Origin of the sequence: Dactylosporangium sp. NPDC050588 (assembly GCF_040654975.1) — a bacterium.
GTDB classification, from domain to species: domain Bacteria; phylum Actinomycetota; class Actinomycetes; order Mycobacteriales; family Micromonosporaceae; genus Dactylosporangium; species Dactylosporangium maewongense.
Genome location: NZ_JBFAJA010000107.1, coordinates 1 through 43091, shown reverse-complemented (window position 1 = coordinate 43091; position 43091 = coordinate 1). Strand labels below are relative to the sequence as shown.

Below are 43091 nucleotides of genomic sequence, written 5' to 3'. Positions count from 1 at the left end.
CTAGTGACACGCCCCGTCACTCGGCCAAGCCGTGTTTCCGCAGCTCAACGCATACTTTCACCACCTAGAACCGACATGCATCTGCGGAACCCGGGGAAGGCGGCTCTTGGTCATTTGACCCTCATTGACCCCGATCAGACGGACGAGCCCGAACCCGCCGGACACCAGGTGGCGGGCAGCAAAGGGCGGCGGCTCACGCATGTCGACGGCTTGTTCAAATGAGCCAGAGCGCCCCTCATGCTGCCGGTCGCCGACGGGGCGGTCGCCGGCAGCATGAAACACAGACCTCCATCATTGTCCTAGGACGCTCTAGGGGGAGGGCGGCCGCTCACTGTTGTGAGGGTGTGGCGTTGTCTGGCGCCGGTTAGAGCGAGTGGTCCATAAAGTCGAGTCCGCAGAGTTCGCAGCAGACGTCGGCGTGGATCTCGGGCGGCCGGACGTGTCCGCAGGTGGCAGCGTCATGGGTGAGTTCGACTCACGTCGAGCGATGCCACGGGCCTTGAGGACGTGCAGCGGCGAGGACGACTGCGCGGGCGACGAAACGCGCGGCAACCCGGGGGTACGGCAACGGGACCACCGAGAAGAGCTCCGCGAAGGACAAGAACGGCAAGACCTACTACCGGCCGCGGGCCGCCCCGAAGCCGAAGTTCGAGGACCTGTGCGCCCAGGCCAGGAAGGGCTCGGGCAACCCGGATCTCCTGGCTTAGACCGAGGACGTTATCCGGATCGCGGCCGAGGTCGGCGTCGATGCCGCCTACCTGCTGGCGCTGTTGATGCAGGAGGCCTCGACGTTCTACGACCGGACGATCATCGGCTCGCGAGCAATGTGGGCGGCCCAGGCCAACCCGTGGACGACGACCGTCGCACTCACGGTGGGCGGGGCGTTCTTCCTCGCGGGTCTCGGGTCGCTTGCCGGGACGGAATTTTACGATCTGGGGCTCAAGAAGGACTGGTATGGTCTGCACGCAGACGGGTGGTAGCAACTGTTGAGCGCACCTGAGCCGGTCGAGGGCGGTGTGAGGTCTCCACGGAGCGGTCGCCTTGTCGCGGTCCTGGCGGTGGCGCTCGGCGTGATGTTGGTCGGCGCGGTCGGGGTCTGGTGGTATGTGCGGTCGGAGCAGCCGCCGCCATGCGTCGCCGGGCTCCGCGTCGACGGCTTCGAGGAGACGCATCGCTGGTATGACGGCGTCGAGGACGCGTCGAGGACGTGTCGAGGACGTACTTGGTCGGGCCGGTCGGCGTCGACCCGATCCGGGCGTTCCACCTGCACCAGGTGAAGTTGCGGGATTCGCCGGAACTGGGCAGCTACGGTGCTTACGACGCAGTCGCCAGCGGATACCAGCCCGAAGGGGTGACACCGTCCGCGTCGGTGGTCGTCTACCGGCTGGGAAAGGCCGCCGAGCTCCGCGGCGATAGGCGCAAGCTCGTGTTCGAGCGCGCTGATCTGTCGGATGCGCAGCGTGCCGCGGTGCAGAACGGCACGGCGACGATCCTCCTCGTAGAGGTGCTGTGCGCTTAGCGGATATCTCCTTGTTCCATGAGCCTTTGATCTCGATTATGACGGCTACGCGGTTGGCGGTGGTTTCGTCGGTGGTCCTGGTCCCCATTTCATTCGTTGATTTGCATGTCTGGTCAAGCATGTCGCTCCTGGATCCCTTGACTCAACTTGTTCGGTTCCAAACGGTTTGGAACCGGGCGTGCTCCAACGGACCCTGGACGTCCTTTCGTGGTCACCCATTCGGTCAGGGCCGGTGATCGGGCCTGGTGGTGCGTACGGCGTCGAATGCCTCGGCGACCTGGTCGGCGAGGGTGACCGCGACGAGCCGGGCCTGCAGCGGCACGGCATCGCCAGGGGTGGGGGTGAGCATGAAGCGCCCGTAGTAGACGCCGTCGGCGCAGACTCTGAGTTCGACGTCCTCGTCCGGTAGCTCGCCCGCCTGCGACGACGAGTGCATGGGTTTTGGCGTGATGCTGCCGTCGGGTTCGAGCCGCGGTGGACGGCCGAGCAGGCGTCCCTGCTCGAACCGGCATCCGCGCAGGTGCAGCAGGTCGACCAGCTCGGGGCGGACCTGGTTGACGATCTGGTTGGGGGTGGCGCCGGACTGGACCAGCTGGGTCGTCCGGAAGATCTGGGCCAGGTGGTCGGCGTCGGTGATGGTGACGAGGCGCAGACGGTTGGCCCGCGCGGCCAGCTGCGACACCGCCAGGCCGACGGCGAGCAGGAGGATCGCCGTGAGGACGTCGGTGTTCGCGGCGATGGTGAACCGCTCGTACGGCTCGGTCAGGAAGTAGTCGAACCACGCTGCGGCGGACAAGGCCGCGAGCGCGCCGGCCAGGCGGTTGCCGATGGCGGCCACCGCGACGACAGCCACCACCAGGACCAGCGCCAGGTTCGCGCCGGAGATCGCGGTACGGAAGGGAATCAGGACCACGGCGACGGCCAACGGCCCGAGGACCGCCGCCGCGAGCGCGATCCGTTCCCGGCTGAAGGAGGAGCTGAGCATCGTGTATCGCCTGCCTCTTCGCCCAGCGGTAACCGTCTCCTGTGCTCGCCGAAGTAGCGCCCGCGGCGTTCATGCCGGTAGCGGTAGCCGGTTCGGTCAGCAAACGTCGCGGGCGTCGGTCGACTTCCAGCGTATGCCCCCCGGATGACCAAGGCGCTGACGCGTCAGCGGCCCGGCGCGACTCGCGGACCGCCGCGCAGCCGGGAGCAGAGACGTTCTTGCTGCAGGACGGTTCGAGGTCGCCGGCCTGCGGGTAGCAACGCAAGGTTGCTGCTGGCTCGGGTCCACGGGAACCGCGGGCCGGGCGCCGTTACGGGAGGTCGGTGGTGGCGATGCGGCAGACCGCGCGGCTGGGCCGGTTCTCCGGTATCCCGATCGGGGTGCACTGGTCCGTTTTCGTGATCATGCTGCTCCTGGTGCAGGGGCTGGCGTCGGTGATCCTGCCCGGCGGGGCGCGGGGGTATGCGACGGCCGTGTACTGGGGTGTGGCGGTGGTCGTGGCGCTGCTGTTCCTGGCCGCGCTGCTGGCTCACGAGCTCGGCCACGCGCTGGTCGCCCGGCACTACGGAGTCCGGGTACGCGCGATCACCCTGTGGATGCTCGGCGGCGTGTCCGAGTTGGACGGCGAGCCTCCGCACGCACGGGCCGACCTGCTGATCGCGTTGGCCGGACCGGTGGTGAGCCTGGCCGGTGCCGGGGTGTTCGCCGCCGGCGCGGCTGTCGCCTCCGCAACGGACGCCGGCTCGCTGGCAGTCACCGGGCTGGCGTGGCTGGCCGTCGTCAACGCCATCCTCGGGGTGTTCAACCTGCTGCCTGGCGCACCGCTGGACGGCGGCCGGGTGCTCGCTGCCGTCCTGTGGTGGGTGCGGCGTGACCGGGCGGCCGCCCGCCGCGCCGCCGGCCGGGCGGGGATGGCGCTGGGCGCGCTGCTGATCGCCGCCGGTCTCCTCGAGGTGCTGCTGGCCGCCAACCTCAGCGGGCTGTGGCTGGCGGTGCTGGGGTGGTTCGTCGCGTCGGCCGCCCGCGCGGAAACCACTGACGTGATGCTGCGCAAGACACTGGCCGGGGTTCGGGTCGGCGACGTCATGACGGCACCAGTCGCATGTGGGTACATCAGCCAGTCCGTCGCGGACTTCGTCGCCACCGTGGCGCGCCGCCACCCGCACCGCATCTTCCCGGTCCTGGACCTGGACGGACGGCTGGCCGGCCTGGTCAGCCTCACCACGCTCGCCAAGGTTCCCGGCACCGACCGGGACCGGACACGACTGGGCGCCGTCTCGGCACCGGTCGACCGGACCCATGTGCTGGACCCGGCCGCCCCCCTGATGGACGCCGCCCCGACGGTGCTGGCCGGCGGCCACCGGCTGACCCCGGTCGTGACCGACGGCCGGTTGACCGGCATCGTGACTCCCGGCGACCTTGCCCGTGCCACCGAACTGGCCGAACTGGGCATCACACTGGACCGCGGCGGAGGAGACACAGCGACGCCGGGGACCTACGCACCGGCGAACATCCACCGGTAACGGACAAGCCCGGCGCCACTGCGGCTCGGCTCGGTCAGCCGGGCATTCGCCGACCCGCCCCCGGGGTGCGGTGGCGATCGTCGGAGCACCCGGCCTCACCCTCACTGACGGCCGTGCCGCGTTGCGAGACGGGGAATTCGACGATCTCGCCAGGGCCGAGCAGGACCGCCTGGCCGCGGCAACACAGCCGGATCGGTGGCTGTCGGCCGGGGCCGGCCTCGACCCGGACGGTGTCCCCGGTGATTCGCAGCGTCAGCGGGAGCGCCCGGTAGCGGATGTCGAGTTCCAGCACGCCCAGGTGCGGCGGCCAGTACGGGTTGAGCATCAGCGTGTCGTCGCGGGTCTCCACGCCGGCGAAGCAGCGCTGCAGCACGTCCACCGATCCGGCCATGGCCGCCAGGTGTATGCCCTCGGCGGTGGTGCCGCCCTGGATGTCGGCGACATCGGTGTCGAGCGCCTCGACGAAGTAGCGCAATGCCTGCGCGCGATGGTTGCGGGCGAGGACCCATGCGTGCACCACCGCGCTGAGTGTGGAGCCGTGTGCGGTACGGGACAAGTAGTATTCGATGTTCTTCGGTATCGCGTCGGACGGCAGCGAGTAGCCGAGCCGGTCGATCAGCACCCCGAGCTCGTCGGCGGACAGCAGGTAGAAGAGCATCAGTACGTCGGCCTGTTTGGATGCCTTGTACCGGTTGGGGCTGTCGCCCTGCGACTCCAGGATGCGGTCCAGGCGGCGGATGTCACCGTACCGGTCGCGGTAGGCGTTCCAGTCCAGCTCGGCGAGGTCCGCGTACCCGTCGAACTGGTCGATGATCCCGTCGGGCCGGATCGGCACGTACATCCGGCGGGAGACGTCCTGCCAGTGCTGCGGCTCACCGGGGGCGATGCCCAGCGTCTCGACCAACTCCGCGCGGCGATCGGCGCTGAGCAGGTCGAGGACGTCCAGCGCGCGGAGCATCACCCATGCCGTCAGGACGTTGGTGTAGGCGTTGTTGTCGATGCCCTCCGCGTCTGTGTGCGGATAGCCGGTGTGGAACTCGTCCGGGCCCACGGCAGCCGGCGGTACCGGTAGCGCAGCAGCGCGCGGCTGAGCAACGGCATCCGCAGGTTCAGGATCGGGAAGACGAACAGCTCGTCCCACAGCACGTGTCCTCGGTACGCCTCGCCGTGCAGCCCGCGGGCCGGAATCCCGACGTCGGCGTCGACGCTGTTCTCCGACACCGTCTGCAGCAGGTGGAACAGATGCAGGCGCACCGTCGGCAGTACACGGCGCTCCTCGCCCTGCATCGAGATGCGGAACCGCCGCCACAGGTGCCGCCAGGCCAGCACGTGCTCGTCGAGCAGCTCGTCGAAGCCGGCCAGCCAGCGTGACCGCTGCACCGCCTCATCGGCGGGATCGGAGATCGCGTTGTCCCTCGACGTGTGGACGGTGACGAGCTTCTCGACGGTGACCTGCTGCCCGCTCGAGACATCGAGCTCGAATTCGTGGCCGATGCGGCCCGGCTCCCGGCTCACCCTGCGTCCGGCGTCGACCGGGTGCCCTTGGTCGTGGACCTGGGTGCGCGCGGCCTCGGCCACACGGATGTGTGACTGGTTGGTCTGCACCACGCACAGCACGGTGTCCGTGCCCGCCGGTTCGGCGTCCAGCAGCATCAGGTGCTGGCCGGACAGGTCCTGGTAACGGGCCACCCCGTGGTTGCTGGTCGTGGCGTCGACCTCGGAACGCACGGTCAATGTCCCTGACCAGCCCTCGGGCGTGAGCGTGACCTGTAGCCCGCACACGTGCTCGTGGCGCAGATGCACGAACCGCCGCTGCGTCACCGCCGTGACCCGGCCGTCGCTGTCACGTACGCGAAACTGGCGGGTCAGCACGCCGCGCCGCAGGTCGAGCTCGTGCCGCTGGTCGAGCAGTTCCACGTCGGCCTGGCCCAACCACGGGCCGTCATCGGCTCGGAACGTCAGCGGCAGCCAGTTGGGCAGGTTCACCAGGCTCTCGTTCTCGACGGTGTCGCCCGCGGCGTCGTCCTGCAGACGGTTGTAGCAGCCGGCGGCGTACGTGCCCGGGTAGTACGGCCCGCCGGCGTCGCGCTCGGGCAGGGCGCCGCGGGTGGCGAGGTAGCCGTTGCCGAGGGTGCACAACGCTTCCCGCAACCCCTCGCGGGCCGGGTCGGACCCGTCGAACTGCAGCGTCCACGCCTCCGTCACGGGCGCAGCCGTCCTACGATCCTGTCCGGTGCGCGCCGGACCGTGCGGCCACGCGGACCGCGTTCACTCCGACCGTGGTGTGTACCAGCGCCACGGCGACCGCGAGCTCCGTGTCGTCGTCGAAGCCGCCGTCGACGGTCGCCGTGGCGTCGTGGACCGCGACCGACCAGCGGTGCCGGCCGCCGGCGTAGCTGTCGAGGCGCCGCTGCGCCTCGCGCTGGGCGGAGTCGTCGGTGGGCAGGATCGTCCGGAGCACGTCGCACCGGCTGACGATGCCGATGACGTGCTCCTCGAAGACGACCGGGATGCTGTGTACGCCCTGCTCCACCATGGCGGCCGTGATGGTGGAGACGTCGGCCTCGGGCCAGGCCACCAGCGGCAGACTGGACATCACCTCGCCGACGCGCGGCGTGGGGGAACCCCGGCCGCCCGGAGCCACGCCGCCCGCCGCGGCAGCCGACTGCTGCCGGAGCACGTCGAGTTCGCTGATCAACCCGACCAGGGTGTCTTGCTCGTCGACGACAGGCAGCGTGGTGATGGACTTCTGCTCCAGCAGCGCCACCGCGTCGGCCAGCGGCGCATCGGCACGTACGGTGTGCACCGGCGCTGTCATGATGTTTTTGGCGTGCATTGTCGGCTCCTCAGTGGTGCGGCCCCTCCGGCAGTTCGCCGGGTGGCGTCGTGTCGCAGGGCGGTGATGACACCGATGCGCCGATGGTCTCCGACGTGCGTGCCTTCTTCGATGAGCCGGTCCCCGACGTGTGCTTGCACGGCAATCGTTTCCTCCGCATCGTTCCTACGATCGATTCCATTCCCCGGGCGCTGCGACTCATGCCGAGCCGAGCACCTGGCGGCTCCCTTCATGTGTCGGTCAGCGGTTCCTGTGCCGTGTCGGCCGCGCCGTCGCCGGGTCGTGGTCTCGTGCGGACGGGCCAGCCGGGCCGCCCGCTCAAGGGACCGGTCGGGAGTTTCGTCGGTGCGGACCGTCGTCGCCTGCGGCCGGGGCGACCCATGCCGGCCAGAGTGAACGCAGAACAACTGGGGAGATGAGGACCGGTAGCTGTTTCCGGCCGGCCGGGAGGGGGTGAGGATTCCCATGACAGGCTTGTGCACCGACATGTACGAGGTGCGGATGGCGGCGGCCTACCTGCGCCGGGCGATGACCGGGCCGGCGACGTTCAGCCTGTTCGCTCGGCGTCTGCCGACGGACCGCGGGTTTCTGGTGGCGGCCGGACTGACGGAGGCGCTGGACTTCCTCGAGGGTTTCCGGTTCGAGGAGGACGAGATCGAGTACCTGCGGCAGGCCACCGCGTTGGATGCCGGGTCGTTGGCGGCCCTGCGCGAGATGACGTTCACCGGCGACGTGTGGGCCGTGCCGGAGGGGCGCCTGGTCTTCGCCGACGAACCGCTGCTGGAGGTCACCGCACCGTTCGCCGAGGCGCAGTTGGTCGAGACCGCAGTGCTCAACGTGATCACCTTCGGCACGACGGTGGCCAGCAAGGCGGCCCGCTGCCGGCTCGCCGCGCCGGACGCCGAACTGATCGACTTCGCGTTCCGCCGCACCCAGGGCCTGGGCGCGGCGGCGACCGTGGCGCGGTGCTCGGCGATCGCCGGCTTCGCAGCGACCAGCAACCTCGCCGCCGCCCGCCGGTACGGGCTGCACCCGTCGGGGACGATGGCGCACTCGTACATCGAGGCATTCCCCGACGAGCGATCGGCGTTCCGCGCGTTCGCCACGGACTTCCCCGACAACCCGATCCTCTTGGTCGACACCTACGACACCGAGGCGGGGCTGCACGCCGCCGTGGACGTCGCGGCCGAACTGGGCCTGACCGGTCGCCTCGGCGTCCGGCTGGACTCCGGCGACCTCGCCGCGCTCGCCGGCCGAGCGCGGCAGATCCTCGACGCAGGAGGGCTGCGCCAGGCCATGATCGTCGCGAGCGGCGGACTCGACGAGCACGCCGTTGCCGCACTGGTCGCGCAGGGCGCACCGATCGACGCTTACGGCATCGGTACCAGGATGGGCGTCTCCGCGGACGCCCCGTCGCTCGACAGCGTCTACAAACTCGTCGCGTACGGCGACCGGCCGGTGATGAAGCTGTCCACCGGCAAGGTCACCTGGCCCGGCGCCAAACAGGTGTACCGGCATCCCCGCGCCGACGACGGTGACGTGCTCGCCCTGCGCGAGGAGCCCGCTCCCTCCGGGCGCGAACCGTTGCTGGTGCCGGTGATGCTCGGCGGGCGGCGCACCGCACCGGGCGACCCGGTCGGCGAGCTCCGGGCGGCTCGGGACCGGTGCGCCACCGAACTGAACTGGCTGCCTGAGGCGGCCCGGCGGCTGACCGGACCGGTGCCGGTGCCGGTGCACGCCACCACCCCGCTGCGCACGCTCGCCGCGCGGCTGACCGCAAAGCTCTGCGCCCCGCCGGGACACGCACAGTACGGACCGGTCGCCGCGAGGTCGGCACCGGCCCCGCAGGAGACGCCGTGACCACGACCGCTCGTCGCCGCGGGACCTGCCCGCGCCGGCGGCGGCGATCGGGCACGACCGGGGTGAGATCCTCCGCAAGGGTGACGGAGTGCCCGGCAGGCTGCGGTCAGGTGGCGGCGGCCGTGCAGAGCCACTCGGCTGCCGCGCTGATCGTGGTCAGCCGTGGATAGTCGTCCTCGTCGATGCGGACTCCGGTGCGCCCGGTGAGCAGTTCGACGACGCGCAGGAAGTCCAGCGAGTCCAGCTCGAACGCCTCACGCAGCTCGGCGTCCGATGGCACGGCCGTCGGGTCGACGTCGGGTGCGACCTCGCGCAGCGCCGCATGGATCGCCTCGGTTGCCTCGTCCTGGTTCATAGCTCCTCCGGTTTCTGCATGAGCCGGGCGATGCGGTCGAGGAAGCGGGAGCCGACCGCACCGTCGGTGGCCCGATGGTCGGCGGCGAGGCTGACGCGCACGATGGGCCGGACGCCGATCAGCCCGTCGACCGCCCACGGCTGGTCGACGATGCGCCCGAATCCGACGAGGGCGACCTGGGGCGGGTAGATGACCCCGAGGATGGACTCGCTGCCCTGCTCGCCGACGTTGGAGACGGTGATGGTCGGGTCGGCCATCTCCGAGCCGCGCAGCCGGCCGCCGCGGCTGCGGGTGACCAGATCTCGCATCCGGTCCATGAGTGTGGCCAGGTCCAGCTGGTCGGCGTCGTGGATGGCGGGTGCGACGAGCCCGCCGCCCCGCAGCGAGACCGCGACGCCGACGTGGACACCGCCGCCGGGCGCGAATCCGTGCTCGCCCCAGAAGCCGTTGAGCTGAGGCACCTGACGCGCGGCGAGCGCGGACGCCTTGAGCGGCAGCGCCGCCGGCACGATCCGCCGGGCGACCGGCAGCCGGCGGTTGCACTCGCGCAGCCACGCCATGGCGGCGGCGAGGTCCACGCTGTCGGTCAGGTAGTAGTGCGGGATCTCGCGCTTGGACCTGGCCATGAGCGCGGCGATCGTCGTCCGCATGCCGGCGGTCCGGTCTGCCGCGGCGGCCGCCGCTGGTGCGCTCGGTGCACCCCGGGCCACGGTGTCCGCGGCGTGGCGCACCTGGCCGGCGTGCACGACGCCGTCCGCCGCGGTGGGCACGGCGGTGAGGTCTACCCGGAGCTCGCGGGCCAGGCGCCGCGCCAGCGGTGTGCTCCGCACCCGGGTGGGAGCGGCCGCCGCCCGCTCGACGTCGACGCGCATGATGCGGGCGCCGGGGCCGCTGCCGTGCAGCGCGGCGAGGTTGACGTGACGGGCGGCAGCGAGCCGGCGTACCAGCGGCGACAGGACCAGAGACGGCCCGCCGCCGTCGCCCGTCGACGGCGGCGCAGGCGCCCGCACGGCGGCTGGCGGCGGTGCGCCGGCAGGTGGTGCGGCGGGCGGTGCCGTGGTGTCGGCGATGGTGGCCAGCACGGTGCCGACCGGGACGCGGTGCCCGGGCTCGACGACGAGGTCCTGGACGACGCCGTCGGCGAAGCACTCGACGTCGATGGCGGCCTTGTCGGTGTCGACGACCGCGACGACATCGCCGTGGTGCACCGGATCGCCGGGGTGCACGAGCCACTCCAGCAGCGTCCCGTCCGTCATGTCAGCGCCGAGGGACGGCATCCGGAACTCGCTCACGACGCGCCGACCAGGTCCCGCGCGGCGCGGACGATACCGGTCGGCTGCGGCAGCGCGGCCGCCTCGAGGTGCTGCGCGTGCGGCAGCGGCACCTCCGCCGAGCAGACCCGGCCGACCGGCGCGTCGAGCTCGTAGAACGCCTGCTCCACGATGCGCGTGGTGATCTCCGCGGCGAGACTGCCGGAGCGCCAGCCCTCGTCGACGACGAGCGCGTGGTGCGTGCGGGCGACCGACTCCATCACGGTCACGTCGTCGAGTGGCCGGAGCACCCGCAGGTCGATCACCTCGGCGTCGATGCCGTTGTCCGCCAACTCCTCGGCGGCGGTCAGCGTCTTGCCCAGGGTCCCGCCGTACGTGACGATCGTGATGTCCCGGCCGGCCCGCCGGATCCCGGCACGGTCCAGGTCGGTGGGGCCGGCGCCGTCGGGCAGGTCGCCGCTGGTGTTGTACAGCGAGCCGTGCTCGAAGACGAGCACCGGGTCCGGGTCCTGCAACGCCGTCCACAGCATCCCGCGGGCGTCGGCGACCGTCGCCGGCACGGCGATGCGCAGCCCCGGAATGTGCGCGTACCAGCCCTCGAGACTGTGCGAGTGCTGCGCCGCCAGCTGCCGGCCGCCGCCGGTCGTCATCCGGATCACCAGCGGCACGCCGCACTGGCCGGCGGACATGTGCCGCAGCGTCGCCGCGTTGTTCATGATCTGGTCCAGGGCGAGCAGGCTGAAGTTGACGGTCATGATCTCCACGATGGGTCGCATGCCGTTCATGGCGGCGCCGATGCCCGCGCCGACGAAGGCCGACTCCGACAGCGGCGTGTCGCGGATCCGTTCGGGGCCGAACTCCTCCAGCAGGCCCAGGCTCACGCCGAACGCGCCGCCGTAGCGGCCCACGTCCTCGCCCATGAGGAAGACGCGCTCGTCGCGCCGCAGCGCGTCGCGCAGCGCCTCCCGCAGCGCCTCCCGGTAGGTGGTCTCAGCCATTGCGGGCTCCTCGCTCGGCGAGGAGGAAGCGGGTGAGGTCGGCGACGTCCTCGACCGGTGCCGCGTCTGCCGCGGCGACGGCGGCGTCGATCTCCGCCGCGATCGCCGTCTCCATCGCCACCAATTCGGCGGCGTCGACGACCCCGCCGTCGCGCAGCTGCTTGAGGAGCCGGTCGATGGGGTCGCGCCGCTTCCACCGGGCGATCTCCGCCTTGTCGCGGTACCGGTCCGGGTCGTACATCGAGTGGGCCCGGAACCGGTACGTGCGCAGCTCCAGGAAGAACGGGCCGCGGCCGCCGCGCACGGACGCGACGGCGCCGGCGGTGGCGGCCCGCACGGCGAGCACGTCCATGCCGTCCACGGCGGCGGACGGCATCCCGTACGAGCCGGCCCGCGCGGCCAGATCGGTGACCGCGTGGGTGCGCTCCAGCGCGGTGCCCATGGCGTACCGGTTGTTCTCGCAGCAGAACAGGACCGGCAGCCGCTACAGCGCGGCCAGGTTCATGCACTCGTGGAACTCGCCCTCCGCCACCGCGCCGTCCCCGAAGAAGCACGCGGTCACCGCGGGACGCCCCAGCATCCGGTCGGCAAGCGCCAGCCCGACCGCGAGCGGCAGGCCGCCGGCAACGATCGCGTTGCCGCCGTAGAAGCGCCGGCCGATGTCGAACAGGTGCATGGAGCCGCCCCGGCCGCGGCTGCAACCGGTGACCCGGCCGAACATCTCGGCCGTGACCGCCTCGGCGCCGACACCGCGGACGAGTGCGTGGCCGTGCTCGCGGTACGTGGACACGACGGCGTCGTCCGCGGACAGCGCCCCGATCGCGCCGACCGCGACCGCCTCCTCGCCGATGTACAGGTGCATGAACCCGCGGATCTTCGCCGAGCTGTACAGCTGCACGCACCGCTCCTCGAACCGGCGCACCCGGACCATCTGCCGGAGCAGGTCCACGCGCGGGTCTGCCGGGCTCGTCGGCTGGGTGGCCGACTGGATGACCGGCTGGGTTCCGGCGGTCATCGCGACACCTCCAATGTGGACAGGTCGCCCTCGGGCAGGCCGAGCTCGCGGGCCTTGAGCAGCCGCCGCATCACCTTCCCGCTGCGCGTGTGGGGGAGATGCTGGTCGAAGGCGATCTCCTTCGGGGCGAGCGCGGCGAGCCGGCGCCTGCCGAGCGCGAGCAGCTCGAGCCGCAGTGCGTCGACCGGCTGATACCCGGGCCTCAGCGACACGAACGCCTTGACGACCTCGCCGGCCACGGCGTCGGGCTTGCCGATGACGCCGACCTCGGCGACCGCCGGGTGCTCCATGAGGACGCTCTCGACCTCGAACGGGCCGATCAGGTGCCCCGCCGACTTGATGATGTCGTCGCCCCGGCCGACGAACCAGTAGTAGCCCTCGTCGTCGCGTCTGGCCAGGTCGCCGCTGAGGTACCACCCGCCGGCGAACGCGGCGCGGTAGCGCTCCTCGTCGCCGAGGTAGCCGCGGAACATCGACGGCCAGCCGGGGCGCAGGGCCAGCTCACCGACGGCGCCCGGGGAGTGCAGGACGCGGACGGCGCCGTCGACGATCCGGGCCCGCCCGTCCTCGCCCCGCTCCAGCAGCGCCGCCTCGACGCCGGGTATCGGCAGGCCCATGGAGCCGGGCTTGACGTCCATGCCCGCGTAGTTGCTGATCATGATCGCGCCGGTCTCGGTCTGCCACCACGTGTCGTGCGCGGGCCGGCCGAACACCTCCCGCGTCCACAGCACCGTCTCCGGGTTGAGCGGCTCGCCGACCGAGGCGATGAACCGCAACGCCGACAGGTCGTGCCGGCGGGCCGGCTCCGCGCCGTGCCGCATGAGCATCCGCAGCGCGGTCGGCGCCGTGTACCAGTTCGTCACCCGCAGCCGCTGCAGGGTGTCGTACCAGCGGCGGGCGTCGAACTCGGCGGCGTCGACGACGACCGTGGCGCCGTGCACCAGCGGCGCGACGATGCCGTACGAGGTGCCGGTCACCCAACCGGGGTCGGCGGTGCACCAGAACACGTCGTCGGGGCGCAGGTCGAGCGCGTACAGGGCGGTGGCGTAATGCGCCACGACGGCCTCGTGCACGTGGACCGCGCCCTTCGGGTGGCCGGTGGTGCCGCTGGTGAAGTGCAGCAACGCCATGTCGGCCGGGTCGGTCGGCGGCACCTCGAAGGTGTCCGCCGCCGCGCCGACCGCGGCCGCGAACGACTCGGTGCCCTCCGGCGCGGGACCGTCGCCGACGACCAGCACGTGACGCAGCTCCGGCAGGGCGTCACGGATCGGCGCCACCCGCCGGCTGTACAGCTCGGGCGTGGTCACCAGGACCTTGCCGCCGCCGCGGTACAGCCGCTCCCGGATCGGTTCGGGACCGAACGCTGGGAACAGCGGCGCGCACACGCTGGTGCCGCGCAGCGTGCCAAGTGCCGTCACGTACAGCTCAGGAGTGCGGTTGAGCAGGGTGAACACGCGGTCACCGCGGCCGATGCCGCGGGCGCGCAGCGCGTTGGCGAAGCGGCTCGTGCGCCGGGCCAGCTCCGCGTACGTGACGTCCTGCACGGCGCCGGAGCGGTCCACGCAGCGGAGCGCGACGACACCGGCCCGCTCGCCGGCGGCGTGCCGGTCGACTGCCTCGTAGCCGATGTTGAGCCCCCGGCCACCGGGCATGCCGGACAACCACGACCGGGCATGCTGCCAGGTGAAGTCGTGCCGGACCCAGGCGTAGTCGGCCAGATTGGCCCGCTCGCGGTCGGCCGCCGTCTTCCGGATGCGTTCGCTCATCGGATGCCATCTCCGTTCTGAGGAACGGATGCTCGTCGTATCCAGCGTCGCGCGGATCATCCGGCACGCCCAGCGCCGTTGATGTCGACGGTCGTGCCGTTGAGGGTGAACGACGACGGCTCAGTCCGCGGCTGACCGCCTCGCTGATGAACTTCGAGCGCCTCAGCGGCGGGCCACCAGCACCGGCGCGGATGCGTGCTCGAGGAGCTGCTGGGTGACCGACCCGAGTCGCAGCTCGTCGGAGCCGCCCGTGCCGCGGGGGCCGAGCACGACCATGAGCGCGTCACGCGACTCGGCGAGCAGGACCGGCGCCGGAGCTCCGTGAAGACAACGCAGCTCAACCCGGACCCGGGGATGTTCGGCTCGCCAGGGCTCCACGTCCGCCGCCAGCGCCCGGTCCGCGAGGTCGGCGAACCGGCCCGGGCTCGCGGCGAAACCCCAGCGGCGCGGCGGTTCCTGCCAGGCTCGCACCGCGATCAGGTCGACGTGACGTGACGCCGCTTCAGCGAAGGCCAGTTCGATGGCCAGCTGCGCATTGTCCGAACTGTCGGTGCCCACCAGCACCGGTGGATGCTTCGGCAACACGGCGGCCGGGTCGGCCCAGCGCTGCGCGTCGGGGACGACGAGCACCGGGCAGTGAGCGTGCACCGCCAGTCGCACGCCCAGGGAATCCGCCGGCAGCGGCTCAACGTCACTCGGCCCGCGGCTGCCGACCACGACCAGGCTCGCGTGGCGGGACTGTTCGACGAGGATCTGGGCGGCCTCGCCCTGCCACGTGCTGGTGATGACGTGGAGGCCGGGTTGGAAGCTCTGGGCCTCGGCGGCGGCCTGCACGACCGGTTGGAGGTCTTCGGGCGTCGGCTCGTGCCGACCCGAAGCGCCCAGCGCGTGGGTGATCTGCAGCGGCCGTTGGAGGCGTACTGCCTCATCGGCGGCCCAGCGGACGGCGCCCACGCCGGCTGGGGAACCGTCGATGCCGACGATCACCAGCGGGTCCGAACTGGTCATGTCGTCTCCCGCATCACGCGCCACTGCCCGATTCACCGGGTCCGGACGGCGTACCCCGCGGCGGCGGCAGGTATGCCGCGGTGGAGCCGGCAGTCCGGCCCCTCGACGTGGCCGGCCACGGCCTGCGGCTCCTCGCCGTCGCCGACCGCGCCCTGCCCGGCGACGATCCACCCGCACGGCGCGAAGACGCCGAACGCGACCTCACCCTCCTCGGCCTCATCGCCATGTTCGACCCGCCCCGCCCCGAGGTCGCCGACGCGGTCGCCCGCCTGGCCGGGCTGGGTGACAAGGCCATCTGGGTCCATGGCAACGGTGAGCGGGAACTGCTCGCCGGGCTCGACGGCAGGGTGCCGGCGGGGCCGGCCGGCGACACTGTGGCAGCATCCTCGGACCGGCCGTCGAACTGCGGCGCACGAGATACGACGTCCACGCCGCCGCCGAGCGGATCATCGCCAGCGGATACCCGGACGCCGCCGGCTGGGCTGACGCGTACGTCCGGCGGCCGGACAGTGATGTGGCAGCCCTCGAAGCGTTCACAGCGATCACCGCCGCGGAGACGGACACCCCCGGACAGTGAACCCGGGCGCTGACCGCGTCGTGCCGGACGCTCACGCGGGCCACGCCGTGTGCGAGGCTGCGCTCACCCGTGCGTGATTCGTTCCCACCAACTCGGTGGTTCGAGCGCGCGGGTGGCCTGCACGGCCGTGGTCGCGGCCGTGGCCAAGGCGGTGAACTTGAGCGTGCCGGCACCGGTGCCCGCCGCGATGCGGCCCGGCAAGGCGCCCACCGTGTCGATCCGGTACGTCAGGCCGGGCCAGCCGACCACGTCCACGTCGCCGGTCGCGGCGAGGGTGGTGCTCCTGCCCGTCGGTCCCCGGAGGGTCGCCACGACCTCGCCGGAGTGCACGACCTTGTACTTGTGCAGTAGGCCGCTGCTGGCCTGTACCAGGCGACGGCTGGCCTCGAAGGCGTCCGCCGGGCTCGGGCCGGGAGCGAGCACGGCACCGATGACCCTGAACCGTTGCCCCTCCGCGGAGAACTCGGCGGCGAAGAGCAGGCAGCCGCCGGCCTCGTCGGTGAAGCCTGTCTTGATGCCCACGAGCCCGTCCTTGCCGAGCTGGGTGTTGACGTTCCCGACCTGCCCGACCACGGGCAGCGTGGCCTTCGGCATCGCCACGATCTGCGCCAGCACCGGCACCTGCATCGCCACCCGGCCCAGGGTGACCTGGTCGGCGGCGGTGCTCACGGTGGTCGGGTCGAGCCCGGACGGGTCGGTGTACTTCGTATCGGCCATGCCGAGCTGGGCCGCGGTCTGGTTCATCTTCGTGACGAACGCGTCGCTGCTGCCGGCGTCCCACCGGGCGAGGATGTGGGCGACGTTGTTGGCCGAGGGCAGCAGCAGGGCCTCGAGGGCCTGCCGTTCGGTGAGCACCTCACCGGCGACCACCTGGACCACCGACTGGCCGGAGGCGAGCTGGGCCGGGTAGGCGGCGGCCTCCTCCGGCGAGACGATCAGCGTGGGGCCGTTCTCGTCGAGGCGCAGGGGATGATCCCGCAGGATCAGGTACGCGGTCATCACCTTGGTGACGCTGGCGATCGGCACGGGCCGCGACCCACCGGAGCTGCCCACCCGGCCGAGTCCGTCAATCTCGACCGCCGCCTGCCCCGCCTGCGGCCACGGCAGCACCGGCGCAGCGCCCGGGATCGTGTACGTCTGCGGCAAGGTCTGCTTGATCTGCGGCGCCGGAACGGTCCTGGTGAGCCTGAAGGTGACGAACCCGCCGACGGCGAGCGCGACGACCGCCGCGGCCACGGTCAGCCACAGCCGCAGCCCCTGACGACGAACCGGCGACGGCGCAACCACCGGCTCAACACTGATTTTGGTCAACCGAACCCCCACGGCGGATCGCTCGAAGGTCAAGCCGTGGCACGAGCACGGCAAGCCGCCGCTACCCAGTGCTACCGCCGGCTAACGTCCGAAACGCTCGATCGACTCCAGGCGGCCGGGAAGCTGGCAGCGACCGCTCCGGCCCGGGCGGGTCACTGGACGTTCGGCGTGGAAGGCAACGCGTGCTGTTCTGGCGGTGTGTGGACGGGACCACGCGTCCTGTCGCCGGTCGCCACTGCGGCCAGCACCGCGAGGATCGTGCCGCCGGCCAGCACCGCCAGCAGCGGCGGCAGCGCGCCGACCGGTGGCTGCCAGACGCCCGTGAACGGGTCGAGACGCGCGCCCGGGCCGGACCGGAAACGCGTCATCACGAACGCCAGCAGGTACACGTGCAGGGCTGCGGCCGTGAAGGTCAGGACGGTGCAGTAGGGGCGTAGCCGGCGCCGCGAGGCGAGGCGGCGTTCGAACCGCGGGGCGCAGGCGGCGCACAGCACCACGCCGGTGGCTGCCGGCATCGCGTACCGGCCTTGCGCGAACCAGCCGATGATCGGCAGATAATGCAGTTCCAGGGTCAGGAGCAGGCCGAGGCAGGCGGCGCCGAGCGCGGCGGCGACGAGGGTGAGCCGGCGGCCGCCGTGGATCAGGCTCGGCACCACCACGGCGCCCAGCAGCAGGTACCACGCCGCGGTGACCACCAGCGGTGGCTTGGTCTCGCCGTAGTCGAACTGGCCGACGACCTGCCTGAGATAGAACGGGATGCGCCGGGTGGCCAGGACCTGCGCGAGCTCCGACGGGGCGAGGTGCTGGGCGTCGCGGACGACCGCAGCGACGCCGGCCACGCCGGAATACGCCATCCAGCCGAGCGAACCGGCCAGACCGAGCGACCACGAGCCGGCGACGATCCAGCGCGTCTCGCGGCGCCGCCACAGCTGGGCGATTCGGCCGGGGCGGGCCAGCGCCACGCACGCCGTCACGATGAGCGTCAGCAGCGCGGGCCCGAGTTGGCGGACGGTGAGCAGCACCAGCGAACCGACCCCGACCAGCACGAGCAGGCGGCGCACGGCGCGGTCGCCGAGCAGCGCGTCGGGCGCGCGCAGCAGGGCGAGCAGCCCGCAGCAGACGGCAACGCCCGCGGCGATCTCGAGGCCGTTCGGGTTGACCGAGCCGGCCAGGTTCGCCGCCATCGGCGTCGCGGTGAGCACGACACCGAGCGCGAGCAGCCGGCTGCCGAGCCGCAGCGCGGCACCGGCCGCTCCGGCCAGGAGCGCGGCCGCGGCCAGCGCCGACATGAGCCGGGCGAGCAGGATGCCGGTCCGGTCGGGCGCGATCACCAGCGGCGCACCGACGAGCAGGTAGTAGACCGGGCTGTACCTGGCCGCCCCGCTCGGGGTGAGGACGCGGGCCCGGTCGGTGGTCCAGCGCTGGCAGTCGGCCGGGCGCGCCGGGCGGGGCGCCCAGGCGCAGTCGACGTTGCTGTTGCCGGGCATCAGGCTCGCCGGCACCAGGAACGCGGGCTTGCGGTCGTCGCGCCGGTCGACGACCGTGCGGTGGGTGGTGAGCTGTCCGGTGGTCACGGCGTACGCACGGGCGATGTGGTCCTTCTCGTCGTACGTGCCGTTGACCGGCAGCGCGAGCGCCCACCCCGCTGCGATCAGGAAGAACGCCGGCAGGTAGAGCCACCACCGCGGCGCGGCCCCCGCGACGCTACTGCGCCGCATGGAGGGCAGGAGGTACCGACATGGGGATCCCCGTGAGTGGACGGACGCGTGTTGCGAGCGGCCCATTCGTACCCGGGCACCGGTTCGTAGGGGGTGAAAGACGGGGTTGATGTCGCAGGACGCCACGGCCGCCGGTCCACCTGGTCCATAGGTTTCTCCTGTCCGATGTACTCGTGAACAGGAGCCGGCCCGGTGACCTCTCCGGATGAACCGCACCGGTCCGGTGATCCGGTGAACGACCGGCCCGGCCGCGCGCGCGGCCGGGCAACCGCGCCGACCGACCGGAACCAGCGCGCGTGCGGCCGGGCAAGCGTGCCGAGCGACCGGAACCAGCGCGCGTGCGGCCGGGCAACCGTGCCGGGCGACCGGAGCCAGGGCGCACGGCGCAAGGCTCCGTCGTGGGCGCGGTGGTGCATCGTGCTCGGCACGACCCTGGTCGTGCTGGCCGCCGGGGTGCTCGTGGCGAAGGAGGCCCTGCTGTCGTACGCGACGCGCGGTGTCGTCGAGCAGAACCTGCTCGGCGACACCGGCAGCTGGGCCCAGCAGCCCGGCCACGCGTCAGTCACAGGGGCGAAGAACATCCTGCTCATCGGTGTCGACGCCCGCCCCGGCCAGGACCCTCGCGAACCCGTACGCTCCGACTCGATCATCATCCTGCACGTCCCGGCAACGTATGACGCCGCGTTCATGGTCTCGATTCCTCGGGACACCTGGGTCGAGATCCCGCCGTACGACAACGGGGCCAGGCGGTACCCGGGCGGCGACGACAAGGTCAACGCCGCGTTCGCCTACGGTGGCAACGGCCTCACCGGGCCGGCCGCCCGCCGCCATGCCGTCGAGCTGCTCGCCCTGACGATCAGGAAGCTGTGCGGGGTGACGTTCGACGGTGCGGGGATCGTCGACTTCACCGGCTTCCAACAGGTCGTCAACGTGCTCGGTGGGGTCGACATGTACGTGGATCAGGAGACCACGTCCGTGAGCATCGGTCACAACAGCACGGGCGGGACCGAGGTCCCGTTCCGGCAGTACACCAGAGACGACGGCGGCCAGGGCCTGGATCCGGTTCCGGGCGTGACCCCGGTGGTCTACCACGTCGGCTACCAGCATCTCGAACCGTGGCAGGCCCTCGACTACGTCCGGCAGCGCGAGACCCTGCCCAACGGCGACTACGACCGGCAACGCCACCAGCAGCAGTTCATCAAGGCCGTCTTCAAGAAGATGCTCAGCAAGGACGTGCTCACCAATCCGGTGCGGTTCAACAAGGTCATCGAGGTCGCGGGCAAGGCGATCACCATCGACAGCGGTGGCATCGACCTGGCCGACTGGGTGTACGCCATGCGCGGCGTGAGCAGCGACGACGTGGTCACCATCAAGACGAACGAGGGCACGTTCAACCGGTCGCCCGGCAACGGCACGGCCGAAGACCTCGACCAGACCAGCATCAACCTGCTCACCGCCGTCCGGACCGACCAGGTCAAGGGCTTCCTCGCCGCCCACCCCCAACTGGTCGCCTGACGATCGAACCTGGGGCGCCGCCCTCGTGCCGCTGGCGATCAACCTGAGCAGAAGAGGATCCGTCAATCGTGTTGGTCGTGGCCGGTGTCAGGTGAGGCGTCGAGGGCGATGAGGCAGGCCCTTACGTCGTGGGCATCCGGGGATCCGAGGCGGGTGTGCAGGGCCAGGGCGTGTTCATAGTGGTGCCGGGCGCGGACGAGGTCGCCGAGAATGTGGTGGGCGCGGCCGGCGCCGGTGTGGGCGCGGGCCTGCTGATCGGGGATGACGCCGGTGCTCAGGGCGGTGGTGTGGTGGGTCAGCGCGTCGGCGGGGCGGCCGGCGGCGAGGGTGGCTTCGCCCAGGCCGTTGAGCGCTCGGATCTCGCCGCCGCGCTCACCTGACTCCCGGAAGAGGGTGAGGGCCCGCTGGTGGAGCGCGATGGCCTGGTCAGGCCGGCCGAGGCGGGTCTGGACGCTGCCGAGGCCGTACAGCGCCCAGGCTTCCCCGCGCGGGTAGCCGAGCTGTCGGAGCAGGGCCAGCGCCTGCTCCTGGCGGTCGGCGGCTTCCTGGTAGCGGCCCAGCCCCATCTCAGCGAGGCCGAGGTTGTGCAGCGCCATGGCTTCTTCGCGGGGGTAGCCGAGCCGCCGGTACAGGGCCAGCGCCTGCTCGAGGCGGTCGGCGGCGGCCTGATGGCGGCCCAGGTGGTCTTCTGCGACACCGAGGTTGTGCAGTGCCATGGCTTCACCGATGGTGTGGGAGGTCTGCCGGTACAGTGCCAGCGCCTGCTCGAGGCGGTCGGCGGAGGCCTGGTAGAAGCCTCGGTGGTCCTCGACGACGCCGAGGTTCGTCAGCACGCGGGCTTCGCCGATCAGGTCGCCGGCTTGCCGGAACAGCACTGACGCCTGGAGGAGATGCTCCGTGGCCAGCTCCAGCCGGCCGAGGCGGATGTTGATGCCGCCGAGGCCGAGCTGCGCGTGGGCCTGCCCGGCCGGATCACCAGTTTGCCGGGCGGCGTCGCGGGCGTGTGCGTGGATGGTGAGCGCGTCGATGTAGTGGCCGCCCTCGAGATAGCGGTACAGGGTCATCGACAGCCGCACGGCGTGGGCGGGCCAGCCGTGGGTGGCAGTGTGCGCGGCAGCGGCTACCAGGCAGGGCCGTTCGGTGTCCAGCCACCGCCGGGCGGTGCCGGGGTCGGCCAGTTCCGGGGTTGAGGTGGTGGCCGGCGGAGCGGTGCCGGGTCGGCCGCGGGCATCGACGAGGCGCAGCTGTTGCGTGGCGGCCGCGGCGGTGACCAGGTAGTAGTCGAACAGTCGGGTCGACGCCGCCCGGCGGTCGGCGTCGGAGTCGTGCGCGGTGGTGAGGGTGGTGGCGTAGGCGCGTAGCAGGTCGTGCATGCCGTACCGGGCCGGGCCGGTGGGATGCACGAGGTGGGCCCGGGCGAGCCGGTCGAGGGCGAGGCGGGCCTGCGACAGGCTGGTGTCGGTGAGCGCGGCGGTGGCGTAGGCGTCGATGTCGGGGCCGGGGTGCAGGCCCAGCAGCCGGAAGGTGCGGGCGGCGTCGACCGGTAGGTGGCGCATCGACCAGGAGAACACCGCCGTGACGGCGGCGCGGGGGTCGCCGTCGGCGTCGAGCAGGTCCAGGCGGTGCTGTTGGTCGGCCAGTTCGATGACCAGTTCGGCCAGGGGGGTGGTGGGGCGGGCGACGGCGAGTTCAGCGGCGACCCGCAGCGCCAAGGGGAGATGGGCGCATTGGGTGGCGAGGATGGCCGCGGCGTCGGGGTCGGCGTCGACGCGGTGGCCGATGAGCCGGTGCAGCAACGTGATCGCGTCGGCCGGGGGGAGCAGGTCGAGGTCGAGGCGGTGGGCGCCGTTGACGGCGACCAGTCCGGCGAGGCTGTCGCGGCTGGTCACCAGGACCAGGCAGGAACCGGTTCCGGGTAGCAGGGGACGGACCTGGTCGACGGTGGCGGCGTTGTCGAGCGCGATGAGCAGGCGTCGGCCGGTGAGCTCGGTGCGGTAGCGGGCGGCGCGTTCGTCGAGGTCGGCGGGGATGTCGGTGCCGGGCACCCCGAGGGCGGTGAGGAACCGGGCCAGCACCTCGGCGGGGGTGGCGGGCTGGGCGGGGTCATAGCCGCGCAGGTTGACGTACAGCTGCCCGTCGGGGAACCGGTCGAGGGTCTGGTGTGCCCAGTGCACCGCGAGGGCGGTCTTGCCCACGCCGGCCGTGCCGGCGATCGCGGAGATCACCACCGCGGCCGGCCGGTCATGGTCGTCGAGCAGCTTGGTGAGCTGTCGCAGCTGGTCGGTTCGGCCGACGAATCCGGCCACGTCTGCGGGCAGCTGCGCCGGAACGGGTCGTCCGTGGGCCGGGGGAGTGCCGGCGGCGCTCGTCGGGGCCTTGTCCGCGGGCTGCTGGTCGGTGCCGTCGAGCGCGGACCGGCAGAACCGGTCCCGTTCGGCGCCGGCGAGCGCGAACGCGTCGGCCAGTAGTCGTACCGTTCCAGGCCGGGCGCGGCCGGTCTGGCCGGCTTCGAGGTTACGGATGGTGCGCACGCTCACGCCCGTTTCGGCTGCCAGGTCTTCCTGCGTCATACCTAGCCGCTGGCGGTGGGCCCGTACCTGCGCGCTGAACATCCGATCCTTTCCGTAGAAGCCCCAGCACCCGCTGGGTGAGGACCGGCGCATGGGCCCTGACCGATGCCGTGCCCATGATGCCAACGGGCGAAGTTGCCGGTCAACTGCCGCCCATTGACCTGGCGGTTACCACCGCGCCCGGCGATCGTAAGGGTGCCGATACCTGGTATCGGCACTTCGCCAAGGAAGACGCGCGCCAGGGTGACGGGCCGGCAAACGGGGGCGGCCCATCACCCTGGCGGGAAACATCAGAGGCGCATCCGGTCACGCCACCACCGTCGCTGGGCGGTTCTCCGCGGCGGGGGCGAGGTCGTCCAGGTGCACGCCACTGCGTTGCACACGGGCCGGACGACGCCCAGCCGCCCAGAACCGCCGGCGGTCAGCCGGCGCGGGTGATCCGCAGCGTCAGGATGTCGGTGCGCACCGTGATGTGGCCGTGGAAGAGGGCCAGCTCTTCGGCCGTGTAGCCGATCTGGGTGGCGCTCACCAGCGGGTGCCCGAGCGGCACTCCGAGGCGGTCGACGGCCTCCTCGTCGGCCAGGACCGCGGCGAAGTCGATCTCGGCGCGGCGGACCGGCATGCCGGTGGCGCCGGCCAGGAACTCGAACATGTCGTGGTCGATGCTGAGCAGGCCCGACGGGTCGAGGTCCCGGCCGCCGACGGCGAGCGGGAGGTGGTCGCGGATCCAGGCCGCGGCCACCCCGTCGACGGCGAAGAGGCGGTCGACGCGCCACACCGGGTCACCGGGCGCCAGGCCGAGGACCTTGGCGCAGTCGTCCGGGCAGGCGGTGCGGCTCACCGACGCGTCCTGGAGGGCGGGGCTGTGGCCCGAGGCGGTGATGCGGTCGCGCAGCGCGGTGACGTCGCTGATCGAGACCGGGACCCGCTCGGCCGGCTCCCGGACGAACGTGCCGACACCCCAGGTGCGGGTCAGGATGCCCTCGGCGGCGAGCTGGCCGAGCACCTCGCGCACGGTGGCGCGGCTGACCGTCAACCGGTCCGCGAGCTCCCGCTCGTTGGGCAGCTTGTCACCGCTCAGGAACTCGCTGCCGATCAACTCGCGCAGCTGCATCTGCGCGGCCTGGAGCGCGGTTTCGCGCCGAGCCATTCAGTCCCACCTCTCCGCCGTCCAGAGTGTAATGGCGCCGGCCGCTACCAGACCTGTTCGAGCACGCGCAGGGTGTTGCCCCCGATGACCTTGGCGATCTCGTCGTCCGAATAGTCGTGTTTGACCAGCCAGCCGACGATGTTGCCGAACGCCTCGCCCGGGTTCTCCAGGCCGGAGACGTACTCCACCCTGGGGTGCGACGGCTTCTTCCCGCTGTCGTGGGCATAGTTGCCCGCGTACGTGTTGTGCACCCCGACGTGGTCACCGAACATCGTGTCCGGGCCGAACGTGACATGGTCGATGCCGACCAGGTCGACGCAGTACGTGAAGTGGTCCATCACCGACTCGATCGAGTGCTCCAGGTGCTGCTCCGACAGCGTGGTGTGCGGCGCCGCCTCGATGCCGATGACGCCGCCCCGCTCGGCGCACGCGCGGATCACCTCGTCCGGCTTCATCCGCGCGGTGTCCCACACCGACCGTGCGCCGGCGTGCGTGATGAACACCGGCACCCGGCTGGCCTCGATGACGTCCAGGCAGGTCTGGTCGCCGCTGTGCGAGATGTCGATGGCGATGCCGAGCTTGTTCATCCGGTCGACGGCGCGCCGGCCGAAGTGGGTCAGCCCGCCGTCGCGCGGCTCGGAGAGCCCGCCGCCGAGCATGTTCGCCTGGCTGTACGCGACACCGAGCTGCCGGACGCCGAAGCCGTACAGGATGTCGATGCGGTCCAGCTCGTTCTCGATCGGGGTGCAGCACTCCAGCCCGGCGACCAGGGCGAGCCGGCCGTCGCGCTTGGCGGCCCGGATGTCGTCGACCGACGTGGCCAGCCGCACGTGGTCCTGCTTGTACAGGTCGCTCATCCGCATCCCGAGCGCGTAGATCAGGTCGTTCCACTTCCAGCCGTTCTCGCTGGTCACGCAGGAAGCGCCGGCCATGAAGTTGTCGAAGACCGCGGTCAGGCCGGAGCGCGCGAGCCCCTCGTACCCGGTCCGCTGGCGCGCGGTGCGGTTGTAGGCGCGCAGCTGCCGCACGTCGGACGGGAGGACCACGGGGTGCTCGTGCAGCGAGATCGCGACGTGCTCGGCGAGGAGCCGGGTCACCCGCTGCCGCTGCGCGTCGGAGAGCCCGAGGTCGTGTTCGGGCACCCGGCCGACCTCCGGGGCCAGGCCGAATTCCCGGTAGTCGAGGTGCGGCTCAAGGTACGAGTAGGACTTGTGGCCCTGGTACCGGGTCGCGGGTTCTTGCAGCACAGCACATTCTCCTTATGCGGCGGTCAGCGGATAGTGGCAGGCGACCGATCGCCCTTCGCCGGTCAGCAGCGGCTCGACGTGGGCGCAGGTTTCCGAGGCCTGCCAGCAGCGGGTCCGGAACCGGCAGCCGGACGGCGGGTCGACGGGGCTCGGCGGGTCGCCGGCGAGCAGGATCCGCTGCCGTTCGGCCCGGCCCACGGGCTCCGGCACGGGGACCGCCGACAACAGCGCCTTGGTGTAGGGGTGCTGCGGCGCGTCGTACAGCGGCGCCTCGGGTCCGGTCTCGACCAGCTTGCCGAGGTACATCACCGCCACCCGGTCCGAGATGTGCCGGACCACCGACAGGTCGTGGGCGATGAAGACGTACGCCACGCCGAGCTCGCGCTGCAGCCGCTCCAGCAGGTTGACCACCTGGGCCTGGACCGAAACGTCGAGCGCGGAGACCGGCTCGTCGCAGATGATGACGTCAGGCCGCAGGGCGAGCGCCCGGGCGATGCCGATCCGCTGCCGCTGACCGCCGGAGAACTGGTGCGGATAGCGGTCCAGGTGCAGCGACGGGTCGAGACCGACCAGCTCGAGCAACTCCTTGACCCGGTCCAGCCGACGCCGGCGGTCCACCACGTCCGGGTGGATCTCGAACGGCTGGAGCAGGATGTCGCGCACGGTGCGCCGCGGGTTCAGCGAGGTGTACGGGTCCTGGAGCACGATCTGGATCCGCCGGCGCAGCTCCCGCAGCCGGCGGCCCCGCGCGGTGTGCACGACGGCGTCGCCGAAGCGCACCTCGCCGGACGTCGGGCGTTCCAGCCCGACCAGCATCCGGGCGAGCGTGCTCTTGCCGCAGCCGGACTCGCCGACGACCCCGAGGGTCTCGCCGCGCCGGAGGTCGAAGGACACCCCGTCGACGGCCTTGACCACCCCGCCGGACGTGAAGGGCAGCCGGCCCTTCACCGGGAAGTGCCGGACCAGGTTGTCGACCCGGAGCACCGGGTCATCGGTGGCTGACATGCAGCAGCTCCTCCCGGTGGTGGCAGGCGCTGGCCCGGCCGTGCGGCAGCGGCGACAGCGGCGGCAGCGTGGATCGGCAGGTGTCGTCGGCACGCGGGCAGCGCAGGTGGAACGGGCAACCGGCCGGCAGCCGCGCCGGGTTCGGCGGGGCACCGGGGATCGCGTACAGCTCCTCGTCGCGCCGGTCGACCCGGGGCATCGAGGCGAGCAGCCCTTCGGTGTACGGGTGGGCCGGGCCGCCGAAGATCTGCTCCACGGTGGCCCGCTCGACGAGCCGGCCGGCGTACATCACCGCCACGTCGTCGGCGACCTCGGCGACCACGCCCAGGTCGTGCGTGATGAGCAGCAGGGCCATCCCGCTGTCCCGCTGGATCTCGGCGATCAGCCCCATCACCTGGGCCTGCACCGTGACGTCGAGCGCGGTCGTCGGCTCATCGGCGATCAGCACCGCCGGTTCGAGCGCGATGGCCAGCGCGATCATGACGCGCTGCCGCATCCCGCCGGAGAACTGGTGCGGGTAGTCGCGCACCCGGTCCCTGGCGGCCGGGATGCGCACCCGGTCGACCAGCTCGACCGCGCGCCGCCGGGCGTCCGACCGCGACAGTCCACGCCGGACCCGCAGCAGCTCGCTGAGCTGCTCACCGACCGTGTAGACCGGGTTCAGCGCGGCCATGGCGTCCTGGAAGACCATGCCGATCTCCTCGCCGCTGACCTTGTCACGCTGCTTCGCCGGCAGCGTCAGCAGCTCCCGGCCGCGCAGCCGCACCGATCCGCTGACCTGCGCCGGGGGCGTGTCGAGAATGCCCATGACCGCTTGCGCGGTGACGCTCTTGCCCGAGCCGGACTCGCCGAGGATGGCCAGCGTCCGCCCGGGCTCCAGGGCGAGGGACACGCCGTTGACCGCCCGTACCGGCGCGCTGCCCGGCCCAGGGAAGCTGACCCGCAGGTCCTCGACCTCCAGCAGCGCCATCACACGACTCCGGCCTCGGCCAGGAAGTCCCGGACGGTCCGCTGGAACAGCTCCGGCTCCTCGAGCTGGGGGGAGTGGCCGGACTGCTCGAACACGACCAGCCGGGCGTCGGGGATCAGCTCCGCGATCGTCTCCGACGCGGCCACCGGCGTGCGCCAGTCGTGCCGGCCCACGGTGACCAGGGTCGGGCAGATGACCGACGGGAGTTTCGGCTTCAGGTCGTACCGCGGCATGTTCTGCCCGAACGCCGCGTTGTGCGTCCGGTAGTGGAACCGGGTCGCGGCCAGCTTGGCGGCGTCCTTCGCCGGGTCGTGCTGGTGGTCGTAGAGCGGCAGGATCGCCTTCCAGTACTCGCGCAGCTGCTCGTTGCTCTCGAACCGGCCGGTGCCGATGCGGTCGATCGCCCACTGTGGAATGACGGTCCGGTCGGTGGACTTCGCCCGCTCGACGGCGAGGTGGTCGTGCGCGGTGTCGGCCGCGGTGTCCCGCAGGACGAGCGCCGAGACCCGGTCGGGGTGGGCGACGGCGTACTCCAGCGCGATGAACCCGCCGTACGATCCGCCGGCCATGACGATCCGCTCGTGGCCGAAGTACGCGCGGATCGCGTCCACGTCGGCGACCCACTGCGCGTGGGTGAACGGCTCGTGGTCGCTGGACTCGCCGGAGCCGCGGGCATCGAAGACGATGACCCGGAACGTGTCGGCGAACGGGCCGAACGACCGCTTCGGCTCGGACCGGGAGCCCAGGCCCGGCGCGCCGTGGTGCACGATCATCGCCGGCCCGTCCTGCGGGCCGAATGCCTCGACCACCAGCTCGGCGCCGTTGACGGTCAGCCGCTCATGGAAACTCATCGGACCTCCTCGATGACGGTGGACGCCAGGTCGCGGGGGTGGCTGGTGAGCCGGCGCGGTCCGGCCGCCTCGACCAGCACCGTGTCGGAGATGCGGTAGCCGGCGTGCCCCGGCACGTACACGCCGGGCTCGCTGGACAGCAGCATCCCGGGGGCCAGGACGGTGGTGTCGCCGTCCTCGACCCACGGCGGCTCGTGGTTCTGCAACCCGATGCCGTGGCCCTGCCGGTGCCTGATGTAGTCGCCGAGACCGTGGCCCCGCAGCACGTCCAGGCAGATCTTGTTGACCTCGGCGCAGGTCCGCCCGGCTACCATCGCCTGGGTGCCGACCTCCTGCGCCTCCCGGTCGGCCTCGTAGTAGCGCTGCTGCTCCGGGGTCGGCTCGCCGATCACGAACGTCCGCTCACTCTCCACGAACCGGCTCGCCACCGCCGCGCCGAGCGAGAGGATCAGGGTGTCGCCGGGCCGGACCCGCCGCCGGGTCGGCAGGCCGTGCGGCAGCGCCGAGTTCGGCCCGGCGTAGACCAGCCCACCGGCGAGCTTGGTGGTGTAGACGACCATGTCGTAGTCGGCGTACATCCGGTCCGTGCCGTAGCCGATGACGTGCCGGGCGATCTCGTCCTCGCGGGGCAGTTCGTCGCCCCGGCGCAGCGCGTCGGCGATCAGCCCCCGGCCCGCGGCCAGCATCTCGTCGCAGATGCGCGCCGCCGCCTCGTGGAACGGGATCTCCTCGGGCCGCTTGCGCAGCCGCAGCCTGGCCACCGCGTCGGTGGTCTCCAGGGTGGTGGTCTCGCCGAGGGCCGCCGACAGCGCGCGGAACGCCCCGACCGACACGCCGGCGCCCACCCCGATCCGGCGCGCCCCGCGGCCGGCCAGCGCCGCGGCGAGCGTCTGCTCGGCGGTGACCACGCCGGGGTACTCGAAGTAGCTGACCGTCTCGACCGTGACCCGCTGCTGGGCGGCGTACTCGTCATCCAGGCGGGGGATCACCAGCAGCGGGTCGCCGGAGCGCGGCATCCACAGGTACACCGGCCGCTCGGTGGCGATGTAGAAGAACCCGCAGAGGTATGCCACGTCGGCGGGGGAGGTGGCGAGGAAGCCGTCGAGGCCGCGTTCGCCGAGCGCCTCGGTCAGCTCGGCGCGGACGGACGAGTAGAAACTGTCGGGCAGGCGCACGGGTCAGCCTCCGTTCCGGCGGGGGTCGCGGATGTCGTTGAAGCGCATGCCGGCCACGGTGGCGGCAAGGACGAGCAGCAGGATCGCCAGCGACGGGAACAGCGTCTGCCACCAGGCGATGGCGACCACGCCGCTGCGCTGGGCGTTGAGCAGGATCCGCCCCCACGACCACGAGTCGGGGTCACCGAGGCCGAGGAAGCTCAGCCCCGCCTCGGAGATGACCGCGCGGGACGCGGTCAGCAGCACGCTCACCACGATCAGCGGGACCACCGCGGGCAGGATCTCGCGGGTGACGATCCGCCAGCCGCTCGCGCCGAGCACCCGCGCGCCGTCGATGTAGGGCATCGCGGACACGACCAGGCCTTGCGAGCGGATCAGCCGGGCCACCTCGGGCCAGGCGAAGACGCCGATGATCACGGTGAGCGTCCAGACGCTCGGGTTGACGATCGCGGCCAGCATGATCATCAGGGGGAGGGTCGGCAGCGCCAGCATCACGTCGGTGACGACCGTGCCGACGGCGTCGACCGGCCGGAAATACGCCGAGGCGAGTCCGATCGCGGTGCCGAGCACGATCGCGATGAGTGAGGCGGCCACACCGATCATCAGGCTGGTCCGGGTGCCCCAGACCACCTGGGCGAAGATGTCCTGGCCGAGGTCGTCGGTGCCGAACCAGTGCGCGCCCGAGGGTCCGACGAGCACGTCATTGCCCGTGCCGACGGGCTCGTCGGCGATCAGCGGGGCGGCGAGCGCGACCACGACCATCACCGCCAGCACCGTCGCCGCGAGCAGCCCGGAGGGCTGACGCAGGAAGGCGCGCCAGGCCGGCTTGGCGCTGGGGGCCGCTTCCGCCGCCGCCTCCGGCATGAGCGGCGCGCTCACAGCCGGATCCTCGGGTTGAGCACGGCGTAGAGCAGGTCGGTGAGCGTGTTGGCAACCACGACGGTGATCGCGAGCATGATGAACGCTCCTTGCAGGACGGGGTAGTCGCGTTGCCCGACGGCCTCGTAGATGAGCCGGCCGACTCCGGGGTAGGCGAACACGGTCTCGGTGAGCACGGCGCCGCCGACCAGCGTGCCGAGCTGGAGGCCCATCAGGGTCAGCGCGGGCAGGATCGCGTTGCGCAGGGCGTGCTTCCACAGCCGGCGGCGGCCGGAGAGGCCGCGGGCGCGGGCGGCGCGGATGTAGTCCTCGCCGAGGACGTCGACCAGGTTGGTGCGCAGCGTCAGCGCGTACGGGCCGAGTTGCACGAGGACCAGTGAGAGCACCGGCAGCACCAGGTGGTGCGCCAGGCTGAGATAGGCGGCGGCGCCCCGGGTGTCGGGGTCGATCGCCCCGCCGATCGGGAACCAGCCGAGCCGGGCGCCGACGAAGACCAGCAGCAGCATGGCCACGCTGGGCACGAAGAGCGCGTGCCCGCCGATGCCGAAGCCCTGCAGCACCTTGTCCGGCCAGCGGTCGCGATGGGCCGCCGCGAACACGCCGATCGGGATGCCGATGGCGATGGTCAGCACGAACGCCGTGCCGGCCAGCAGCAGTGTCCACGGCAGCCGGTCGAGGAGGATCTCGCTCACCGGCTGGATCTGCCGGAACGATATCCCGAAGTTGCCGTGCAGCAGCTCGCGAAGATACGCGACGTACTGCTCGAACAGCGGCCGGTCCAGGCCGTAGGTCTTGAGCAGGGCGGCCCGCATCTCAGGGGTCATGTCGCCCTCGACCATCAGGGTCGTGGGGTCCCCCGGGAGCAACCGGAGCAGGAAAAACGTCGCGGTGATCGCTATCCAGATCGTCAGTACGGCCTTCAGCGCCCGGTTGAGCACGAAGCGTGCCACGGGGGACCCCCTCCTTTCTTACGCCGGCGTCGGCCGGTCAGCCGACCGGCTTGACCTGGGCGAGCGAGTACGCGGTGACCATGCCGAGCAGGTCGGAGGGCGACGCGACGAAGCCCTGGAACTTGCTGGCGTTGTAGGCGAACTGGAAGTTCTCCACGTACAGCGGGGTCAGGTACGCCTGGTCGTGCACGACCTTGTCGATGTTCTTGATCTTCTCGACGAAGGTGGCGTGGTCGGTGGTACCGGCGGCGTCGTTGATCAGCCGGTCCATCTCGTCCGACTTGAGCAGGTTGTAGTTGATCCCACCCGGGTTGCTGGACAGGTACGTGCTGCGCAGCTGGTCCATCGGGTTGTCGAAGACGCCCCACTGCGACGCGTCGATGTCGTACTTGCCTTCCTTGGTGCGGCTCAGGAAGGTGTTGCGCTCAACGCACTCGTTCTTCAACTTGATGCCGGCCTGCTCGGCGCTCTCCCGGAACAGCTGCACCACCCGGGTCATGTTGGCGTTCGACTGGTCGCAGGCGACGCCGAGCTCCAGCCCGTCGAAGAAGCCGTCGCCGTTGCCGTCCTTGTAGCCAGCCGCGGTGAGCTTGGCCTTCGCCCCCGCCGGGTCGAACGCGTACGGCTGGAGCTGGGTGTTGTCGTACTCGGCGAAGATCGGCGAGATGGGGCCGGCCATCTGCTGCGCGTCGCCCTGCAGCACCGAGGCGATGATGGCCTTGGTGTCGACCGCCATCGACAGCGCCTGCCGGACCTCCTGCTTGGCCAGGTCCTTGTTGTTCATGTTGTACGTCAGGTGGGCGAAGCCGAGCGCGCCGACCTTGGTCAGCTTGATCTTCGAGTCGCCCTGGAAGGTCTTCGCCGCGGACGTCGGCACCGGGGTGCCCATCAGGTCGATGTCGCCGTTGCGCAGCGCCAGCATCATCGTGTTGACGTCCGGGTAGATGCGGTACTCGACCTTGCTGACGGCCGCCTTGCCGCCGGGCGCGAGCGGGTACTTGTCGTTGCGCTTCATCACGTACCGCTGGCCCTTGGTGGCGCTCTCCAGCACGAACGGCCCGGCGCCGACCCAGTTGGAGTCGTTGGGGAACTTCGACAGGTCGCCGGCGGACTCGAAGACGTGCCTGGGCACGACCGACATCCAGAAGCCGACACCCTCGGCGAACGGCGCGTACGCCTGCGAGAGGTGGAACTTCACCGTCGTCGCGTCCGGCGCCTCGACCGAGGTGACCCAGGTGAGCTTGGCGGCGACGTTGCCGAGCTTGTACTTCATGATCGACTCGGCGCTGAACTTGACGTCATCGGCGACCACCGGCTTGCCGTCGGTCCACACGAAGTCGTCGCGCAGCTTGAACACCGCGGTCTTGCCGCCGTCCTCGTAGCTGTAGTCCTTCGCCAGCTCCGGCGCCTTCTTCGCGTTCTCGTCGATCCGCAGCAGGTGCGGGTACATCGCGTTGAGAATCCAGGAGTCGGTCTTGCTCAGCGACTGCAGCGGGTTGAAGTTGGAGACGTCGGTCGTGGTGCCGATCCGCAGCACCGCGTCGCCGGCGCTGCTGCCCTTCGACGAGTCGTTGTCCTCGTTGAGCCCGCAGCCGGACAGGGTCAGGGCGACCGCCGCGCCGAGCGCGACGGCGGCCTTGCTCAGGTTCCTCACCAAACCTCCTGAAGTACGCGAATGATGTTGCCGCCGATGACCTTGGCGATCTCGTCATCGGAGTAGTCGTGCTGGACCAGCCAGCCGACGATGTTGCTGAAGCACTCGGCCGGGTTCTCGAGCCCGGAGACGTACGGCACGCGCGGGTGGTCGACCGCGCCGTGCGCCCGGCCGATCGCCAGGTGCCCGACGAAGCTGTCGTGCAGGCCGACGTGGTCGCCGAAGTTGGTGTCCGGTCCGAACGCCACGTGGTCGATGCCGACCAGCTCGACGCAGTGGGTGAAGTGGTCCATCACCGACTCGATCGAGTGGTGCGGGTGCTTCGCGGACAGGGTGGTGTGCGGGGCGGCCTCGATGCCGATCACGCCGCCGCGCTCGGCGCAGGCGCGGATCACGTCGTCCGGCTTCATCCGGGGCGTGTCCCAGACCGTGCGCGAGCCGGCGTGGGTGATGAAGACCGGCACCCGGCTGGCCTCGATCACGTCGCGGGACGTCTGGTCGCCGGAGTGCGAGATGTCGATGGCGATGCCGAGCTTGTTCATCCGGTCGACGGCGCGGCGGCCGAAGTGGGTGAGGCCGCCGTCGCGGTCCTCGGAGAGCCCGCTGCCGAGCATGTTGGCCTGGCTGTAGGCGATGCCCATCTGGCGCACGCCGAAGCCGTACAGGATGTCGATCCGGTCCAGCTCGTTCTCGATCATCGTGGCCGCCTCCAGCCCCGCCACCAGGGCGAGCCGGCCGTCGCGCTTGGCCGCGAAGATCTCGTCGAGGGTGGTCGCCACCACCACGTAGTCCTGCTTGGCGACATCGGCGAAGCGCAGCCCGATGTCATAGATGACGTCGTCCCACTTCCAGGCGTGCTCGCTGGTGACGCAGCCGGTGCCGTTCATGAAGTTGTCGAAGACGGCGGTGAGGCCGGACCGCGCGAGCCCTTCGAACCCGAAGGCGTTGCGTCCGGTGCGGTTGTAGTCCCGCAGTTGCGTGACGTCGGCAGGAAGGATCTTGGGGTGCTCGTGCAGCGAGATCGCGGCGTGCTCGCTGAGCAGCCTGGCGACCCGTTCCCGCTGGCTGTCGGAGAGCCCGAGGTCGTGCTCGGGCACCCGGCCCAGCTGCGGGGCCAGTTCGAACACCTTGAAGTCGGTATGGGGGGCCAGGTAGTCGAACGACTGGTATCCCTCGTACCGGGCGGCGGGTTCCTGCACGCGTCCACCTCACGTTGGCATGGATTGAAGGCCTGAGGACAGAGGTCTGACCTCCGGCCACTGGCACTGTACGTGCGGTGGCGCGCGCCGGGAAAGCCATCGTGACCGGACTGTTACGTGTTACAGCCGGGTTTCGTCGTTCGATATTTTTCTCTCTCGATTCATCGACGTTGGCGTGCAGCGCCGGGGCAGCGGTTGCGGCGGGAGCAGGTGACGGCGGCGCTGTGGCCGGAGTTCGAGCCCTCGGCGGCGGCCGCGAATGTGCGGAAGGCGTTGCATTCCGCCCGGCGGATCCTGCATTCCATGGATGGCGCGGAATACATCGTTTCGGCGGGAGATCTGCTGTTTCTGCCGCCCGGCCGGCTTTCGGTCGATGTCGGCGACCACGAGGTCCTCGCACGGTTCGACGGCGGCCGGGTGCTCGTGGGCGTCACGTCGACCCCGTTCAAGTGTCCACCGGCGCCGAGCGAGACCGCGCTCATGCTGCACGACCTGCTGTCCGCTCGCGGCATCCGGGACCGCTCGCGGGTCGACCTCGTGATGCCGCTGGGCGCGCCGATCCCGCCGTCGCCGGCCGCCTCCGCGGCGCTGCTGACGGCGTTCGCCGAGCGGGGCATCGGCTGGCACCCGAACCGGCTGGTGCGCGGGCTCGACCCGCGGCGCAAGGTGGCGCTGCTCGCCGACGGCGGCGAGCTGCCGTTCGACCTGTTCCTCGGGGTGCCCGTGCACCGGGCGCCGCAGGTGGTGCTGGACTCCGGGATGTGCGTCGACGGCTGGATCCCGGTCGACTCGCTGACCCTGCGCACGCGGTATGAGGGTGTCTACGCGGTCGGCGACGTGACCAGCGTCGGCACGCCCAAGGCCGGGGTGTTCGCCGAGGGACAGGCGGCGGTCGTCGCCGAGCAGATCATCGCGGCGCACCGCGGCGACGGTGCCTCGGCGACGTACGACGGCACCGGCATTTGCTTCGTCGAGTTCGGCGAGGAGCGCATCGGCCGCGTCCAGGTGACGTTCCGCCGGGGCGAGAGGCCGTTCGGCACCTTCGACGACGCCTCCGACGTCTACCGGGCGGACAAGACCGAGTTCGGGTCGAGCCGGGTCCGGCGGTGGTTCGGCCGCGCCTGGAGCTGAACCGCGCCGGCCGGTCCCACGCACCGGCGGCCGGCAGGACTCGTCGCCGCAGTCCCACGACGAGGAGGCTCAGCGCCGGCGCTGGGACCTCTCCGAGCGCCTGACGGGCGTGACACCGACCAGCCCGACCGCGGCGAACCACACCATGACCGGCAGGTGCAGCGCATAGCCGACCTGCTCGAGCGCGACCGGGGGCCCCGCCGTCGCGCTGGTCCAGGGGATGACGACAGCGGCCAGTCCCGATGCCGCGGCGACGGCTCCGGTACTGCGCAACGCCCGAGACAGGCCACGGCTCAGCACGACGGTGGCGGCGACCCAGAGCAGCCCGGCGAGGTTGACCGTCCACTTCGCGACGAGCAGCACCGCCGCGGCCGCCGCCGGCGCGGCGGTCAGCTGGGTGACCGCGAGGTTCCCGGCGTCGTGGAGCAGCCCGGCGAGCCCGGCCGCGGCCAGCAGACCGGCCGCGACCGCGGTGGACGGCCGGGCCATGGTGAGCGCGGCGACCAGCAGCGCCAGCCAGCCGGCGACGTCGAGGGCGAGGGCGGCGAGGTGCAGCTCGGTCCGTTCGGCGACCGCGCCGAGCGTCGGGGGCAGGTCGGAGGGGTTCAGGGTCAGCCCGGCCGCTACGGCGACGACCGCCCCGGCGAGCAGCGCCCCGACCGACGACAGCAGCAGCAGGCCCGCGGGCCGTGCGATGGTGGTCATGGGCGGCGACGCTAGAACCTTGGTGCAGGGCGAAGGTCAAGCCGCGGAGGAGGGGCACCGTGTGGCGGATCGGGCAGCTCGCGCGCATGGCCGGTGTCTCCGGCGACACGCTGCGCCACTACGACCGGATCGGGCTGTTGCGGCCGGCGGCGGTGGACGCGGCGACCGGCTACCGGTGGTACGGGGTGGACGAGCTGACCCGCCTCGAACGCGTCCGCGGCCTGCAGCGGCTCGGGCTGCCGCTGCGCCGGATCGCCGAGCTGCTCGACGCGCCCGACGCGCAGGTGCGCGCGGCGCTCACCGACACCGTGGCCGAGCTGCGCCGGGACATCGCGGCGAAGACCGCGGCGGTGGCGGCCGCCGAGGACCGGCTCGCCGCCGCGACGCCGGTCCTGCCGCAGGTGGCCACGGTCGGCCCGCGCCGGCTGCGGGTCCGCCGGTTCCAGGTCGGCGACCCGGGCGAGCTCGGCCCGCTGTGTGCCGGCGGGACGCTGCTCACGTGGCTGAGCGGCCCGCCGGGAGCCCCGTTCTCGGCGGCCGTCGCCGACCGCGGCGGCGAGCCGCTGACGCTGCCGCCGCGGCGGGTGGTGCGGGCCGTCGTGCCGCCGGACTGGGGGGTGGTGCGCTCGGGACTGGACCTGTTCGACTGGGTCCGGCGGCACCGGCTGCCGGTCGCCGGGCCGACGGTCGAGGAGCACCTGACCGACGGCGACGGCACCACGGCCACCGTGCTGGAGATCCCGGTCGGCTAGGTGGTGTGTCGAAGTCGGGACCGTGGTTTGACCTGGCCTGACGCGATTGGGTGTGCGTGTCGGAGATCGGCAATGGACGAGGTCTCCGGGGTGGCAGGCTGAACCGGACGTGCGAGTTCATCGCATCCGGCTCTCCACGGACTGAACACAGTTTTGGCGCGGTACGGGGTCGGCGCCTACCTGGAGGCTCACGTGCGGCCGCTCGTCGTCGGGTGCAATGGCCCGGGGTCTCCGTAGCAGACGAATGCGCCCCAGGTTGCCGGTGGGGCTCCCGCATGGTGCATGTCGAGTTGGGCAAGGCGCAGCGCGTCGGCTTTGCCGTGGCCCTCTGCCAGGTAGGTGTAGAAGTGTGTCATCAAGGTCGCCGTTTCCTTGTCGGGGACCTTCCACAGGCTTGCGACGACCGTCCGGACTCCGGCCCGGATGAACCCGGCGCGCAGGCTGGAGTGGCCGGAGGAAGCGAGGATGTCGCCCAGCCCGGTGTCGCATGCCGAAAGAACAACGAGGTCGGTGCCGAGGATGTCCAAGCCGGCGATGTCGGCGTATGTCAGCAGGCCGGACTCGGCGTCGGGTCCCGGGTCACCGTGCCGCAGCCACGTGTTGGCACCAGCCAGGGCCAGCCCGCAACGTAGCTCCGGATCCCCGCGTAGGTGTTCGAATCTGGTGGGAAGCGCGTCGGCCCGTCCAACGGTCGACGCCAGTGTGTCTGGTCCCCGGTCCGCTCCGCTGATGAAGGCGTAGCCATGGGTGGCGATGTGCAGGATCCGTGGCGAGTGCAACGCACGGATGTGCGCTTTCAGGGCGTCTGGCCCGGCCAGCAGACGGGCGCAGGCGAGCAGACCCGCGACGCGTTCACCCTCCACCAGCGTGCCTTCGAGTGGCGTGAACGTGCCGGTTGCGCTGTCGAGATCAGTGGCGGCAAGATCGTAGTCCGGCGCCGCGACCACCACATCGCGCCCGGAGGCGATGCCGAATGGTGACATCCAGTCGCGGGCGACCTCGTCGAGCCCGTTGGCGTAGGTCACGGTGATGTCAGCCAGCCATGGTTCCCCGTCCCGCTCGAGCGACAGGGCTCCGAGTGGGACGTGCAGCAGCGGGCCTCCATCGACGACGAAGGTCACGCGTCGGCAGGCGTCGAGGAGTGGACGCAACGGCCCGATGACGACGCTGGCGAGCATCGCCGCCGCGTCAGCGTCGGCGTCCCGGCTCCGTGCGGACAGATCTCGGAACGTCGCCGCACGGCTGGGGCCCGCCAGCGCGGCACGGGCACGCAACGCACAGGCATCGACGACACTTGTCGAACCCAGCGTGACGGTCCGGATCTGCGCGCCAGGTCCCATCACGAGGGCCCGGTACTGCCCGACGGGTTCGGGTAGCCGTACGACTTCCACAACGCACTCCTCGGCACCGAGCGCGCGCCGCAGGGTGGCCACCTGGGTCGAGGAGAACGGCATCGCCTGCTCGGATGTGATGGGCCGGGCTCGTAGTTGCTCCCCAAGGTCTGCCGCGGTCGTCTGGAGGTGTCCTCGGTGTTGCACGAGCTCCATGAATGCCTCGATACCGCGGTGGTCACCCTCCCACGCCGGCGGCGACTGTTGCTTGAGTCCGGCCAGTTCCGCCGCGGTCGATCGCTGACGCCGTTCGAGCCCGGCTTCCTCGGCCGACGTGACGAGCCATGCCGAGCCGAAGAACAGGTCCGGCAAGCGGCGACGCCATGCGGCCACACCCGCGGCCTCGATGAGAAGTTCCTCCGACGCCGCACCATGCAAGGTCATGGCCAGGTGATGGTCGGCGTGACGGATCATGTTCGTCTGTGTCAGACGCGCGTCACGGTCGTCCTGCGTCGCGACCGCGCCGGACATGAGCCAGGCTCCGTCCGACGCGAGAGCGCCGCGGCATGCATCGAGCGACTCCGACGGATGTACACCCGCGACAGCGATGCTCAGGGCTTCCCATGTCGCTGCCACCAGCGGACTTGCGTTGGTGAGGTGTGCTTGCCGGATGGCCAGCACTCGCCGGTACAGCACGCTCGCCTGATCCAGGTCTCCCTGTCGTTGGTGAACGCGCGCGACATGCATCAGGTTGTCTGCCAGAACCGTGCTCGACTGGCCGTGCTCGGCGGTCAGAACGGTCACCGCCGTTCGGTATGCGTCCAGGGCTCCGTTGAGGTCCCCTCGCGCCTCGCGCAGGTGTCCCCATCCGGTGAACGCGTGCACCGCTGCCGGGTTGAGGGGGTGACGGCCCCAGATCGCGACCGATCGCTCGTAGTGCGTATCGGCCTGGTCCATGAGGTTTTGCTGAGCCGCGACGGCGCCAAGTTGCGCGTGCACCGCTGCCTCCTCGAGGCTGTCAGGTCCGCGCAGTGCGCGCAGGACGTCGCGCTGTTCCACAAGCGTTCGTTCGGCCTTCTCCCACTCGTTGCGCCGCAGCCGACACCAGCTGATTCTGGACAAGGTCCACAGCACCGGCTCGCTGCTCGTCCCGTACACCACCTTGCGGATCTGTAACGCTTCGCGCAGGTCGTGTGCGTACGACCAGTCGGTATCCCCGTCGACCTCCAACACAGGGGCGTGTTCATCCGTGGTAGGAAAGTGGACGCGTGCCGACCGGGAAAGCGCTGCGGCCAGCTCCGGATCGTTGGCTGGAAGGTGGTCCCGGCACCATTGGACAGCCTGCTGAGCGGCCATCCACGCGGCCGAGCGGGCCCGATGGTCCGACATTGCCGACGGGTCGGCGAGCGTCGCCTCCACCGCAGCACAGAGTTGGTGGTAATCGTCGTCGACGACCATCGGACCGTCCTTCGGTTGTCCTTCGCGCCCCTCCAATTCTGCAGTCGTTGTCATCCGGTCCCGCACTCTTCACCGTCCGGCGCGAACGGCCCGCCAGGATCGCGCCTGACGGGCCGTTGCGTGGTGCCTGACCGGTTCACCGTGTCCGGTGCCTGCGGGCTACGGCGAAACGATGGCCTGCCATCCGGGAGCCTCGTCCCAGATGCTGCCTGATTCCGTCAGGCACTCCTGGATGTCGATGTACTCCGTGGTGCCGACAGGGTAGTTGAAGCTGAAGTACTTGTAGCTGGAGTTGTTCCCGTCGGTGTCGGACACGAACTCGTCACGGGTGAAGACGCTGTCGTTGTACCAGGTCTTGATCTTCAGGCACGCGCCGTGCCCGTCGGACGCCGTGTCGCGGATGTAGCCGGTCACGTAGACACGGCCGCCGCTGACGTACGAGTCGCCCTGTGCGTGGGCGCCGACAATGTCGGACGCCCAGTACGTGTTGCCTTTCCAGGCTCCCACCGGGGTCACCGCACCCGCCGGCGCGGCGGTGACGGCGATGGCGCTGATCGCCACGACGGCCACCGCGACGACACGGCGGGTCCAGCTACCCATCAAGATCTCCCCGTACGACCTACCCGCTCTCATGATCTTCGTGCCTCCCGTGATTAGGGTCTCCGACCGGCGCGGACCTGGCGCCGCTGGTTGGGACCACCGTGCCAGGTCGAGGTTGGACCAACCCTGGGCGAAGCTTGAATCCGCTGGTCAGGACCGTGCCGGCCCGGCGTCGGGGCGGCGGAGCTTGTCGCGGATCTGATTGGCTTCGGACGGGCTCTGCTCGCCGATCCGGTCCAGCGCCCGTTGCCAGACGTCGCGGGCCGCTTCGAGGTCACCGGAGGCGTGGTGGCTGTCCCCGAGGTGGTCCATGGTCTCGGCCTCCCCGTACCGATCGCCGGTGCTCCGGTAGAGGGCGAGCGCGTGCCCGAAGCATTCGATCGCCAGTTCGTGGCGACCGAGCCGCTGATGCGCGTAGCCGAGGCTGTCCCAGGTCTTCGCCGCTCCCGTGCGGTTGTCCAGGGCTTCGTGCAGCGTCAGCGCCAGCTGGCAGTAGCTGATGGCCTGTCGGTAGTCGCCGGCCTGGGCGTGGTCCCAGCCGACCGCGTTGAGGGCCTTCGCCTGCCCGACCTTGTGACCGGCGGCCTGGAACAGCGCCAGTGCCCGCTCGTCGTGCCGCAACGCGCCCCGCTGCCGGCCCTGCCACTCACACACCCAGCCCAGGAACAGGCACGTGTAGGCCTGGCCGACGTGGTCACCCAGCTCACCGAACAGGTCGAAGGCGCGCTGCAGGTGGGCCGTGGCATCCTCCGGCCGGCCGGTGTGGTTGCATGCCAGGGCCAGGTCGCGGTGGGCGTGGGCCTGCCCGACCAGGTCCCGCGCACGTTCCGCGCTCGCCAACGCGACGCGCTGGGTGGCGGTGAGATCCTGCCAGCGCGCCCCGCGGCTGAGGAACGTGGCGGTGGCCCATGCCAGTCTCCATACGTGGCCGTCGTATCCGGCCTCCGCGGCCTGGTCGACGGCCGTCAGTATCACCGACTGTTCGGTGACGAACCACTCGAGCGCCTCCGCCTGACCGGCGAACTGCTCGGCGGTGACGCCCGGCCGGGCCGGCGGCAGGCTGATCGGTTCCCGGTGGGGCTCGATCAGCAGGGCGCCGGCGTACGCGGTGTGCAGGTAGTGATCGAGCATCCGGTGCAGCGCGACCTGCCGGTCGTCGTCGGCTTCGACGATCTCGGTGGCGTAGGTGCGCAGCAGGTCGTGCAGCGCGTACCGGCCGGGAGTGAGCAGAATGGCCACGTTCGCCCGGACCAATTCCTCCAGCAGCGACCGCGCGCGGCCACCCGTCAGCCCGGCGAGGCTGGCGACGGCCGGTGCGGTGACCGTCGGGCCGGGATGCACGCCCAGCAACCGGAACACCCGGGCGGCGTCGGCGTCGAGGGCATGGTAGGACCAGGAGAACACCGCGCGGAGATCGGCATCGGGATCTCCGCCGGCGAATGCGTCCAGGTTCCCGCGGTTGTGGACGAGGTCGTCGGCCAGCGCCCCGAGCGGGACGGCTGGGTTCGTGGCCGCACGGGCCGCGACGATGGACAGCGCCAGAGGCAGCCCCACGCATGCGGCGACGATCCGGTCCACCGACGGCCGGTCCGCCGCCGACTCCGAGCCGAGTCTGCGGGTCAGCAGGTCGCGTGCCTCTGCAGGGGCGAGCACATGCAGCACCAGCGGTTGCGCTCCGTCGGTGGCGACCAGTCCGGGCAGCTGGTTGCGGCTGGTCACCACGACCGCGCAGCCCGCGGATCCGGGCAGCAGCGGGCGGACCTGGTCGGCGTCGTAGGCGTTGTCCAACATGATCAGCATGCGCTTGCCAGCGACCAGGCTGCGGTACAGCGCGGTCTGGGCGTGCAGGTCGGAGGGGATGGCGGAGGGCGCCACGGCGAGCGCCTCCAGCAGCGAACGAATCGCCATGGCGGGCGACTGACGCCGGCCGGACCGGCTGAACCCGTGCAGGTTCAGGTAGAGCTGCCCGTCGGGAAACCGGTGCAGGTTGTCGTGTGCCCACCGCAGCGCGAGCCACGTCTTGCCGATGCCTCCCGCGCCTGTGATCGTCACGATCGGCATGGTGGGCTCCGAGCCGGGCCGGTGACCGAGCATCTCCGTCAGCCGGGCCAGTTCCCGGCTCCGGCCGACGAACAGCCGCGGCGGCGCCGGCAGCTGGCGTGGTAAGGGCGGGGTCACCGTCGGCGGCTCGGAGCCGGCGGTGGCGGGTGTCGCGAATGCCGCGTCCTCGGTCAGGATCCGCTGATGGAGCTCCCGCAGCGCGGGACCGGGGTCGGCACCGAGCTCCTCGACCAGCAGTCGCCGGGTCCGCTCGTAGTGGCCCAGCGCGTCGGCCTGCCGACCGGACCGGTACAGGGCCAGCATGAGCTGACCGGCGAGGCGTTCGTCGAGCGGGTACGCCCGGGCTCGGGCCGCCAGCCCGGGCAGGAGCTCGGCATGGCGGCCCCGACGCAGAGCGACGTCGTTGCGGTCCAGCTCCACCGCGAAACGGTGCTGGCTCAACTGGTCTCGCAGCGCGCCCAGCCATGGGCTGTCCAGACCGGCGAAGGCCTCGCCCCGCCACAGTGCGAGCGCCTGATCGAACAGCGCGAGCGCGTCGCCGTCGTCGGCCGTCCGCGCGCTCATGGCGAGCCGGTGGAACTGGACGAGGTCGACGGCGGACGGGTCGACGGCAAGGACGTACCCGCCGCTTCTTCGGTGCGGGCCGGCCTCGCCGGTGACGGACAGCGCCCGCCGGAGGCGGGAAAGGTAGCTGTACAACGTTTCGCGTGCCCGCTGAGGAGGGCGATCCGCCCAGATCCTCTCCAGGAGCTGGCTGACCGACACGACCGTATTCGCGTCGACCAGCAGCACCGCCAGCACGGATCGCTGCCGGCCGTGACCGAGGTCGACCAGCTGGCCTCCGATGTCCGCCTCGAGACTGCCGAGCAGGCGGAACCGCAAACTCAAGTGCACCCCCCGTGCGTATCGGCCGGCGCCCTGACAGGGACACGCAGCCAGGCAGTCAATAGTACAGAGTCGATGCCTGGACCCTGCCCGGTTCGGCGCCGCGCGCCGGGGGCCGTGCCGGTCAGCCGCGGTCGGCGCGGCGCCAGGTGAGCCGGACCATGAGCCCGGCGTCGTCGACGTCCCCGCCGAACGGCCGCGGCGAGTCCAGCTCGACCTCGCGGCGCCGGCGCAGACCGCCGAAGCCGGAGGTGTCGCCCG

The 43091-nt window shown here is 71.3% G+C and carries 35 protein-coding genes and 1 pseudogene; 7 read left to right on the top strand and 29 right to left on the bottom strand.

What is annotated here, in order from left to right:
- Positions 1–770: 770 nt before the first annotated feature.
- Both AB0I21_RS49350 and AB0I21_RS49345 read left to right on the top strand, forming a co-directional pair.
- Entirely contained in the window at positions 771–980 is a 210-nt protein-coding gene (locus AB0I21_RS49350) for a hypothetical protein (RefSeq protein ID WP_360571733.1), read from the top strand.
- Positions 981–1207: 227 nt separating this feature from the next.
- Positions 1208–1519, top strand: coding sequence for a hypothetical protein (locus AB0I21_RS49345; protein ID WP_360571731.1), 312 nt, complete (start codon positions 1208–1210; stop codon positions 1517–1519).
- Positions 1520–1742: 223 nt separating this feature from the next.
- Here AB0I21_RS49345 and AB0I21_RS49340 read toward each other — a convergent pair whose 3' ends face one another.
- Complete coding sequence (locus AB0I21_RS49340; protein ID WP_360571729.1) at positions 1743–2504, bottom strand: DUF4118 domain-containing protein; 762 nt, start codon at positions 2502–2504, stop codon at positions 1743–1745.
- Between the two features lie 332 nt (positions 2505–2836).
- Between AB0I21_RS49340 and AB0I21_RS49335 the strand changes: the two genes are divergently transcribed.
- Complete coding sequence (locus AB0I21_RS49335) at positions 2837–4027, top strand: site-2 protease family protein (RefSeq protein ID WP_360571727.1); 1191 nt, start codon at positions 2837–2839, stop codon at positions 4025–4027.
- A 34-nt stretch (positions 4028–4061) separates the two neighbouring features.
- Here AB0I21_RS49335 and AB0I21_RS49330 read toward each other — a convergent pair whose 3' ends face one another.
- From AB0I21_RS49330 to AB0I21_RS49315, 4 genes are read right to left on the bottom strand one after another with little or no spacing between them, the layout of a single operon-like run.
- Entirely contained in the window at positions 4062–5078 is a 1017-nt protein-coding gene (locus AB0I21_RS49330; protein ID WP_360571725.1) for a glycosyl hydrolase family 65 protein, read from the bottom strand.
- A complete protein-coding gene (locus AB0I21_RS49325) occupies positions 4997–6232 on the bottom strand; it encodes a hypothetical protein (RefSeq protein ID WP_360571723.1) in 1236 nt (411 codons plus the stop codon). The genes AB0I21_RS49330 and AB0I21_RS49325 overlap by 82 nt, the downstream gene beginning before the upstream one ends.
- 13 nt (positions 6233–6245) lie before the next feature.
- Positions 6246–6845, bottom strand: coding sequence for a CBS domain-containing protein (locus AB0I21_RS49320; RefSeq protein ID WP_360571735.1), 600 nt, complete (start codon positions 6843–6845; stop codon positions 6246–6248).
- Complete coding sequence (locus tag AB0I21_RS49315; protein ID WP_360571721.1) at positions 6842–7096, bottom strand: DUF1918 domain-containing protein; 255 nt, start codon at positions 7094–7096, stop codon at positions 6842–6844. The genes AB0I21_RS49320 and AB0I21_RS49315 overlap by 4 nt, the downstream gene beginning before the upstream one ends.
- A gap of 232 nt (positions 7097–7328) precedes the next feature.
- On the opposite strand from AB0I21_RS49315, the gene AB0I21_RS49310 reads away from it, so the two are divergent.
- The gene (locus AB0I21_RS49310; RefSeq protein ID WP_360571719.1) at positions 7329–8723 is read left to right on the top strand and encodes a nicotinate phosphoribosyltransferase; all 1395 of its coding nucleotides are present in this window, start codon (positions 7329–7331) and stop codon (positions 8721–8723) included.
- A 106-nt stretch (positions 8724–8829) separates the two neighbouring features.
- Here AB0I21_RS49310 and AB0I21_RS49305 read toward each other — a convergent pair whose 3' ends face one another.
- The 9 genes and pseudogenes from AB0I21_RS49305 to AB0I21_RS49265 form a co-directional block, all read right to left on the bottom strand.
- Positions 8830–9078 carry an acyl carrier protein gene (locus AB0I21_RS49305; protein ID WP_360571717.1) on the bottom strand — a complete coding sequence of 83 codons (249 nt, stop codon included), beginning with the start codon at positions 9076–9078 and terminating at the stop codon, positions 8830–8832.
- Positions 9075–10370, bottom strand: coding sequence for a dihydrolipoamide acetyltransferase family protein (locus tag AB0I21_RS49300; RefSeq protein WP_360571715.1), 1296 nt, complete (start codon positions 10368–10370; stop codon positions 9075–9077). Before AB0I21_RS49300 ends, AB0I21_RS49305 begins: the two co-directional genes overlap by 4 nt.
- A complete protein-coding gene (locus tag AB0I21_RS49295; protein WP_360571713.1) occupies positions 10367–11347 on the bottom strand; it encodes an alpha-ketoacid dehydrogenase subunit beta in 981 nt (326 codons plus the stop codon). Before AB0I21_RS49295 ends, AB0I21_RS49300 begins: the two co-directional genes overlap by 4 nt.
- A pseudogene (pdhA, locus tag AB0I21_RS49290) lies at positions 11340–12278 on the bottom strand (pyruvate dehydrogenase (acetyl-transferring) E1 component subunit alpha). Before pdhA ends, AB0I21_RS49295 begins: the two are co-directional and overlap by 8 nt.
- An 80-nt stretch (positions 12279–12358) precedes the next feature.
- Positions 12359–14128: an acetate--CoA ligase gene (acsA, locus tag AB0I21_RS49285; RefSeq protein ID WP_360571711.1), complete on the bottom strand. Its 1770-nt coding sequence runs from the start codon at positions 14126–14128 to the stop codon at positions 12359–12361.
- 162 nt (positions 14129–14290) lie between these two features.
- Positions 14291–15136 (bottom strand): universal stress protein, encoded by an 846-nt coding sequence (locus AB0I21_RS49280; RefSeq protein ID WP_360571709.1) that lies wholly within the window; start codon positions 15134–15136, stop codon positions 14291–14293.
- Positions 15137–15168: 32 nt separating this feature from the next.
- A complete protein-coding gene (locus AB0I21_RS49275; RefSeq protein WP_360571707.1) occupies positions 15169–15441 on the bottom strand; it encodes a hypothetical protein in 273 nt (90 codons plus the stop codon).
- 335 nt (positions 15442–15776) lie between these two features.
- Entirely contained in the window at positions 15777–17000 is a 1224-nt protein-coding gene (locus AB0I21_RS49270; protein ID WP_360571705.1) for a D-alanyl-D-alanine carboxypeptidase, read from the bottom strand.
- 176 nt (positions 17001–17176) lie between these two features.
- Positions 17177–18742 carry a DUF2142 domain-containing protein gene (locus AB0I21_RS49265; RefSeq protein ID WP_360571703.1) on the bottom strand — a complete coding sequence of 522 codons (1566 nt, stop codon included), beginning with the start codon at positions 18740–18742 and terminating at the stop codon, positions 17177–17179.
- 417 nt (positions 18743–19159) lie between these two features.
- Here AB0I21_RS49265 and AB0I21_RS49260 point away from each other — a divergent pair, with 417 nt between their 5' ends.
- Positions 19160–20257 carry an LCP family protein gene (locus tag AB0I21_RS49260; protein ID WP_360571701.1) on the top strand — a complete coding sequence of 366 codons (1098 nt, stop codon included), beginning with the start codon at positions 19160–19162 and terminating at the stop codon, positions 20255–20257.
- Positions 20258–20319: 62 nt separating this feature from the next.
- Here AB0I21_RS49260 and AB0I21_RS49255 read toward each other — a convergent pair whose 3' ends face one another.
- The 11 genes from AB0I21_RS49255 to AB0I21_RS49205 all read right to left on the bottom strand — a co-directional run bounded on the left by AB0I21_RS49255 (position 20320) and on the right by AB0I21_RS49205 (position 33907).
- Entirely contained in the window at positions 20320–22869 is a 2550-nt protein-coding gene (locus AB0I21_RS49255; protein WP_360571699.1) for a tetratricopeptide repeat protein, read from the bottom strand.
- A gap of 379 nt (positions 22870–23248) precedes the next feature.
- Entirely contained in the window at positions 23249–23977 is a 729-nt protein-coding gene (locus tag AB0I21_RS49250; RefSeq protein WP_360571698.1) for a GntR family transcriptional regulator, read from the bottom strand.
- Between the two features lie 44 nt (positions 23978–24021).
- A complete protein-coding gene (locus tag AB0I21_RS49245; protein ID WP_360571696.1) occupies positions 24022–25224 on the bottom strand; it encodes a membrane dipeptidase in 1203 nt (400 codons plus the stop codon).
- 12 nt (positions 25225–25236) lie between these two features.
- The gene (locus AB0I21_RS49240; RefSeq protein ID WP_360571694.1) at positions 25237–26229 is read right to left on the bottom strand and encodes a dipeptide ABC transporter ATP-binding protein; all 993 of its coding nucleotides are present in this window, start codon (positions 26227–26229) and stop codon (positions 25237–25239) included.
- Positions 26213–27199: an ABC transporter ATP-binding protein gene (locus tag AB0I21_RS49235; RefSeq protein WP_360571692.1), complete on the bottom strand. Its 987-nt coding sequence runs from the start codon at positions 27197–27199 to the stop codon at positions 26213–26215. Before AB0I21_RS49235 ends, AB0I21_RS49240 begins: the two co-directional genes overlap by 17 nt.
- On the bottom strand, positions 27199–28050 hold the full coding sequence (locus AB0I21_RS49230) for an alpha/beta hydrolase (RefSeq protein WP_360571690.1): 852 nt from the start codon (positions 28048–28050) through the stop codon (positions 27199–27201). Before AB0I21_RS49230 ends, AB0I21_RS49235 begins: the two co-directional genes overlap by 1 nt.
- Positions 28047–29225: a Xaa-Pro peptidase family protein gene (locus AB0I21_RS49225; protein ID WP_360571688.1), complete on the bottom strand. Its 1179-nt coding sequence runs from the start codon at positions 29223–29225 to the stop codon at positions 28047–28049. Before AB0I21_RS49225 ends, AB0I21_RS49230 begins: the two co-directional genes overlap by 4 nt.
- Positions 29226–29228: 3 nt before the next feature.
- On the bottom strand, positions 29229–30104 hold the full coding sequence (locus AB0I21_RS49220) for an ABC transporter permease (protein ID WP_360571686.1): 876 nt from the start codon (positions 30102–30104) through the stop codon (positions 29229–29231).
- Complete coding sequence (locus AB0I21_RS49215) at positions 30101–31054, bottom strand: ABC transporter permease (protein ID WP_360571684.1); 954 nt, start codon at positions 31052–31054, stop codon at positions 30101–30103. Before AB0I21_RS49215 ends, AB0I21_RS49220 begins: the two co-directional genes overlap by 4 nt.
- Positions 31055–31091: 37 nt before the next feature.
- Positions 31092–32708 (bottom strand): ABC transporter substrate-binding protein, encoded by a 1617-nt coding sequence (locus AB0I21_RS49210; protein WP_360571682.1) that lies wholly within the window; start codon positions 32706–32708, stop codon positions 31092–31094.
- Complete coding sequence (locus AB0I21_RS49205; RefSeq protein WP_360571680.1) at positions 32705–33907, bottom strand: membrane dipeptidase; 1203 nt, start codon at positions 33905–33907, stop codon at positions 32705–32707. The genes AB0I21_RS49210 and AB0I21_RS49205 overlap by 4 nt, the downstream gene beginning before the upstream one ends.
- A gap of 303 nt (positions 33908–34210) precedes the next feature.
- On the opposite strand from AB0I21_RS49205, the gene AB0I21_RS49200 reads away from it, so the two are divergent.
- Entirely contained in the window at positions 34211–35038 is an 828-nt protein-coding gene (locus AB0I21_RS49200) for an FAD/NAD(P)-binding oxidoreductase (RefSeq protein WP_360571678.1), read from the top strand.
- Positions 35039–35107: 69 nt separating this feature from the next.
- Here AB0I21_RS49200 and AB0I21_RS49195 read toward each other — a convergent pair whose 3' ends face one another.
- The gene (locus AB0I21_RS49195; protein ID WP_360571676.1) at positions 35108–35743 is read right to left on the bottom strand and encodes a hypothetical protein; all 636 of its coding nucleotides are present in this window, start codon (positions 35741–35743) and stop codon (positions 35108–35110) included.
- Positions 35744–35802: 59 nt separating this feature from the next.
- On the opposite strand from AB0I21_RS49195, the gene AB0I21_RS49190 reads away from it, so the two are divergent.
- Positions 35803–36495: a MerR family transcriptional regulator gene (locus tag AB0I21_RS49190; protein ID WP_360571674.1), complete on the top strand. Its 693-nt coding sequence runs from the start codon at positions 35803–35805 to the stop codon at positions 36493–36495.
- Between the two features lie 188 nt (positions 36496–36683).
- On the opposite strand, the gene AB0I21_RS49185 is transcribed toward AB0I21_RS49190, so the two are convergent.
- From AB0I21_RS49185 to AB0I21_RS49175, 3 genes are all read right to left on the bottom strand, one after another.
- On the bottom strand, positions 36684–39284 hold the full coding sequence (locus AB0I21_RS49185) for a CHAT domain-containing tetratricopeptide repeat protein (protein WP_360571672.1): 2601 nt from the start codon (positions 39282–39284) through the stop codon (positions 36684–36686).
- A gap of 159 nt (positions 39285–39443) precedes the next feature.
- Positions 39444–39884 carry a hypothetical protein gene (locus AB0I21_RS49180; protein WP_360571670.1) on the bottom strand — a complete coding sequence of 147 codons (441 nt, stop codon included), beginning with the start codon at positions 39882–39884 and terminating at the stop codon, positions 39444–39446.
- A 150-nt stretch (positions 39885–40034) separates the two neighbouring features.
- Positions 40035–42833 (bottom strand): BTAD domain-containing putative transcriptional regulator, encoded by a 2799-nt coding sequence (locus AB0I21_RS49175; RefSeq protein WP_360571668.1) that lies wholly within the window; start codon positions 42831–42833, stop codon positions 40035–40037.
- Positions 42834–43091: the final 258 nt, after the last annotated feature.

Excerpts from the sequence above, each read along its gene's own strand:
- AB0I21_RS49340 (WP_360571729.1), bottom strand. The coding sequence starts at position 2,504 with ATGCTCAGCTCCTCCTTCAGCCGGGAACGGATCGCGCTCGCGGCGGCG.
- AB0I21_RS49335 (WP_360571727.1), top strand. The coding sequence starts at position 2,837 with ATGCGGCAGACCGCGCGGCTGGGCCGGTTCTCCGGTATCCCGATCGGG.
- AB0I21_RS49320 (WP_360571735.1), bottom strand. The coding sequence starts at position 6,845 with ATGACAGCGCCGGTGCACACCGTACGTGCCGATGCGCCGCTGGCCGAC.
- AB0I21_RS49315 (WP_360571721.1), bottom strand. The coding sequence starts at position 7,096 with ATGAAGGGAGCCGCCAGGTGCTCGGCTCGGCATGAGTCGCAGCGCCCG.
- AB0I21_RS49310 (WP_360571719.1), top strand. The coding sequence starts at position 7,329 with ATGACAGGCTTGTGCACCGACATGTACGAGGTGCGGATGGCGGCGGCC.
- AB0I21_RS49305 (WP_360571717.1), bottom strand. The coding sequence starts at position 9,078 with ATGAACCAGGACGAGGCAACCGAGGCGATCCATGCGGCGCTGCGCGAG.
- AB0I21_RS49295 (WP_360571713.1), bottom strand. The coding sequence starts at position 11,347 with ATGGCTGAGACCACCTACCGGGAGGCGCTGCGGGAGGCGCTGCGCGAC.
- acsA (WP_360571711.1), bottom strand. The coding sequence starts at position 14,128 with ATGAGCGAACGCATCCGGAAGACGGCGGCCGACCGCGAGCGGGCCAAT.
- AB0I21_RS49280 (WP_360571709.1), bottom strand. The coding sequence starts at position 15,136 with ATGACCAGTTCGGACCCGCTGGTGATCGTCGGCATCGACGGTTCCCCA.
- AB0I21_RS49275 (WP_360571707.1), bottom strand. The coding sequence starts at position 15,441 with ATGGACCCAGATGGCCTTGTCACCCAGCCCGGCCAGGCGGGCGACCGC.
- AB0I21_RS49265 (WP_360571703.1), bottom strand. The coding sequence starts at position 18,742 with ATGCGGCGCAGTAGCGTCGCGGGGGCCGCGCCGCGGTGGTGGCTCTAC.
- AB0I21_RS49255 (WP_360571699.1), bottom strand. The coding sequence starts at position 22,869 with ATGTTCAGCGCGCAGGTACGGGCCCACCGCCAGCGGCTAGGTATGACG.
- AB0I21_RS49250 (WP_360571698.1), bottom strand. The coding sequence starts at position 23,977 with ATGGCTCGGCGCGAAACCGCGCTCCAGGCCGCGCAGATGCAGCTGCGC.
- AB0I21_RS49240 (WP_360571694.1), bottom strand. The coding sequence starts at position 26,229 with ATGTCAGCCACCGATGACCCGGTGCTCCGGGTCGACAACCTGGTCCGG.
- AB0I21_RS49235 (WP_360571692.1), bottom strand. The coding sequence starts at position 27,199 with ATGGCGCTGCTGGAGGTCGAGGACCTGCGGGTCAGCTTCCCTGGGCCG.
- AB0I21_RS49230 (WP_360571690.1), bottom strand. The coding sequence starts at position 28,050 with ATGAGTTTCCATGAGCGGCTGACCGTCAACGGCGCCGAGCTGGTGGTC.
- AB0I21_RS49200 (WP_360571678.1), top strand. The coding sequence starts at position 34,211 with ATGGATGGCGCGGAATACATCGTTTCGGCGGGAGATCTGCTGTTTCTG.
- AB0I21_RS49195 (WP_360571676.1), bottom strand. The coding sequence starts at position 35,743 with ATGACCACCATCGCACGGCCCGCGGGCCTGCTGCTGCTGTCGTCGGTC.
- AB0I21_RS49185 (WP_360571672.1), bottom strand. The coding sequence starts at position 39,284 with ATGGTCGTCGACGACGATTACCACCAACTCTGTGCTGCGGTGGAGGCG.
- AB0I21_RS49180 (WP_360571670.1), bottom strand. The coding sequence starts at position 39,884 with ATGGGTAGCTGGACCCGCCGTGTCGTCGCGGTGGCCGTCGTGGCGATC.